General features: G+C 70.0%; 55 protein-coding genes and 3 tRNA genes (1 of these 58 only partly in view). 44 read left to right on the top strand and 14 right to left on the bottom strand.

Annotation, left to right across the window (positions count from 1 at the left end; all coding sequences use genetic code 11):
• Nucleotides 1–919, top strand: partial view of a sensor histidine kinase gene (locus JX005_RS09320; protein ID WP_214467226.1) — the 3' portion only. The gene continues 470 nt to the left of window position 1, outside the view; 919 of the gene's 1,389 nt are visible here — the last part of the coding sequence; the start codon falls outside the window, past its left edge; it ends in the stop codon at nt 917–919.
• Nucleotides 920–939: 20 nt separating this feature from the next.
• Nucleotides 940–1,602 (top strand): response regulator transcription factor, encoded by a 663-nt coding sequence (locus JX005_RS09315; protein ID WP_214467225.1) that lies wholly within the window; start codon nt 940–942, stop codon nt 1,600–1,602.
• An 80-nt stretch (nt 1,603–1,682) separates the two neighbouring features.
• On the opposite strand, the gene JX005_RS09310 is transcribed toward JX005_RS09315, so the two are convergent.
• Nucleotides 1,683–2,165 (bottom strand): Dps family protein, encoded by a 483-nt coding sequence (locus JX005_RS09310; RefSeq protein ID WP_214467224.1) that lies wholly within the window; start codon nt 2,163–2,165, stop codon nt 1,683–1,685.
• Nucleotides 2,166–2,336: 171 nt separating this feature from the next.
• Here JX005_RS09310 and JX005_RS09305 point away from each other — a divergent pair, with 171 nt between their 5' ends.
• On the top strand, nt 2,337–4,484 hold the full coding sequence (locus JX005_RS09305) for an acyltransferase family protein (protein WP_214467223.1): 2,148 nt from the start codon (nt 2,337–2,339) through the stop codon (nt 4,482–4,484).
• Nucleotides 4,481–5,020: a gamma carbonic anhydrase family protein gene (locus JX005_RS09300; RefSeq protein WP_214467222.1), complete on the top strand. Its 540-nt coding sequence runs from the start codon at nt 4,481–4,483 to the stop codon at nt 5,018–5,020. Before JX005_RS09305 ends, JX005_RS09300 begins: the two co-directional genes overlap by 4 nt.
• Nucleotides 5,021–5,032: 12 nt before the next feature.
• Here the strand turns inward: JX005_RS09300 and JX005_RS09295 are convergent, their stop codons facing one another.
• The 3 genes from JX005_RS09295 to JX005_RS09285 all read right to left on the bottom strand — a co-directional run bounded on the left by JX005_RS09295 (nt 5,033) and on the right by JX005_RS09285 (nt 7,687).
• Nucleotides 5,033–5,941, bottom strand: a complete 909-nt coding sequence (locus JX005_RS09295; RefSeq protein ID WP_214467221.1) for an alpha/beta fold hydrolase — start codon at nt 5,939–5,941, stop codon at nt 5,033–5,035.
• Nucleotides 5,942–6,055: 114 nt separating this feature from the next.
• Nucleotides 6,056–7,498, bottom strand: coding sequence for an LCP family protein (locus JX005_RS09290; protein ID WP_214467220.1), 1,443 nt, complete (start codon nt 7,496–7,498; stop codon nt 6,056–6,058).
• Between the two features lie 118 nt (nt 7,499–7,616).
• Nucleotides 7,617–7,687 (bottom strand) — tRNA-Gly (locus JX005_RS09285).
• A gap of 97 nt (nt 7,688–7,784) precedes the next feature.
• Here JX005_RS09285 and JX005_RS09280 point away from each other — a divergent pair.
• The 10 genes from JX005_RS09280 to JX005_RS09235 all read left to right on the top strand — a co-directional run bounded on the left by JX005_RS09280 (nt 7,785) and on the right by JX005_RS09235 (nt 16,473).
• Entirely contained in the window at nt 7,785–8,162 is a 378-nt protein-coding gene (locus tag JX005_RS09280) for a nuclear transport factor 2 family protein (protein ID WP_214467219.1), read from the top strand.
• Between the two features lie 84 nt (nt 8,163–8,246).
• Nucleotides 8,247–8,320 (top strand) — tRNA-Pro (locus tag JX005_RS09275).
• Nucleotides 8,321–8,401: 81 nt separating this feature from the next.
• Nucleotides 8,402–9,850 (top strand): trigger factor, encoded by a 1,449-nt coding sequence (gene tig, locus JX005_RS09270; RefSeq protein WP_214467218.1) that lies wholly within the window; start codon nt 8,402–8,404, stop codon nt 9,848–9,850.
• 70 nt (nt 9,851–9,920) lie between these two features.
• Nucleotides 9,921–10,412, top strand: a complete 492-nt coding sequence (locus tag JX005_RS09265; RefSeq protein WP_214467217.1) for a tetratricopeptide repeat protein — start codon at nt 9,921–9,923, stop codon at nt 10,410–10,412.
• An 80-nt stretch (nt 10,413–10,492) separates the two neighbouring features.
• Nucleotides 10,493–11,077, top strand: a complete 585-nt coding sequence (locus JX005_RS09260; RefSeq protein ID WP_214467216.1) for an ATP-dependent Clp protease proteolytic subunit — start codon at nt 10,493–10,495, stop codon at nt 11,075–11,077.
• Nucleotides 11,078–11,109: 32 nt separating this feature from the next.
• A complete protein-coding gene (locus JX005_RS09255) occupies nt 11,110–11,784 on the top strand; it encodes an ATP-dependent Clp protease proteolytic subunit (protein ID WP_214467215.1) in 675 nt (224 codons plus the stop codon).
• A 172-nt stretch (nt 11,785–11,956) separates the two neighbouring features.
• Complete coding sequence (clpX, locus tag JX005_RS09250; RefSeq protein ID WP_214467214.1) at nt 11,957–13,225, top strand: ATP-dependent Clp protease ATP-binding subunit ClpX; 1,269 nt, start codon at nt 11,957–11,959, stop codon at nt 13,223–13,225.
• Nucleotides 13,226–13,287: 62 nt separating this feature from the next.
• On the top strand, nt 13,288–14,409 hold the full coding sequence (locus tag JX005_RS09245) for an epoxide hydrolase family protein (RefSeq protein ID WP_307858542.1): 1,122 nt from the start codon (nt 13,288–13,290) through the stop codon (nt 14,407–14,409).
• Nucleotides 14,410–14,537: 128 nt separating this feature from the next.
• On the top strand, nt 14,538–15,407 hold the full coding sequence (locus tag JX005_RS09240) for a hotdog fold domain-containing protein (RefSeq protein ID WP_214467212.1): 870 nt from the start codon (nt 14,538–14,540) through the stop codon (nt 15,405–15,407).
• 4 nt (nt 15,408–15,411) lie between these two features.
• Entirely contained in the window at nt 15,412–16,473 is a 1,062-nt protein-coding gene (locus JX005_RS09235) for an alpha/beta fold hydrolase (RefSeq protein ID WP_214467211.1), read from the top strand.
• Nucleotides 16,474–16,505: 32 nt separating this feature from the next.
• Here JX005_RS09235 and JX005_RS09230 read toward each other — a convergent pair whose 3' ends face one another.
• Nucleotides 16,506–18,557: a M3 family metallopeptidase gene (locus JX005_RS09230; protein WP_214467210.1), complete on the bottom strand. Its 2,052-nt coding sequence runs from the start codon at nt 18,555–18,557 to the stop codon at nt 16,506–16,508.
• A gap of 106 nt (nt 18,558–18,663) precedes the next feature.
• Between JX005_RS09230 and JX005_RS09225 the strand changes: the two genes are divergently transcribed.
• The 3 genes from JX005_RS09225 to JX005_RS09215 are packed head-to-tail and all read left to right on the top strand — an operon-like array spanning nt 18,664 to nt 20,911.
• A complete protein-coding gene (locus JX005_RS09225) occupies nt 18,664–19,302 on the top strand; it encodes an ArsR/SmtB family transcription factor (RefSeq protein WP_307858541.1) in 639 nt (212 codons plus the stop codon).
• Entirely contained in the window at nt 19,299–19,508 is a 210-nt protein-coding gene (locus tag JX005_RS09220) for a hypothetical protein (protein ID WP_214467209.1), read from the top strand. The genes JX005_RS09225 and JX005_RS09220 overlap by 4 nt, the downstream gene beginning before the upstream one ends.
• The gene (locus JX005_RS09215; RefSeq protein ID WP_214467208.1) at nt 19,505–20,911 is read left to right on the top strand and encodes an MFS transporter; all 1,407 of its coding nucleotides are present in this window, start codon (nt 19,505–19,507) and stop codon (nt 20,909–20,911) included. The genes JX005_RS09220 and JX005_RS09215 overlap by 4 nt, the downstream gene beginning before the upstream one ends.
• A gap of 7 nt (nt 20,912–20,918) precedes the next feature.
• On the opposite strand, the gene JX005_RS09210 is transcribed toward JX005_RS09215, so the two are convergent.
• The 3 genes from JX005_RS09210 to JX005_RS09200 all read right to left on the bottom strand — a co-directional run bounded on the left by JX005_RS09210 (nt 20,919) and on the right by JX005_RS09200 (nt 24,502).
• The gene (locus JX005_RS09210) at nt 20,919–21,167 is read right to left on the bottom strand and encodes a hypothetical protein (RefSeq protein ID WP_214467207.1); all 249 of its coding nucleotides are present in this window, start codon (nt 21,165–21,167) and stop codon (nt 20,919–20,921) included.
• 1 nt (nt 21,168) lies between these two features.
• Nucleotides 21,169–23,748 carry a valine--tRNA ligase gene (gene valS, locus JX005_RS09205; RefSeq protein WP_214467206.1) on the bottom strand — a complete coding sequence of 860 codons (2,580 nt, stop codon included), beginning with the start codon at nt 23,746–23,748 and terminating at the stop codon, nt 21,169–21,171.
• A gap of 94 nt (nt 23,749–23,842) precedes the next feature.
• Nucleotides 23,843–24,502, bottom strand: coding sequence for a pentapeptide repeat-containing protein (locus tag JX005_RS09200; protein WP_214467205.1), 660 nt, complete (start codon nt 24,500–24,502; stop codon nt 23,843–23,845).
• A 125-nt stretch (nt 24,503–24,627) separates the two neighbouring features.
• Between JX005_RS09200 and JX005_RS09195 the strand changes: the two genes are divergently transcribed.
• The 8 genes from JX005_RS09195 to ndk all read left to right on the top strand — a co-directional run bounded on the left by JX005_RS09195 (nt 24,628) and on the right by ndk (nt 35,460).
• On the top strand, nt 24,628–26,244 hold the full coding sequence (locus JX005_RS09195; protein ID WP_214467204.1) for an ABC transporter substrate-binding protein: 1,617 nt from the start codon (nt 24,628–24,630) through the stop codon (nt 26,242–26,244).
• 34 nt (nt 26,245–26,278) lie between these two features.
• Nucleotides 26,279–27,265: an ABC transporter permease gene (locus JX005_RS09190; protein ID WP_214467203.1), complete on the top strand. Its 987-nt coding sequence runs from the start codon at nt 26,279–26,281 to the stop codon at nt 27,263–27,265.
• On the top strand, nt 27,262–28,074 hold the full coding sequence (locus JX005_RS09185; RefSeq protein WP_214467202.1) for an ABC transporter permease: 813 nt from the start codon (nt 27,262–27,264) through the stop codon (nt 28,072–28,074). Before JX005_RS09190 ends, JX005_RS09185 begins: the two co-directional genes overlap by 4 nt.
• The gene (locus JX005_RS09180) at nt 28,071–29,633 is read left to right on the top strand and encodes a dipeptide ABC transporter ATP-binding protein (RefSeq protein ID WP_214467201.1); all 1,563 of its coding nucleotides are present in this window, start codon (nt 28,071–28,073) and stop codon (nt 29,631–29,633) included. The genes JX005_RS09185 and JX005_RS09180 overlap by 4 nt, the downstream gene beginning before the upstream one ends.
• A 236-nt stretch (nt 29,634–29,869) precedes the next feature.
• Nucleotides 29,870–33,265 carry an isoleucine--tRNA ligase gene (ileS, locus tag JX005_RS09175; protein ID WP_214467200.1) on the top strand — a complete coding sequence of 1,132 codons (3,396 nt, stop codon included), beginning with the start codon at nt 29,870–29,872 and terminating at the stop codon, nt 33,263–33,265.
• Nucleotides 33,262–34,620, top strand: a complete 1,359-nt coding sequence (locus JX005_RS09170) for a bifunctional folylpolyglutamate synthase/dihydrofolate synthase (protein ID WP_214467199.1) — start codon at nt 33,262–33,264, stop codon at nt 34,618–34,620. Before ileS ends, JX005_RS09170 begins: the two co-directional genes overlap by 4 nt.
• Entirely contained in the window at nt 34,617–35,045 is a 429-nt protein-coding gene (locus tag JX005_RS09165; protein ID WP_307858540.1) for a DUF4233 domain-containing protein, read from the top strand. Before JX005_RS09170 ends, JX005_RS09165 begins: the two co-directional genes overlap by 4 nt.
• A gap of 1 nt (nt 35,046) precedes the next feature.
• Nucleotides 35,047–35,460, top strand: a complete 414-nt coding sequence (ndk, locus tag JX005_RS09160; RefSeq protein ID WP_214467197.1) for a nucleoside-diphosphate kinase — start codon at nt 35,047–35,049, stop codon at nt 35,458–35,460.
• Between the two features lie 39 nt (nt 35,461–35,499).
• Here ndk and JX005_RS09155 read toward each other — a convergent pair whose 3' ends face one another.
• Genes JX005_RS09155 through JX005_RS09145 form a run of 3 tightly spaced genes read right to left on the bottom strand, consistent with a single transcriptional unit; the run spans nt 35,500 to nt 36,607 of the window.
• On the bottom strand, nt 35,500–35,727 hold the full coding sequence (locus JX005_RS09155; RefSeq protein WP_214467196.1) for a hypothetical protein: 228 nt from the start codon (nt 35,725–35,727) through the stop codon (nt 35,500–35,502).
• Nucleotides 35,724–35,942, bottom strand: a complete 219-nt coding sequence (locus JX005_RS09150) for a hypothetical protein (protein WP_214467195.1) — start codon at nt 35,940–35,942, stop codon at nt 35,724–35,726. Before JX005_RS09150 ends, JX005_RS09155 begins: the two co-directional genes overlap by 4 nt.
• 56 nt (nt 35,943–35,998) lie before the next feature.
• Complete coding sequence (locus JX005_RS09145) at nt 35,999–36,607, bottom strand: vitamin K epoxide reductase family protein (RefSeq protein WP_214467194.1); 609 nt, start codon at nt 36,605–36,607, stop codon at nt 35,999–36,001.
• A gap of 306 nt (nt 36,608–36,913) precedes the next feature.
• Between JX005_RS09145 and JX005_RS09140 the strand changes: the two genes are divergently transcribed.
• Nucleotides 36,914–39,268, top strand: a complete 2,355-nt coding sequence (locus JX005_RS09140) for an Rne/Rng family ribonuclease (RefSeq protein ID WP_214467193.1) — start codon at nt 36,914–36,916, stop codon at nt 39,266–39,268.
• Between the two features lie 33 nt (nt 39,269–39,301).
• Here JX005_RS09140 and JX005_RS09135 read toward each other — a convergent pair whose 3' ends face one another.
• Nucleotides 39,302–39,577 (bottom strand): DUF4031 domain-containing protein, encoded by a 276-nt coding sequence (locus JX005_RS09135; protein WP_214467192.1) that lies wholly within the window; start codon nt 39,575–39,577, stop codon nt 39,302–39,304.
• Between the two features lie 242 nt (nt 39,578–39,819).
• Here JX005_RS09135 and rplU point away from each other — a divergent pair, with 242 nt between their 5' ends.
• The 14 genes from rplU (at nt 39,820) to JX005_RS09065 (ending at nt 51,282) form a co-directional block, all read left to right on the top strand.
• Nucleotides 39,820–40,128: a 50S ribosomal protein L21 gene (gene rplU / locus JX005_RS09130; protein WP_168914039.1), complete on the top strand. Its 309-nt coding sequence runs from the start codon at nt 39,820–39,822 to the stop codon at nt 40,126–40,128.
• A 20-nt stretch (nt 40,129–40,148) separates the two neighbouring features.
• Nucleotides 40,149–40,406 carry a 50S ribosomal protein L27 gene (rpmA, locus tag JX005_RS09125; protein ID WP_168914038.1) on the top strand — a complete coding sequence of 86 codons (258 nt, stop codon included), beginning with the start codon at nt 40,149–40,151 and terminating at the stop codon, nt 40,404–40,406.
• A gap of 98 nt (nt 40,407–40,504) precedes the next feature.
• On the top strand, nt 40,505–42,013 hold the full coding sequence (obgE, locus tag JX005_RS09120) for a GTPase ObgE (protein WP_214467191.1): 1,509 nt from the start codon (nt 40,505–40,507) through the stop codon (nt 42,011–42,013).
• Nucleotides 42,010–42,849: a glutamate 5-kinase gene (gene proB / locus JX005_RS09115; protein ID WP_214467190.1), complete on the top strand. Its 840-nt coding sequence runs from the start codon at nt 42,010–42,012 to the stop codon at nt 42,847–42,849. Before obgE ends, proB begins: the two co-directional genes overlap by 4 nt.
• Entirely contained in the window at nt 42,846–44,105 is a 1,260-nt protein-coding gene (locus JX005_RS09110; RefSeq protein WP_214467189.1) for a glutamate-5-semialdehyde dehydrogenase, read from the top strand. Before proB ends, JX005_RS09110 begins: the two co-directional genes overlap by 4 nt.
• A 53-nt stretch (nt 44,106–44,158) precedes the next feature.
• Nucleotides 44,159–44,383 (top strand): hypothetical protein, encoded by a 225-nt coding sequence (locus JX005_RS09105; RefSeq protein ID WP_214467188.1) that lies wholly within the window; start codon nt 44,159–44,161, stop codon nt 44,381–44,383.
• A gap of 11 nt (nt 44,384–44,394) precedes the next feature.
• A complete protein-coding gene (gene nadD / locus JX005_RS09100; protein WP_214467187.1) occupies nt 44,395–44,991 on the top strand; it encodes a nicotinate-nucleotide adenylyltransferase in 597 nt (198 codons plus the stop codon).
• Entirely contained in the window at nt 44,988–46,190 is a 1,203-nt protein-coding gene (locus tag JX005_RS09095; RefSeq protein ID WP_214467186.1) for a hypothetical protein, read from the top strand. Before nadD ends, JX005_RS09095 begins: the two co-directional genes overlap by 4 nt.
• Nucleotides 46,190–46,567 (top strand): ribosome silencing factor, encoded by a 378-nt coding sequence (gene rsfS, locus JX005_RS09090; RefSeq protein WP_214467185.1) that lies wholly within the window; start codon nt 46,190–46,192, stop codon nt 46,565–46,567. Before JX005_RS09095 ends, rsfS begins: the two co-directional genes overlap by 1 nt.
• Before the next feature lie 72 nt (nt 46,568–46,639).
• A tRNA-Ala gene (locus JX005_RS09085) sits at nt 46,640–46,712 on the top strand.
• 128 nt (nt 46,713–46,840) lie between these two features.
• Nucleotides 46,841–47,317, top strand: a complete 477-nt coding sequence (locus JX005_RS09080) for a VOC family protein (RefSeq protein WP_214467184.1) — start codon at nt 46,841–46,843, stop codon at nt 47,315–47,317.
• A gap of 170 nt (nt 47,318–47,487) precedes the next feature.
• Nucleotides 47,488–48,471 (top strand): PQQ-dependent sugar dehydrogenase, encoded by a 984-nt coding sequence (locus JX005_RS09075; protein WP_307858539.1) that lies wholly within the window; start codon nt 47,488–47,490, stop codon nt 48,469–48,471.
• 46 nt (nt 48,472–48,517) lie between these two features.
• The gene (locus tag JX005_RS09070; protein WP_214467182.1) at nt 48,518–49,606 is read left to right on the top strand and encodes a zinc-binding metallopeptidase family protein; all 1,089 of its coding nucleotides are present in this window, start codon (nt 48,518–48,520) and stop codon (nt 49,604–49,606) included.
• Complete coding sequence (locus JX005_RS09065; RefSeq protein WP_214467181.1) at nt 49,603–51,282, top strand: acyl-CoA dehydrogenase family protein; 1,680 nt, start codon at nt 49,603–49,605, stop codon at nt 51,280–51,282. The genes JX005_RS09070 and JX005_RS09065 overlap by 4 nt, the downstream gene beginning before the upstream one ends.
• Before the next feature lie 74 nt (nt 51,283–51,356).
• On the opposite strand, the gene JX005_RS09060 is transcribed toward JX005_RS09065, so the two are convergent.
• Nucleotides 51,357–51,770, bottom strand: coding sequence for a dinucleotide-utilizing enzyme (locus JX005_RS09060; RefSeq protein ID WP_214467180.1), 414 nt, complete (start codon nt 51,768–51,770; stop codon nt 51,357–51,359).
• An 88-nt stretch (nt 51,771–51,858) separates the two neighbouring features.
• The gene (locus JX005_RS09055; RefSeq protein WP_214467179.1) at nt 51,859–52,818 is read right to left on the bottom strand and encodes a COX15/CtaA family protein; all 960 of its coding nucleotides are present in this window, start codon (nt 52,816–52,818) and stop codon (nt 51,859–51,861) included.
• 267 nt (nt 52,819–53,085) lie between these two features.
• Here JX005_RS09055 and sufB point away from each other — a divergent pair, with 267 nt between their 5' ends.
• From sufB to JX005_RS09035, 4 genes are all read left to right on the top strand, one after another.
• Nucleotides 53,086–54,504, top strand: coding sequence for a Fe-S cluster assembly protein SufB (sufB, locus tag JX005_RS09050; RefSeq protein ID WP_214467178.1), 1,419 nt, complete (start codon nt 53,086–53,088; stop codon nt 54,502–54,504).
• On the top strand, nt 54,504–55,694 hold the full coding sequence (gene sufD, locus JX005_RS09045; protein ID WP_214467177.1) for a Fe-S cluster assembly protein SufD: 1,191 nt from the start codon (nt 54,504–54,506) through the stop codon (nt 55,692–55,694). Before sufB ends, sufD begins: the two co-directional genes overlap by 1 nt.
• Nucleotides 55,691–56,020, top strand: coding sequence for a non-heme iron oxygenase ferredoxin subunit (locus JX005_RS09040; protein ID WP_214467176.1), 330 nt, complete (start codon nt 55,691–55,693; stop codon nt 56,018–56,020). The genes sufD and JX005_RS09040 overlap by 4 nt, the downstream gene beginning before the upstream one ends.
• Before the next feature lie 45 nt (nt 56,021–56,065).
• On the top strand, nt 56,066–56,451 hold a 386-nt coding region (locus tag JX005_RS09035), incomplete at its 3' end, for an ABC transporter ATP-binding protein (RefSeq protein WP_214467175.1).

The raw sequence follows: 56,451 nt of genomic DNA, 5'->3' as shown, positions 1-56,451 counted from the left end.
CGGGCTGACGTACTGGATCTGGGGTGCGTTCATCCCCCGCGGGGACGGCGGGGACTGGGGGCGCTACGTCGCCGACGCGCTTCCCTGGATGTTCGGCGGGTGGTCGTCGTGGGCCGTCGAGGTCACGCTCTACCTGCTGGCCGGCATCGTGTTCACCTTCACGATGCCGTGGGTGCTCGGCGGTCTCGCCCGCGGCCACCACGCGGTCGCTCAGGGCATGCTGGGGCGTTGGCGCTCCGATGACCTGGCCGCAGAGGTGCGCGCCGAGGCCGCCGCCCGCGGCGCGGCCGTGCACGCCGAGGACGTCGCTCTGCGCCGCCTCGAGCGCGACATCCACGACGGGCCGCAGCAGCGACTGGTGCGCCTGCAGATGGACCTCGCGGCTCTCGAGCGACGTGCGGAGTCGGGTGACGCGGATGCCGCTGCCGAGCTGGCACGTGAGGCGCGAGGTCACGCCAAGGCGGCACTCGACGAGCTGCGCGCGCTCTCGAGCGGCGTCGCCCCGCCCTTGCTGCAGGACCGCGGCCTCGCCGCCGCGCTCTCGGCCGTGGCCGCGACCACGCCGCTGGTCGTGCACACCGACATCGACCCCGCGATCGATGCCGTGACGAGCCCCGAGGTGGCGCGCACGGTGTACTTCGTCGTCGCGGAGCTGTTCACGAACGTCGTCAAGCACTCGGGGGCGAGCGCCGTCACCCTGAAGGCGTCGCTGCGGCCCTCGGTCTCGGGCGTCCCCTCGATGCTGGACGTCTGGGTGGTCGACAACGGCCGCGGCGGAGCGTCGTATGCCGCCGGCCACGGGCTCGAAGGCCTGCGCGAGCGGGTCGCCGGCCTGCGGGGCATGCTCGTCGTGGACAGCCCCGCCGGCGGTCCGACGTCGGTCGGCGCGCACGTGCCGCTGACTCCGGTCGCATCGTGAGCGCTCCCTATGCTGAGGGCATGGCTTCCGGAAGCTCGCCCGTGCGCGTGGTGCTCGCCGAGGACTCGGTGCTCCTGCGAGAGGGTCTCGTGCGGCTGTTCGACGAGGCGGGCTACGTCACCGCCGGCGCGTGGGGAGATGCCGACGACATCGTCCAACGCGTGCGCGATGCCGAAGCGGATGTCGCGATCCTCGATGTGCGGCTTCCTCCGGGATTCCGCGACGAGGGCATCCGGGCCGCGCTCACTCTGCGCGCCGCGCTTCCGCACGTCGGCATCCTCGTGCTCAGCCAGTACGTCGAGGGCGTCTACGCCCGTGAACTCCTCGCCGCCGGTGACGGGGGAGTGGGCTACCTCCTGAAGGACCGCGTCACGTCGCTCGAGGAGTTCACCGATGCCGTCCGCCGTGTGCGCGAGCGCGGCACGGTTCTCGATCCCCTCGTGGTGCAGGGACTCATCGCGGCGCGTCCCGACCCGCTCTCGACGCTGACGCCCCGGGAGCGCGACGTCCTCACGCTCATGGCGGAGGGGCGCAGCAACGCGAGCATCGCCGGGCGGCTGTTCATCGGCGTCGGCGCCGTCGAGAAGAACATCAGCGCCATCTTCGCGAAGCTCGGTCTCGAGGAGTCGGGCACCGAGCACCGCCGGGTGCTCGCCGTGCTCGCGTTCCTGCAGCGGCCTTAGCCGAGAAGTGCGAAACGCCCCGACCTCGTGGAGGTGCGGGGCGTTTCGTCAACTGTCGTTCGCTCAACGAGCGGTGCGGCTCACTCGGCGAGGTGTGCGAAGAGGAACCAGCGGTCCTTCTCCAGCGTCTCCTTGATGCCGATGGCGACGTCCTGGCTCGTGAGGTCGAACTCGTCGAGCCCGTCGATCGCGGCCTGCGTGTCGGCGATCACGATGTCCATGTCGGCGATCACGTCACGGATGAGCGCCTCCCACTGGGTGAAGCCGGCGGGAACCGACGTCGAGGTCTTCGCGGCGACCGTGCTGACGCGGGCGTCGACGGGGAGACCGAGGGCCACGATGCGCTCGGCGGCCTGATCGGCGCCGGCCTGCGCGTTGGCGACGAGCGAGTCGAGGAGCTCATGGATCGCGATGAAGTTCGCACCGCGCACGTTCCAGTGAGCCTGCTTGCCGTTGACGGCGAGAGCCTGAAGCCCGAGCACGAGGGGAGTGAGGAACTGGGCGCTGGCGGCGGCGACGGTGGGGTCGGCAGCGGTTGCGGGGGTGGTGTTCGTCTTGGTCATGTCTGGCGCCTCCATCTTCGGGAGGGACGCCTCGATCGGCGTGCGTCCTCCGGTGGGTGCAACGCTACTCAGCACCCGGCATTCCGCAAGCAAGACAAGGCTCCGCTAACCACCCGGAGCGAGGCCGTGCGTCATGCGGGATTGTCAGCCGACACCGGCTAACGTCGATAGGTGCCTTCCGCTGATCACGACCTCGGGCCGCAGCATCTGCGAGCGCCCGCCGCCACCGTGACCCGTGAGCCGCGCGACCGCTCACCGGAGCACGCCGAGCCGTCGCGCTTCATCCCGCACGTGCAGGGGCTCCGTGCGATCGCCGTTCTCGCCGTCGTCCTGTACCACTTCTGGCCCGGCCGGGTCACCGGCGGCTACGTCGGCGTCGACATCTTCTTCGTGATCTCGGGCTTCCTGATCACCGGTCACCTGATGCGCGAGCTGACGGCCACCGGAGCGGTGCGGCTCGGCCAGTTCTGGGCCCGTCGCGCGCGCCGCCTGCTGCCGGCCTCCCTCCTCGTCCTGCTGTTCTGCGCGCTCGTCGCGATGTCGCCGTACCTCACGCCCACGTCGGCGCTTCCCAACGAGGTGCAGGAGATCCTGGCGTCGACGTTCTACGTCGAGAACTGGTTCCTCGCGCTCAACAGCGCGGACTATCTCAACCACTCCGGCGACCCGACCACCGTCCAGCACTACTGGTCGCTGTCGCTCGAGGAGCAGTTCTACGTCTTGTGGCCGCTGATCATGCTGCTGGCGGCGTGGATCGGTGTGAAGTTCTTCCGCGGCGCGCGCCGCCGCGCCGTGATCACCACCCTCGCGATCGTCACGGTGATCTCCTTCGTCTTCTGCGTGGTCTTCACGATCACCGACCCCGCACCGGCGTACTTCGTCACCTTCGGGCGGATGTGGCAGTTCGGCGTCGGTGCGCTCGTCGCCCTGGTGCCGCTGCTCCGGGTGCGCAACGCGATCGGCAGCTTCGTGCTCGGGTGGGCGGGCATCCTCGTGCTGGTCTACGTGATCTTCACGTTCGACGGGCAGACGCCGTTCCCCGGCTACATGGCGGCCCTTCCGACTCTGGGCGCCGCGGCCGTGCTGGCGGCGTCGAACACCGCGCGCTGGTGGTACCCCACGCGCGTGCTGTCGATCCGTCCCGCGCAGTTCGTCGGCGACATCTCGTACTCGCTGTACCTCTGGCACTGGCCGCTCATCATCATCGCGCCGTCGGTGCCGTTCTGGGGTCTCACGATCTACCACCGCGTGGCGCTTCTGGTGCTGTGCTTCGTGCTGGCCTGGCTCACCAAGCGATTCGTCGAAGACCCTGCCCGCGGGTGGAAGGTGCTGACGTCGCGCCCGGCGCGGGTCACCCTGTGGACCTCGCTCGGCGCGATGCTCCTCGTGGCCGCGGTGGCGGCGACGGCATGGTTCGTGAACGCCCCGGCGTACACCGCGGGGGTGCGCGACATCCAGCAGCTCCAGGAGAGTCCGCCGCCCTGCTTCGGAGCCGCCTCGGTGCTCGATCCGTCGTGTGCGGACGCCGAGTTCGGGGACACCATCCTGCCCGCGCCCGGGTTCGCCGGGATCGACCGGCCCGCCGACGAGCAGTGCTTCGTGCAGCTCACCGACGCGCGCCCGGTCTCGTGCACGTTCGGTTCGGACGAGCCCGACGCCCCACGCGTCGCCCTCGTCGGCGACAGCCACGCGTACCAGCTGCTGTCGACGTTCGAGCGCATCGCCGAGCAGGAGGGGTGGCAGCTGGTCACGTGGTTCAAGGGCGCCTGCCCGTGGAACACGACACCGCTGTCGACGCCCGGAGCCTTCGGCGCCGCGTGCACCGACTGGCGCGAGGGCGTGACGTCGGCCATGGCCGACGCCGACCTCGACGCCGTCTTCACCGCGGCGATCGCCACGACTCCGTACTCGTCGGCCGGCTTCGACTCGTCGTACGACGCGGCCGTCGCGGGCTACGTGAACGCGTGGGATGCGATGCTCGACCAGGGCGTGCCGGTGATCACGGTCGTCGACAACCCGGTCTGGGAGACAGACCCCAACAAGTGCCTCCGCACGCGCGACGCGACCGAGTGCGACGGACTGCGTTCGGACGTGCTCGTGGCGGACGACCCACTGCGTGCGGCGGCCGACCAGCGCGAGTCGGTCACCCTCCTCGACTTCACGGATGTGTTCTGCGGCGAGGAGCTGTGCGTGCCGGTCGTGGGCGGAGCGAACATCTATCGCGACCAGGATCACCTCACGGTGACCTTCGCCGACACGCTGGCGCCGTGGTACGCCGAGGCGATCCGTGACGGCCTCGCCAATAGAGTCGGACCATGACGATCGCCTCCGGAGCCTCGGTTCTCAGCGTGGCGGGCAGGACGCCCGCGCTCGACCCCACCTCGTTCATCGCCGACGGCGCCCGCGTCGTCGGGGGTGTCACCCTCGGACCGGGCGCGAGCGTCTGGTACAACGCCGTGCTGCGCGCCGACGGCGACACCATCACGGTGGGCGCGCGCAGCAACCTGCAGGACAACGTTTCGGTGCACGTCGACGCCGGCAAACCCGTCGTGATCGGCGACGACGTCTCGGTCGGGCACAACGCCGTCGTGCACGGCTGCACGATCGGCGACGGCTCGCTCGTGGGCATGGGTGCAGTGGTGCTCAACGGCGCCCGCATCGGCCGCGGCTGCCTCATCGCGGGCGGAGCGGTGGTGCTCGAAGGCTCGGAGATCCCCGACGGCTCCCTCGTCGCCGGCGTGCCGGCCAAGGTGCGCCGAGAGCTCACCGACGAGGAGCGTGCAGGCCTCATGGCCAACGCCGCGCACTATCTCGCCCACATCGGCGAGCACCTCGACGCCGGCCCCGTCGGCTGAGCCCGCGTCGCCTTACTCGGGCGAGCGGCGTGGAGGATGGTGCTTGCCCCGGTGCACCTCGTACAGGCGCACGTGACCGGGCCATCCGGGATCGTTCTCGATGGGCTCGTCGTCCATGAAGAGCTTGATGACGTGCGCGAGCTGACCCGGGTGGCTGAAGTTGATCGCGTGCGCGGCGCCTTCTATCAGGACGACGAGCACGTGGCTGTCCGTCTGGCTCGCGATCTCGTCCACCCGATGCGCGTGGGGGAGAAGCGGGTCGCGTTGCCCGAGCACGACGAGCGTGGGAATGCGCATCTCCAGCAGTCGCTGGAGGGACGGGTACTGCGTCAGCGCTTTGAACATGCGCATCGTGCTCGGCACGCCGAACCGCACATAGTCGGGCACGGCGACCCGCGCCATCCGGGTGGGCTCGCGCGGAGCATCCTTCGACAACTGCGTGATGGCGCGCCGCAGGGGCTGGTTGAACAGACCGCCGGCGGGGGAGACGAGAACGGCGCGGTCGATCCGCCCCGGATAGTGATGCGCGAACTCGATGATGACCGGGCAGCCCATGGAGTTGCCCACGAGCGTCGACTTCTCGACGCCGCGGTCGTCGAGGAAGTCGGCGGCTGCGTGAGCGAGGTCGGGGATGTCGAGCATGTCGCGCCGCTTGCCGCTGCGGCCGAACCCGGGGAGGTCCGGGACGAAGGTGTGGAACTCATCCGCGAGGCGCTCCGCCGTCGGAAGCAGGTACCGGCCGGAGAGCCCGAAGCCGTGGACGTGCGTCATCACGCGGGCGTCGGCCGGCGGGTTCGGCGACTCCCGGTAGAACACGTCGACGTCGTCGATCCGCGTCCACTTTTCGGCGAGACGTGATGCCGGGCGACGCGGGAGCTTGCGCGGCCTGGGCGCACCCGCTGAGGAGGACGGCGTGCTCATCGGTGCTCCCTCGCGTTCGTCCGATCGAGTACTGAGCCGAATTCTGCCCCTCGGGTGGTTCGACCGGTAGCACCCGCCGCCGAAATCACCCGGAGGAGGCGAGAGCGCCGCGCCTCAGCCTTCGGGGGTCGCCTTCGGCGGATGGAGGGTCGTCTGCACCAGCTCCTGGATGTACGCCCAGTCGGGTTCGCTCTGGTCGATGCCGTTGTCGGGCGTCAGCTCGATCGTCGTGACCTCCTGCTCCCTGGCCTTGAGGGCGAGGTCGAGGAGGGTCGGGATGAAGGACTGCGGCAGGTCGGTGCTCACCATGTCCGCACCGGCATCGGCCACCTCCTGGAAGCGCGTGAGCACCACCTGCGGCGTGAACTGGGCCAGGATCGCCTGCTGCAGCTCGCGCTGACGTCGCATGCGGTCGAAGTCGCTGGTGGTGTGGCGGGAGCGTGCGTACCACTGCGCCGTGAAGCCGTCCATGCGCTGGGTGCCGGGCTCGATCCACCCCTGGACCCATTGCCCGAGCGGTTGGCCGGTATAGCTCGGCCCGCCGACGGGCAGGCGCTCCTTGACGGTGATCTCCACCCCGCCGAGCGCATCGATCAGCGCCTCGAACGCGTACATGTCGATCGTCACGTAGTACGGGATCTCGATGCCGAGGATCCCCTCCGCCGCATCCTTGGTCGCCTCGATGCCCGGTGCCGAGCCGTCCTCCACCGCGTCGGGGTAGATCAGGCTTCCGTCCTGGCAGACCTCGACCTCGGTGTTCAGCTGGTTGATGCCGCTTCCCCAGCCGCACGTCTCGTCGGCGTGTCCTTCATGCCCGTTCGGATACCTGTCCTGCATGGGGCCCTCGGCGAACGGGAAGCCGGGCATGTCGCGGGGGAAGCCGGTGATCGTGGTCGCCCCGGTCTCCGCGTTGATCGAGACGACGGAGATGCTGTCGAACCGCTTGGAGTCGTTGGTCGTGACGTGATCGGCGCCCAGCAGGAGGACGTTGTAGTAGCCCTCGGAGGGCTGGACGGTCGGGCCGCCCGCGCCGAAGACCACGCCGAGGGTGTCGCGCGTCGTGCCCGCGACGTTGGCCGCGTATGCCGCCGTGCCGCTCGCGATCACGAGGAGGACGACGGATGCCGCGGCGATGCCGAACCGGGCACGTGTCCCGGTCTTGACCAGGCGAACGAGTCGAAGGGTGTCGATGGTGAGGACGACCCAGAGCACGGCGTAGGCGATCATGAGCCCCTGGGCCAGGAGCAGCGCGAACCAGTTCGTCGCGATGGCGAGGAACACCGGCCGTGCGAGCAGTGCGGACAGCACGCCCGCGATCACCAGCGCCCACATCACGAGGGTCGAGACGACGCCGATGCGCCCGAGCCGGCGGTTGCCCGCGAGCACCTGCGCAGAGCCGGGGACGAGGAAGTTCAGCACGACGAGCCACCATCCGCGGCGGGTCATCACGGCGCGGGACGACGTATCGGGAAACCGCATCGGCCGCTTGTCGGCGCGCGGTGCGGTCGGCCGGGAAGCGGACGATCGAGGCGCGCGAGGCGGGGCCATCGTGCTCATGGCGACTCCTCGAGCCGCTGGTCGCCCAGGGTGTACGCAGTCACCCGCCAAGGCTAGGCGCGGAGTCGGGACTATCCCTGTAGCGGCGCGGCGAATCCGTCGACGGAATTCGATACGGAGGGGATGACGGGAATCGAACCCGCACCATCAGTTTGGAAGACTGAGGCTCTACCATTGAGCTACATCCCCGTGCGCCCGCTGACGGGCACCGACCAATCGTAGTACATGGTGGCCGTCATCCCGCTCCCAGGTCAGCCCGACGCGCGGCACAGCGGAGGAGCCGATCATGGCACGCACGGGCCGAGACCTCGTCGAAGCGCTCATCGCCACACTGAATGCGGGCGACGTCGGCGGAATGGACGAGCTGTTCCACGAGGACGCGGTGATGGAGTGGCCGCAGTCGGGGGAGCGCATCGTGGGCGGCGACAACCGCCGCGTGGTGTACGGCTCGTTCCCGCAGCTGCCGACGATCTCGCTGCGGCGGCTGATCGGGGAGGGCGACCTCTGGGTCGCCCAAGCCGACCTCGACTACGGCGACGGTGATCCGTACCAGTCGATCTTCATCTTCGAGCTGCGGGACGGCCGGATCGCACAGGAGACGGCGTATTGGACGAAGCCGTTCCCGGCGCCCGACTGGCGCGCCGCCTGGGTCGAGCGGATGTAGGACTCCGGCACGCGCAGGCGGCGGCCGGGCAGGTCGGCTAGACTTCTCGGGGCCGAATGGCACACGCATGCGTGCGAACCCGCCCGGGGCGTAGCTCAGCTTGGTAGAGCGCCCGCTTTGGGAGCGGGAGGCCGCAGGTTCAAATCCTGTCGCCCCGACATCACGGCCCCTCACAGAATTCCGACCCAGACCTTCAGCCGCGCATGCGCGCGCGGTCCGATAGAGGAGAACGAACAAGCATGGTGAACAGCACCGTCGAGAAGCTCAGCCCGACCCGGGTGAAGCTGCACATCACGGTCACGCCCGACGAGCTCAAGCCGTCGATCGCGCACGCGTACGAGCACATCGCGCAGGACGTCCAGATCCCCGGCTTCCGCAAGGGCAAGGTCCCCGCGCCGATCATCGACCAGCGCATCGGGCGCGTCGCTGTGCTGGAGCACGCCGTCAGCGAAGGCCTCGACACCTTCTACCGCCAGGCGGTGGAGGCCAACGAGCTCCGCGTCCTCGGACGCCCGAACGCCGAGGTCACCGAGTGGCCGGCCGAGAAGGACTTCTCGGGCGACCTCAAGGTCGAGGTCGAGGTCGACGTCCGCCCCGACTTCGAGCTCCCCGCCTTCGAGGGCACCACCGTCGAGGTCGACGCGATCGAGGTCGACGAGTCTGCGATCGACGAGGAGCTCGACCGCCTCCGCACCCGCTTCGGCACCCTCGTGACCGTCGACCGTCCGGCCGCGACGGGTGACTTCGTCGAGCTCGACCTGGTCGCCACGATCGAGGGCGCCGAGATCGACCGCGCCGAGGGCGTCTCGTACGAGGTCGGCTCGGGCGAGCTGCTCGAGGGCATCGACGAGGCCATCGACTCGCTCACCGCCGGTGAGGAGACCACCTTCCGCTCGAAGCTCGTGGGCGGCGACCACGCCGGCGAGGAGGCCGAGGTCTCGGTCGTCGTCAAGGCCGTCAAGGAGCGCGAGCTGCCCGAGGCAGACGACGACTTCGCCCAGATCGCCAGCGAGTTCGACACCATCGCCGAGCTGCGCGACAGCCTGAAGGACCGCGTCGGCGAGCAGTCCGTCTTCACGCAGGGCTCGGCCGCGCGCGACAAGCTCATCGAGCAGATGCTCGAGCAGGTCGAGATCCCGGTTCCGGCACAGCTCATCGAGGACGAGGTGCACAACCACCTCGAGGGCGAGGGTCGCCTCGAGGACGACGTGCACCGCGCCGAGGTCGCCGAGGCGAGCGAGAAGCAGTTCAAGACGCAGATGCTGCTCGACAAGATCGCTGAGCAGGTCAACGTCCAGGTCTCGCAGGACGAGCTCACGCAGTACCTCGTGCAGTCCGCCGCCCAGTACGGCATGGCACCGCAGGACTTCGTCAACGCACTGCAGCAGGGCAACCAGCTCCCCGCGATGATCGGCGAGGTCGCCCGCAACAAGGCGCTGGCCGTGGCCCTCGGCAAGGTCAACGTCGTCGACACCAACGGCAAGGCCGTCGACCTCACCGGCTTCGTCGCCGTCGAGGACGAGGCCGCGGCCGAGGACCAGGTCGTCGAGCAGGCGCAGGACATCGCGGATGCCGCGGCCGACGCCGACGCGGTCATCGAGGCCGAAGAGGCCGAGAAGCCCGCCAAGAAGGCAGCCGCCAAGAAGGCTCCGGCCAAGAAGAAGAAGGCTGCTGCCGACAAGGAGTGATCGCTGCGCCGCAGCGAAACGGGGGACGGATGCCGCGGCATCCGTCCCCTTCTCTCTCGGGAGGACGAGGATGACCGACGACTGGGATGACCGCCTCGCCGCCGTGTGGGCCGACGAGACGCTCGACGATCTGGCGCGCGTACGGGTGATCGACGCGATCGCCGCCGAGCGACCGGAGTCAGACGCACGGGCGCTGTTCGAGCGAGCGGGAGCGCGAGACTCCGCCGGCCTCGAGGCGGAGGCCGAGCCCCTGTACCGCGCTGCGCTCGAGGGAGGGCTCGACGAGGACGTCCGCGCGCAGGCCGTGATCCAGCTCGCCAGCACGATCCGCAACCTGGGCAAGCTCGACGAGGCACTCGACCTGCTGCGCGCGGAGTACGAACGCGACCCGGACGCACCGCTTCACGACGCCGTGGCGGCCTTCTACGCCCTCGCGCTCGTGTCCTCCGGGGACGCCGTGCGCGCGGCATCCGTCGCCCTCTCGGCGCTCGCGCCCCACCTGCCGCGCTACACGCGCTCCGTCGCCGCGTACGCGAGCGAACTCGTCGACGGCCGGGACTGATCTGCCCAGGGCGAACACGGGCGGGTCGCCCGCGGCGCGCCGGTAGATTCAATGGCACGACCACGGAATCAGGAGTACACATGGCCGAACCACTTGTCGCCACGAGCGTCTTCGACAGGCTGCTGAAGGACCGCATCATCTGGCTCGGGTCGGAGGTGCGAGACGAGAACGCGAACGAGATCTGCGCGAAGATCCTCCTCCTCGCTGCCGAGGACTCCGAGAAGGACATCTACCTCTACATCAACTCGCCCGGCGGGTCGATCACGGCCGGCATGGCGATCTACGACACCATGCAGTTCGTGCCGAACGACATCGTCACCGTCGGCATCGGGATGGCGGCCTCGATGGGTCAGCTCCTCCTCACGGCCGGCACGAAGGGCAAGCGGTACATCACGCCCAACGCGCGCGTGCTGCTGCACCAGCCCCACGGCGGCTTCGGCGGAACGGCGAGCGACATCCAGACGCAGGCGCAGCTCATCCTCGACATGAAGAAGCGCCTTGCCGAGATCACCGCCGCGCAGACCGGCAAGTCCGTCGAGCAGATCAACGCCGACGGCGACCGCGACCGCTGGTTCCGTGCCGACGAGGCCCTCGAGTACGGGTTCGTCGACCACATCCGCGAGTCCGCCACCGACGTCATCGGCGGCGGCGGAACCGCCAACTGAGCGCACCGAAGGCGAAAGAGAGAGAAATCCTGATGCAGACCCCCACCTTCGGACCGAACGGCGCGCCGAGCGCGCTCCAGATGCCCGGCAGCCGCTACGTCCTCCCGCAGTTCGAGGAGCGCACGGCCTACGGCTACAAGCGCCAGGACCCGTACAACAAGCTCTTCGAGGACCGCGTCATCTTCCTGGGCGTCCAGGTCGACGATGCCTCGGCAGACGACGTGATGGCGCAGCTGCTCGTGCTCGAGAGCCAGGATCCCGACCGCGACATCATCATGTACATCAACTCGCCCGGCGGCTCGTTCACCGCCATGACGGCGATCTACGACACGATGCAGTACGTCTCGCCGCAGATCCAGACCGTCGTGCTCGGCCAGGCCGCATCGGCCGCCGCCGTGCTGCTCGCCGCGGGGGCGCCCGGCAAGCGCCTCGCGCTGCCGAACGCCCGCGTCCTGATCCACCAGCCCGCGATGGGCGAGGCCGGTCATGGGCAGGCGAGCGACATCGAGATCCAGGCGCAGGAGATCATGCGCATGCGCACCTGGCTCGAGGCGACGCTGGCGAAGCACTCGAACAAGACCCCCGAAGAGGTCAACAAGGACATCGACCGCGACAAGATCCTGTCGGGCGAGGAGGCCGTCGCGTACGGCCTGGTCGACCAGGTCCTCACGACCCGCAAGCGCACTCCCGCCGCCCTGACGAAGTAGAGCGGATGCCGCGAAGCCCCGTCCCCCGATACTCCGGGGCGGCGGGGCTTCGCTGTGAGCGGACGCGGCATCCTCCACAACGCGTGTCGCAATCCCGCCGCATGTCGGCCCGAGCGATTAGGCTCGGAGAACAGCCGGGGGGCTGACCCCTGATGCGACGAGGAGGAGCCGCATGGCACGTATCGGTGAGAGCGCCGACCTGTTCAAGTGCTCCTTCTGCGGCAAGAGCCAGAAGCAGGTCCAGCAGTTGATCGCCGGCCCTGGGGTGTACATCTGCGACGAGTGCGTCGAGCTCTGCAACGAGATCATCGAAGAGCGCATGGCCGAGTCGTCCTCGGGCGTGGTCACCGACTTCGATCTGCCGAAGCCGCGCGAGATCTTCGGGTTCCTCGAGGAGTACGTCGTCGGCCAGCAGGCCGCGAAGCGGGCGCTCTCCGTCGCCGTGTACAACCACTACAAGCGCGTCCGGGCGCACGGCACGATCCAGTCCGCCGAGCAGCGCGCCGACGAGATCGAGATCGCGAAGAGCAACATCCTGCTCCTCGGCCCAACCGGATGCGGCAAGACGTATCTGGCACAGACGCTCGCGAAGCGCCTCAACGTGCCGTTCGCCGTCGCCGATGCCACCGCCCTCACCGAGGCGGGTTACGTCGGGGAAGACGTCGAGAACATCCTCCTCAAGCTGCTGCAGGCCGCCGACTTCGACACGAAGCGCGCCGAGACCGGCATCATCTACATCGACGAGGTCGACAAGATCGCGCGCAAGGCCGAGAACCCCTCGATCACCCGCGACGTGTCGGGAGAGGGCGTCCAGCAGGCGCTGCTCAAGATCCTCGAGGGCACGGTGGCCTCGGTTCCGCCGCAGGGCGGCCGGAAGCACCCGCATCAGGAGTTCATCCAGATCGACACGACGAACGTGCTGTTCATCGTCGCCGGCGCGTTCGCGGGACTCGAAGACATCATCTCGTCGCGTGTCGGCAAGCACGGCATCGGCTTCGGAGCCCCGCTGCACAACAAGGGCGACGACCTCACTCTCTTCAGCGAGGTTCGACCCGAAGACCTGCACAAGTTCGGGCTCATTCCCGAGTTCATCGGCCGTCTGCCCGTCGTCGCCTCGGTGTCGCCGCTCGATCGCGAGGCCCTGATGGAGATCCTCACCGAGCCGAAGAACGCCCTCGTCAAGCAGTACCAACGCATGTTCGAGCTCGACGGAGTCACTCTGGAGTTCGACACCGAGGCGCTCGAGGCGATCGCCGAGCTCGCCGTGGAGCGCAAGACGGGCGCGCGCGGGCTTCGCGCGATCCTGGAAGACGTTCTCGGGCCGATCATGTTCGAGATCCCGTCGACCGACGACGTCGACAAGGTGATCGTCACGCGGGCCGCGGTCGAAGAGGGCGCCACTCCGACACTCTCGCTCCGCGAGAAGCGCAAGAGCGCCTGATCCGCCACGGCTGACTCTCCTGCAGAGAGTCGATGTCGACGGCCGCCGCTAGCGTCGGTGGCGTGAACCGCACGCCCGTTCCGTTCCACATCCACGCCGACGACGACGTGCTCGACCATCTGCGCGACCGGCTCGAGCGAGCCCGTCTGCTGCCCGATTCTCCGCGCAAGCCCTGGTCGGGCATGTCGGCCGCCTACCTCTCCGAGTTGGTGGAGTCGTGGCGGACGTTCGACTGGCGTGCCCGCGAGACCTGGCTCAATGCCCATCCGCAGTTCGTCGCCACGGTGGGCGATGCCGATATCCACTTCGTCCACCTGCGCTCCGCACGGGCGGACGCCCCCGCGCTGCTCGTCATGCACGGCTGGCCGCACACCTTCGCGCTGCAGCTCGACTTCGCCGACCTGCTGCCGGATTTCGACGTCGTGGTCCCGAGCCTGCCCGGATTCGCCTTCTCCAGCCCGTATCGGGACGGGCCCGTCGACGAGATGCGGCTTGCAACGACGATGCACCAGCTCATGACCGAGGTGCTCGGCTACAGCTCGTATCTCACCTACGGCGAGGATGTCACCGCCAACGTCAACGACCTCATCGCCTCGGAACACCCCGAGGCCGTCATCGGACTCATCGCGACTCACGCCCACTTCCCCTCATCTCACGAACGCACGGTCCTGACCCACCCCGACGAGCGCGCCTTCTTCGCGCGTATCGCCGACGACCACGAGGCCCACGGTGCCTACGGGCACATCCAGGCGACCCGCCCCGACACTCTCGCGGCCGCGCTCAACGACTCGCCGACCGGGCTGCTGGCGTGGCTGACCGAGAAGCTGGTCGAGTGGAGCGACACCCCGCGCGACGACCCCCGTGCCGTCGAGCGCCGCATCTCCCGGGAACGCATCCTCACCGAGGCGATGATCTACTGGCTCACGCAGACGATCGCCACGTCGTTCCGTCCGTATTACGAGGGGGCCGATCAGGCGGGTCCGATCGAGCCGGTCGACGTTCCGGCGGCGGTGTTCATCCAGCGTCATGAGGGCGACTATCCCGAATCCCTCGCACGGGCGTTCTACCGCGACCTCCGTTCGTTCGAGCGCCTCGACGAAGGCGGGCACTTCGCGGTGGCGGAGGTGCCGGCGCCTCTGGCGGCACGGGTGCGGTCGTTCGCTCAGGAGGTGGGAGTGCTCTGAGGACGTCATCGCCGCCCGGGGGTGCAGCCGACGACTGAGAGGCGTCGGCCGAATGGCCGATTCCGGCCATCGCGGTTTGGCCCTTTCGCGCGACGCGCCGCCCGCGCCTGCGGCGCTTGACTCGAGCCATGACTGGACTCGTGTTCTCCACCCATCGTGCCGCGGCGGTCTTCGGCCGCCCTGCAGCCACCGCCCCCGATGCACTCGCCCCGACCGACGGTGCTCTGGCGCCGCTGCCGAATGCGGTGTTCTCGCTCGACCCTCGCCTCAACGGGCCGCGCCGATCCGCGAACGGCGGCTACGCGGCCGGGACGATCGCCCGTCAGATCGACGCCGACATCGTCACCGTCGTGCTGCGGCGCCCGGTGCCCCTCCGTCGCCTCCTGGTGGCGCGTCCCGACGGAAAGGGGGGCTCGCTCGTTCATGCCGGACGGCGGGTCGTGGCCGAGGCACGGCCCGGCACGCTGGCGGACACCACGGTCCCCATCCCACCCGGATTCGAGGAGGCTCTCGCCGCCCGTGACGCGCATCCGCTCGCCGGGCTCCGGCATCCGCTCTCCGACTGTGTCGTGTGCGGACCCCTCCGCCGCGACGGCATGCATGTGACCCCGGGGTTCGTGCCTGGCCGACCTGACCTGCTCGCCGCACCATGGGTGGTCGGGAGCCGGGACTCCGTCGGCGGCGCCGCGCCGTTCGCGGCCGTGTGGGCGGCGATGGACTGCACGAGCTATCCGGCCGTTGCGCTGCGCGAGCGCGAGCTGTGTCTGCTCGGAACGATGACGGCGGACGTGGAGCGCCGACCGCGCGTGGGGGAGCACCTCGTCGTCCACAGCTGGACGCGCGCGCAGGAAGGTCGCCGCTACGAGACGTCGGTGGTGCTCACCGACGCGGCGGGCGAGACAGTGGCGCGAGCCGACGCGACCTGGATCGCCCTGCGGCATCAGCGTCTCCACGCACTCGGCGTGCATCGTCGTCGTGAGGCCCGTGTTCCATACTGATCTCGTGAGCCGCTCCTCCACGACGATCCGGCGCGCATGGTCGGGCTCCGACGATGTGGCCTGGACCGAAGTCGGCGAGGGTGATCCGATTCTCATCGGCGGCTGGTGGATGAGTCACCTCGTCCACGACCTGGAGTACGAGCCGATCCGCGGTTTCATCGACGCGCTCGCCCGCCACCGGCGGGTGATCCGGATGGATGCGCCGGGCAGCGGCCTGACGCGGTCGTCCCGAGGGTCGTCGATCACGGTCGAGCGGCACGTCGCGGCGCTTGGTGCGGTCCTCGACGCCGCAGGGGTGCAGAGCGCGACCGTGCTCGCCGGCTCGTCCGGTGCGCCGGTCGCCATCGAGTTCGCGGCGTCGCATCCCGACCGGGTCAGCGGCCTGATCCTCTCGGGGGCGTACCTCCGTGGCGCCGACATCGCGCCGGAGGGCGATCGTGACGCGCTCGTCGATCTCGTGCGCCGCAGCTGGGGCGTCGGCGGCCGCGTCATGTCGGACGTGTTCTTCCCCGACGCCACGGGCGAGCAGCAGCGCGCCTACCTGCGCCATCAGCGTGCGAGCGGATCGTCCGAGGCCGCGGCCGAGGCGCTGGCCGATGTCTACGCGCTCGACGCGACGGCCGCGGCGGGGACCGTGCGGGCGCCGACACTGGTGCTGCACCGCCGCGGTGACCGTGCGATCCCGCTCGCTCTCGGCGCCGAGACGGCGCGCGCTGTTCCCGGGGCAGAGCTGCGCATTCTCGAGGGCACGGCTCACCACCCCTGGCACGGCGACAGCGGCACGCTCCTGCGCAACGCGCTCGAGTTCGCGGGTGTCGACGCGGCTGAGCTCGACGTGGTCGAAGCGTCGCAGGAGCGACCCGCGTCGCGCCCGGACGCGCCGATCTCCGATCGCGAGCGGCAGGTGCTCCTCCTCGTCGCGCAGGGCCGCACCGATGCGCAGATCGCCGACGAGCTGTACCTCAGCGTGCACACCGTCCATCGCCACGTCGCCAACGCGCGGCGCAAGCTGGGCGTTCCGTCGCGTGCCGCGGCCGCGGCGTGGGTGACCGCTCACCCGGATTGAACGGAGCTGCGAGCCCCGCCGGGCGACGCGGGTCAGGCGACGAGGCCGCGGCGTTCGAGCAGCGGCCGGATGTCGGCATCCCGCCCACGGAAATCGCGGTACGCCTGGAGCGGATCCTTCGACCCGCCCACCCCGAGCAGACGCTGTCGGAACCGGTCGCCGTTCTTGCGCGTCAGGCCGCCGTTCTCGCGGAACCACTCGACGGTGTCGGCGTCGAGCACCTCGCTCCAGATGTAGGAGTAGTACCCGGCGCTGTACCCGCCCGAGAACACATGCGCGAAGTACGTCGACGAGTAGCGCGTCGGGACGGCGGGGTTGTCGAGGCCGATGTCGGCGAGAGCGGATGCCTCGAACGACGCCACGTCGATGTCTGTCGCCGCCTGCTCCTCGGTGAGCGAGTGCCACGCCTGGTCGAGCCAGGACGCGGCGAGGTACTCGCTCGTCGCGAAGCCCTGGTTGAAGGCCTCGGACGCATGGAGCTTCTCGACGATCTCCGCGGGGAGGGGCTCGCCGGTCTCGACGTGGCGGGCATAGCGATCGAGGATCTCGGGCCAGTAGATCCACATCTCGTTGACCTGACTGGGGAACTCGACGAAGTCGCGGAAGACGTTCGTGCCGGCGAAGTGCGGGTAGGTCACCGTCGCGAAGAGCCCGTGCAGAGCGTGCCCGAACTCGTGGAACAGCGTCGTGACCTCATCCAGAGTGAGCAGCGTGGGCTTGCCGGGCGCCGGCTTCGGGACGTTGAGGTTGTTCACGACGATCGGCCGCGTTCCGCGGAGGGCCGACTGCGACACGATCGAGTTCATCCAGGCTCCGCCGCGCTTGGTGTCGCGCGTGTAGAGGTCGAGGATGAACAGCCCGAGCTCGCTGCCGTCGGCGTTGTGCAGTTCGAAGACGCGCGCGTCGGGGTGGTACGCCGGAATGTCCGACCGCTCAGCGAACGTCACCCCGTAGAGATCCGTCGCGGCCCGGAAGACGCCGTCCTGCAGCACCCGCTCCGCTTCGAACCATGGCCGGAGGGCGCTGCGGTCCAGGTCGTACTGCTCGGCGCGCACCTTCTCGGTGTAGTACGCCCAGTCATGAGCCTCGAGCGGGAACGGCTCGGGCTCGGCGTCGATGATCGCCTGCAGCGCGGCCTGTTCCTTGGCCGCGTTGCGGGCCGCCGGAATCGCCAGGCGGCGCAGCAGGTCGTGCACTGCTTCGGGCGAGCCGGCCGTCTCGTCGGACGTGATGTACGCCGCGTGGGTGTCGTACCCGAGGAGGGCTGCGCGCTCGGCACGCAGCCGCACGATCTCGAGCAGCACCGACCGGTTGTCGTGCTCGTTCCCGCGCGAACCGCGCGAGCGCGAGGCGTCCAGGATCCGCTTGCGGCTGCCGCGGTCGGTCAGCGATGAGAGATACGGATGCCCGGTGAACAGCGTGAGCGTGACGACCCACTTGCCCTCGAGCCCGCGGTCGGCAGCGGCCTGGGAGGCCGCCGAGAGCTCGCCCTCGGTGAGCCCGTCGAGCGACTCGACGCTGTCGAACACGATGGCGAGATCGTTCGTGTCGTTGAGCAGGTTCTTCTCGAACGAGGTCGTCAGCGTCGACAGCCGCTGATTGAGCGCCGTGAGTCGCTCCTTCGCGTCGTCGTCGAGGCCCGCGCCGGCGTGGGTCATCTCGCGGTAGTGACGCTCGACGAGGTAGCGCTGCTCGGGCTCCAGGTCGAGGGAGTCGAGCTGGTCGTGCACGGTCTTGATGCGCCAGTACAGCTGTGCGTCGAGCTGGATCGAGTCCTGGTGGGCCGACATCAGGGGGGCGAGCTCCTCCTCGATCGCCTGGATGTCGGGCGTGGCGTCAGCCGAGGACACCGTGTAGAAGGTGCGGGCCACGTCGCCGAGCAGCTTCCCGCTCTCCTCGAGCGGCACCAGGGTGTTCTCGAACGTCGGCATCGACCGCACCCGCGTAATGCTCGCGATCTCGCGGGAGTGCTCCTCGAAAGCCGCCTGGAACGCGGGCAGGTAGTGCTCCGGCCGGATCACGGTGTAGTCCGGGAGACCGTAGGGGAGGGGAGCAGGGGAGAGCAGGGGGTTGTCGTTCGGCATGGCGTACAGCCTAGTCAGAGCGGCCGTGGATGCCGCCATTCCTTTGCAAAGCATCGGTTGCAAAGGAATGCTTGCAAAGAAACCTTTGCATGGCTATTCTTGGGGCATGGCAGAGAACGAGACCAGCGACCAGGCCGAGGCCATGGCCCGGGCCGAGCAGCGCCACAACGAGGACCGGGTCCTCGACTCGGGTGCTCTCCGGGCGCTGGCGCACCCGCTCCGCGTGAAGATCTACGACATCCTCAGCCAGTACGGCCCGCAGACGGCGAGCTCGCTGGCCGAGCGACTGGGGGAGTCCAGCGGCTCGACGAGCTACCACCTGCGTGCGCTGGCCAAGCACGACCTCATCCGCGAGGCGACCGATCGCGGGACGGGCCGTGAGCGCTGGTGGGAGCGCCCGGTGGGCGGTGTGTCGTTCGCGAACGCCGAGGCGATGACGACGCCGGCCGGCCGCGCAGCCACCCAGGTCGTGATGAACGAGTTCCTGCGCAATCGCAACGAGCAGCTTCTCGAGTTCGTCAACCGGGGCATCGGCGGCGAGAGCGAGATGTGGCAGGAGGGGACGCTGATCTCCACCGCCACCGCCCGCCTCACCCCCGAGCAGAGCAAGGAGCTCACGCTCAAGATCATGGCTCTGATCGACGAGGCCGTGGACAACTACCGCAACCAGACCGGCGAGAACGTGCGGCCCGTCACCATCCGCGCCGACCTCTTCCCGCTGCCCGAACTTGGAGGACAGTCATGACCGCTTTCACCGCTTCCCACGCCGTCATCCGCACCACGGGATTCGAGCGGATGCTGCTCATCACCGCGGCCGGCATCGACAGGTTCGTCGTGAGCCGTCTCGAGCGGCGCGCCGCCACCGAGGGCGCGCGCGCCGCCCAGGCTGCCGCCGGTGAGACCCGATCCGACGCGCTCGCCCTGGGCGCCGTCGGGATGCTCCCGCGATGACCGACGCTGTGGACACCGCGGAACAGACCGAGGGGGCCGGGCGCAAGGGCCGGCCCTCTTCGGATCCCGGTTCGGCTCGGGGCGCCAAACCGCGGCTCGGCGCCGACTTCGGCAAGCTCTGGACGGCGGCGGCCTTCAGCAACCTCGCCGACGGCGTGGGCCGGGTCGCCGTCCCGCTCATCGCCACGACGCTGACCCGTGATCCCCTCGCGATCGCCGCGCTCGGCGCTCTGGCGTTCGTGCCCTGGCTCGTCTTCGGCCTTCCTGCCGGCATGATCGTCGATCGGTACGACCGACGCCGGATCATGGCACTGGCCAACGCGCTCCGTGGGCTCGCGGCCGTCGGCCTCGCGGTCCTCACGGTGACGGGCGCGCTCGACATCTGGTGGCTGTTCGCCGCGACGCTGGTGTTCGGGTTCGGCGAGACGCTGTTCGACAACGCCACGAACGCGATCGTTCCCTCGCTGGTCGAGCGCCGTTCACTCGACCGCGCCAACGGCTTTCTGCAGGCCGCCCAGATCACGATCGACAACTTCATCGCGACGCCGATCGGAGGCGTCCTGTTCGCAGTGTCGCTCGCGCTCCCGCTGTGGGTCGGCGCAGCCGGCTACCTCATCCCGATCGCGCTGGCGGTGATGCTGCCGCTGTCGGCCGCACGCCCGCTGCGGGATGCCCCGGCTGCTCAGCGCCAGGACGCGCCCGAGCCCGCTGCCGCCGTCGTCGCGGGCGAGCCGCTCGCCGCAGCCGAGACTGCTGCGGAGCAGGCGGCCGAGGCCGAGGCGACGACGTCGGGGGAGAGCATCACGGCGCGCGAGGCGATCTCGTACCTGTGGAATCACCGGTTCCTGCGGTCGATGGTCATCTTCACGTCTGTCGTCGGGTCGGCGTTCTCGTTCGCCCAGGCGCCGACGATCCTCTACTTCCTCGACGAGCTTGCGGTCGCACCGGCCGCGATCGGGCTCGTGACGGCCGGCATCGGGCTCGGCGCGCTTGCCGGCTCGCTGGTGGCGTCGACGCTGGTGGAGCGCTTCGGCCGAGGTCGCGTCATGCTCGGCGCGAACCTCGTCGCCGCGGCATCCCTCGCCGCCGTCTGGGCCGCCCCGGAGGTCATCACCGGGACGATCGCGTACGGCTTCATGGCCTGCGCCGTGTCGATCTGGAACGTCCCGTGGGGCGCGCTGCGTCAAGCGATCGTGCCCGGGCATCTGTTCGGCCGAGTGCTGGGGATCATCCGCACGTTCACGTGGGGGCTCTTCCCGTTCGCGACGCTGCTCGGCGGCTGGGTCGCGCGCTACGACCTCCGGCTGCCGTACGTGATCGCCGCCGTGGCGACCCTGATCGCCGCGCTGGTCGCCTCACGCCTCCTCCTTGAGGCATCGAGGCACAACGGGCCCGAGGAGTGAGCGGGGCTCAGCCGAACCCGTCCTCAGGATCGTTGCGGGCGACCGCCTCGCCGTTCTCGTCGAGCGACACGATGATGCCGGTGTCGAGCTCGGCGATGGGCTTGCCCTCGAGCCACGTGAGCGTCCACCGCGGACGCGGCTGGCCGAGCTGATCGTCCGGAATCGTGGCGTCGACCGCCTCGATCCCGGACCGCAGCGCTGCCGGCACCGACTTGGGGGGCTCGTCGCCCGAGGTCCACCGCGTGCCGAGCTGCATGTCAGTCCTCCTGTGGAGCGAGTTCGATGGCGGTGACCGCCAGGGCGTCCGCCTCGGCGTACTCGATCTCGGCGATGCGGCCGACGGCCTTCAGGTCGCCTTCCGCGAGCCGGAGCGCATCGAGGGACGCCGCGGGCCCGGCGATCGTGACACGGGCGACGGGCGTCTTCTGCGAGGCCTTCGCCTCGGTCTTCCCGCGGCGGATGCCGATGAGCGCCTCGCCCACGACCGTCAGCACCGCGGCGTCGCCCTCGATCCCGAGCGGCTCGGGCCAGGGGGCTGTGTGCACCGACCCCTCGTTGAACCACGACCACGACTCTTCGGCGGCGAACGAGATCACCGGTGCGAAGAGCCGCAGCATGGTCGACAGCGCCGTGCGCAGCGCAAGGGCGGCGGAGGCCTGGCCCACGTCGGTCTGGTTGTAGGCGCGCTCCTTCACGAGCTCGAGGTAGTCGTCGCAGAACGTCCAGAAGAACGACTCGGTCACCTCCAGCGCGCGGGCGTGGTCGAACGAATCCAGCGCCTTCGTCGCCTCGCGCACCACCCCGTCGAGCGCCGTCAGCATCGATGCGTCGAGCGCGTGCGTGACCTGGGCACCCTCGGGGACCGGGAACGAGAGCACGAACTTGGCGGCGTTGAGCACCTTGATCGCGAGGCGCCGGCCGATCTTGATCTGCGTCGGGTTCTGCGGATCGAAGGCGGCATCGGTGCCGAGGCGGCTGGAGGCGGCCCAGTAGCGGACCGCATCCGAACCGTGCTGGGAGAGGATGTCGGCGGGCGTGACGACGTTGCCCTTGGACTTCGACATCTTCTTTCGGTCGGGGTCGACGATGAAGCCCGAGATGGCGGCATCCGTCCAGGGCGCCCGGTCGTCCTCGAGAGCGCTGCGCAGCATCGTGGAGAAGAGCCACGTGCGGATGATGTCCTGGCCCTGCGGGCGCACGTCGAAGGGGGCGACGAGGTTCCACAGCTCGGGGTCGCGCTCCCAGCCGCCCGCGAGCTGCGGCGTGAGCGACGACGTGGCCCACGTGTCGAAGATGTCCTTCTCGCCGTCGAACCCGCCCGGCACGCCCCGCTGGTCCTCGGAGTAGCCCGGGGGGACATCGGTCGTGGGGTCGACGGGCAGCGACGCGGCGTCCGGCGTGAGCACGCGCGAGTAGTCGCGGTCGCCGTTCTCGTCGAGGGCGTACCAGACAGGGATGGGCACTCCGAAGAACCGCTGACGCGACACGAGCCAGTCGCCGGTCAGTCCGTTGGTCCAGTTCTCATAACGCACGCGCATGAAGTCGGGGTGCCAGGACACCTGGCGTCCGAGCTCGATCAGCTTGTCGCGCAGCGCTTCGTAGCGAGCGCCGTTGCCGACGTACCACTGGCGCGTCGACACGATCTCGAGGGGACGGTCGCCCTTCTCGTAGAACTTCACGACGTGGGTGAAGGGGCGGGGGTCGCCCTCCATCTCGCCCGACTCCTGCAGCAGCTCGACGATGCGCTTCTTGGCGCTGAAGACGGTCTTGCCCGCGAGCTCCGCATACGCGGCCTTCGCGGCATCCGTCACGATCACGTCGGGCGCTTCGGCGATCACGCGGCCGTCCTGCCCGAGGATCGTCCGGTTGGGCAGGTCGAGCTCGCGCCACCAGACGATGTCGGTCACGTCGCCGAAGGTGCAGATCATCGCGATGCCCGAGCCCTTGTCCTGCTGGGCGAGCGGGTGGGCGAGGACGGGCACCTCGACGTCGAAGAGCGGCGTGCGCACGGTCGTTCCGAACAGCGCCTGATAGCGCTCGTCGTCGGGGTTCGCCACGAGAGCGACGCACGCCGGCAGCAGCTCGGGGCGGGTCGTCTCGATGTGGACGTCACCCGATCCGTCGGTCTTGTGGAAGGCGACGCGGTGATAGGCGGCCGGCTGGTCGCGGTCCTCGAGCTCGGCCTGGGCGATCGCGGAGCGGAAGTCGATGTCCCACAGGGTCGGGGCCATGGCCTGGTACGCCTCGCCCCGCTCGAGGTTGCGCAGGAAGGCCAGCTGGCTGGTGCGCATCGTGTCGTCGGAGATCGTCCGGTAGGTCTGGGTCCAGTCGACGCTGAGTCCGAGAGCGCGCCACAGCGCCTCGAAGTGCTTCTCGTCCTCGACGGTGAGCTTCTCGCACAGCTCGATGAAGTTGCGACGGCTCACCGGCACCTGGTCGGCGGCGCGACTGCTCTTGTTGTCGCCCCCCTCATACGGAGGCGTGAAGTCGGTGACGTACGGAAGCGACGGATCGCAGCGCACGCCGTAGTAGTTCTGCACGCGGCGCTCGGTCGGCAGGCCGTTGTCGTCCCAGCCCATCGGGTAGAAGACCGTCTTGCCGCGCATGCGCTCGAAGCGCACCTTCACATCGGTGTGGGTGTAGCTGAACACGTGGCCGATGTGCAGGCTCCCCGACGCGGTCGGCGGGGGAGTGTCGACCGAGAAGATCCCTGCGCGGCCCACCTCGGCGGCGCGGACGCGGTCGAACAGGTATGTTCCCTGCTCGGTCCAGGCGGCATCCCACTTGCTCTCGAGACCCTCGAGTGCGGGCTTGTCAGGAATCTGCGCGTCGGACATGGGGGTCTCCTCGATATGTGCGGCACTGTGTGAGCGTGCCTGAGTGTGGGATGTCGCACGATTCTACCGGCTGGTGGCCGGGAGCCCGGCGTCGTCAGTCCTGGACGTCGATGCCCAGCGCAGCGGCGAACGCCGGTGCGAGCTGCTCGATCTGCCAGGGAGTCAGCGTCGCACCACGCAGCGAGCCCACGTCGAGATAGGACGCGGCGTCGAGTCCGCGCAGGTCGAGGCTGTCCGCCCGCATGCCGCGAGTGTCGACCTCCTCGGCCCGGGTGGACTCGAACCGGACGCGCGACAGCGTGGCCTGCGGCAGGTCGAGGGTCCCGATCGTGCAGTCGGCCACCAGCAGGTCTTCGACCTTCGCTCCGCCGAGCGACAGATAGTCGATGCGGATGCCGCGCAGCTCCACCTCGTCGACACCCGCGGTCGCAAGGTCGAGGGTTCCGATGCGTCCCCCGGTCAGCCGGACGCGCCGCAGTCGCGCCTCGCGACCGTGGACACTCGTGGCCCGCAGCGCGTCGAACTCCACATCGACGAGGGTCGCGCCGGTCAGTTCGAGACGGTCGACGGATGCCGCGGCCACCGTGCACTCGGTGAAGGCGGCGTGCGAGGCATCCACCGTTCCCTCCCACCCGGTGATGCGGGCCTGCAGAAAGTCGCCGTGAGGCTCGACGCCGACGATCTCGGCGAACGCCCGGGGCAGGTCGGGCGGAGAGAGTCGGGGCGGCTGCGGATGCGCCGGGGGACGGGCCATGCGACGACGCTATCGAAGCGTCCGCGGCGGCGCGGGAACAGATTGCGACGGTCGCGCGTTTATCGACTCCGTCCACTAACCGCTACCGTAGAGACATCCCCGTCTCAGACTTCCCGAGGTCAGTCATGCCCGTTTCTCCTTTGCGCCGACGCCTGGCCGTCGCCGCAGCTCCGCTCATCGCCGCGCTCGTTCTCAGCTCGTGCGCGGCCGGCGCGAACGACGCCGGCGACGACGGCGGTGAGGTGGTCTGGGCCATCGAGGGCGCCAATCTGTCGGCCGGTCACATGGACCCGCAGACCAGCCAGCTCGACGTGTCGTCGATGGTGCAGCGTGCGGCGCTCGACTCGCTCGTGTTCCAGGAGGCGGACGGCACCTTCACGCCGTGGCTCGCGCAGAGCTGGGACATCGAGGACGACGGCGCGTCCTACGTGTTCACCCTCCGTGACGACGTGACGTTCCATGACGGCGAGGCGTTCGACGCGGCCGCCGTGAAGGCGAACTTCGACCGCATCGCCGACCCGGAGACCGCTTCGGCCCAGGCTGCCAGCATGCTGGGCGGCGAGTTCTACGCGGGCACCGAGGTCGTCGACGAGCACACCGTCCGCGTGTCGTTCACCCAGCCGTACTCTCCGTTCCTGCAGGCCGCGAGCACCGCGCTCCTCGGCTTCTACTCGCCTGCGGTCCTCGAATCGTCGGCGGATCAGCTCAAGGCCGGCGGTCCCGGCATCACGGTGGGCACCGGGCCGTTCGAGCTCACCGAGTACACCCCCGATCAGGAGATCGTCTACACCCGCAACGACGACTACGCGTGGGGACCGCACGATGCGGGCGCTGCGGAGTTCGAGACGCTGCGCGTGGAGATCCTTCCCGAGGCCTCGGTCCGGGTGGGGGTCGTGGAGAGCGGCGAGGCCGACCTGGCCAGCCAGCTTCCGCCGAATCTCGCGGCCGGCATCGACGACGCGCTCACGGTCGACTCCAAGGAGTACCCCGGCCTGCCCTACTCGCTGTACCTGAACGAGAAGTACGGCGTGTTCGCCGACGAGAAGGTGCGGCAGGCGTTCGCGCAGGCGATCGACATCGACACCGCGGTCGAGGAGATCTTCTTCGGCCAGTTCCCGCGCGCCTGGTCGGTGCTCGGTTCGACCACGCCGACCTATGACGCCTCCCTCGAGGGGTCGTGGCCCTTCGATGCGAGCGCGGCCGAGGCTCTCCTCGACCAGGCCGGCTGGACCGAGCGCGACGCCGAGGGGTACCGCACGAAGGACGGTGAGCGCCTCTCCGCCCGCTGGATCGCCTGGACCCCTGTGCCCGACGATCGCGCCGCCCTCGCCAACGCGATCCAGTCCGACCTCAAGGCGGTCGGCTTCGAGCTCGTGCGCGAGGTGCTCGAGCCCGGCGCCTACAACGAGCAGTACGGACCGAAGACGTTCGACCTGACCGACTGGGGGTTCTCCGGCGTCGACCCTGATCTGCTCCGCAGCCACCTGCACACCGACGGCTTCCAGAACGCATCGCAGGTGAGCGACCCCGAGCTCGACGCTCTGCTCGAGCGCGGCGTGGCGACCACGGACACCGACGAGCGCAGTGAGATCTACGGCGAGGTCCAGCAGTGGAACGCGCAGCATGTCGCGATCGTGCCGCTGTACAGCCCGTCGCTGATCACCGCGGTCGGCGGCTCGGTGGACGGCCTCGCCTACGATCTGTACGGGCGCCCGCTGTTCTACGACGTCAGCCTCGGCTGACCCGGCGCCCGGGAAGGGCAGGGCTCGGCACGAGATGAGGGCACGGCGCGGAGGGTTCGGCCGCCTGGCCGCGCGGGCCGCAGGCATCGCGGCATCCGTCGTCATCGTCCTGTGGGGCGCGGCCACCGTGGCGTTCCTGGCTCTGCGGGTGATTCCCGGCGATCCGGTCGAGGTGATGCTCGGGCCGCAGGCGCAGGTCAGTGACGAGGTGAAGGACGCGATCCGCTCCGAGCTCGGCCTCGACCGGCCGCCGCTCGAGCAGTACGTGGCCTACCTCGGGCAGCTGCTGCGCGGCGACCTCGGCGAGTCGTACCAGCTGCGGATGCCGGTGACCGAGGTGATCGGCCGGCAGCTCGGAGCCACTGTGCAGCTGTCCGCGCTCGCGCTCCTGATCGCCGTCGCGCTCGCCTTCGCCGTCGCCCTCCTCGCGCGCGGACGGGCCTCGCGGAGCATCGTCGCCGGGGTCGAGCTCGTGATCCTGTCGTCACCGGTCTTCTGGATCGGACTGCTTCTGCTCAGCGTGTTCGCGTTCGGCCTGGGGTGGTTCCCCGTCGCGGGTTCTCGCAACCCTGCGACGATCGTGCTGCCGGCGATGACGCTCGCCCTGCCGGTCGCTGCGCTGCTCGGTCAGGTGCTCCGCGACGGCATCGAGGCCGCGGAGCGCCAGCCCTTCGCCATGACCGTACGAGCCCGCGGCGCCGGGCCGACCTGGCTGACCATGCACCACACGCTCCGTCATGGGTCGACGGGCGCCCTCACGCTCGCCGCGTACCTCGTCGGATCGCTCCTGGGCGGAGCGGTGCTCGTCGAGACGGTGTTCGCCCGGCCGGGCCTCGGCCGGGTGACACTCGCCGCGATCACCGACCGCGACCTGCCCGTGATCACGGGCATCATCCTGCTGAGCGCCATCGTGTTCGTGATCGTGAACCTGGTCGTCGAGCTGACGTACCCGCTCCTCGATCCCCGGCTGCGACGCGCGCCCGGCGCCGGAGTCGCGCGAGAACAGGCGGCGGCGGTATGAGCCCGTCACGCCGCGTCGGCCTCGTCGCCGCACTCGTGGTCCTGGCGGCGATCGCAGCGCTGGCGGTGGCGCCCCAGCTCTTCGCCACGCACGATCCTCTGCAGACCGATGTACGGGCGGCGCTCCTGCCGCCCAGCGCGGGGCACCTCTTCGGCACCGACCAGAGCGGCCGCGACGTGTACTCCCGGGTGGTGTTCGGAACAGGGCGCTCGGTCGGCATCGGCGTGCTGGCCACGGCCTTGGCCTTCGCCACCGGCCTGACCGTCGGCGCCCTGTCAGGTGTGGCGCCGCGCGCGGTGGACGCCGCCGCCATGCGCGCCACCGACATCCTGCTCGCGTTCCCCGAGTTCCTGATCGCGCTGGTCGTGGTCGCCGTGCTGGGTCCGGGCCCGGTGAACGTGGCGGTCGCCGTGACGATCGCCGCCGTCCCGATCTACATCCGCCTGGCCCGCGTCCAGACCCGTTCGCTCCGGCTCGCCGAGCACGTCGAGGCCGCCCGCATCCTGGGGGTCCCCGCGCCGCTGGCGTTCACCCGCCATGTCGTCCCCGGGGTCGTCGGCGCGTTGAGCGTGCTGGCGACGATCGGGATCGGCTCGAGCATCCTCGCAGCGGCGGGTCTCAGCTTCCTCGGACTGGGCCCGGCCGAGCCGAGTCCCGAGTGGGGGCTGATGCTGGCGGGCGGGCGCAACGTGATCGGTCAGGCATGGTGGGTGTCGACGTTCCCCGGAGCGGCGATCACGATCACCGTGGTGGCCGCGACGATCCTGGGCCGCATCCTGCGTGCCCGGGCGGAGGGCCGCACGCGATGAGCGGACTCGACGTGCGCGGCCTCTCCGTGCGCGGGCTGAGCGTCACGATCGCCGACCTGCGCGCCGTTGACAGCCTCGACCTCGAGGTCGCGCCGGGGGAGTGCGTGGCGATCATCGGCGAGTCCGGCGCCGGGAAGTCCCTCACGGCGCGCGCGCTGCTGGGCCTGTCGCCGCCGGATGCCGTCGTCCGCGCCGACGCCCTCGACATCGACGGCGTGGATGCGCGTGCGCTGGACGAGCGCGCCTGGCGCCGGCTCCGCGGTTCCCGCATCGCCCTGGTCTCGCAGGACGCCCTGGTCTCCCTCGACCCGCTGCGCTGCGTGGAGGCCGAAGTCGCCGAACCGCTGCGACTGCACGGCGAGCGGATGCCGCGCCCCGCCCTCCGCGAGCGCGTGCAGGCGCTCCTGGCCGAGGTCGCCATGCCCGAGCCCGAGCGACGTGCCCGGCAGTATCCGCACGAGCTCTCCGGCGGACTCCGCCAGCGAGCGCTGATCGCCTCCGCGCTGGCCGGAGCGCCGTCGATCCTCGTCGCCGACGAGGCGACTACCGCGCTCGACGCCACAGTCCAGGCCCGCATCCTCGTCCTCCTGCGCGAGATCGCCGACCGCGGGGTCGCGGTGGTGTTCATCAGTCACGACTTCGCCGCGGTGCGGGGCGTCGCCGATCGCGTGCTGGTCATGCGCGGCGGCCGCGTCGTGGAGCGGGGACCGACCGACACTGTCTTCCAGTCGCCGCAGCATGAGTACACCCAGCGCCTCGTCGCCGCCGCGATGCACGAGCCCCGGTCCGTCGCGACCGACGACGCTGCGCCTCAGCTGGCTGTGCGGGGGCTGTCCAAGACGTTCGACGTCCCGGCGGCGGTCGACGTGAGCTTCTCGGTCTCGCGCGGCCGCACGCTCGGCATCGTGGGGGAGTCGGGTTCGGGCAAGACGACTGTGGCGCGCATGATCGTCGGCGTCGAGCGCCCGGATGCCGGTGATGTGCTGCTCGACGGAATTCCGCCGACCGCGGCCGCTCGGCGCCGGATCCAGCTCGTCCACCAGAATCCGGCCGGAGCGCTCGATCCCCGGTGGCGCGTCGGCCGGTCCCTGGCCGAGGCGCTCGAGGCGGGCGGCGTGCCGCGACAGGCGCGGCGGCAGCGGGCGCTCGAACTGCTGGCCGAGGTCGAGCTCGACCCCGCTCTCGCGCGCCGGCGCCCGTCGGAGCTGTCGGGCGGGCAGCGGCAGCGTGTGGCGATCGCCCGCGCACTCGCAGCCGATCCCGAGGTCCTCGTGCTGGACGAGCCTGTCTCCGCGCTCGACCCGCTGGTGCGTGAGAGAGTGCTCGCCCTGCTGGCACGACTGCAGCGCGAACGCGGGCTGACGCTGGTCCTCGTCTCGCACGACCTCGACGTCGTCGCGGCGGTGGCGGATGAGGTCGTGGTGATGAAGGACGGCGTCGTGGTCGAGCAGGGCCCGACGGCTGCGGTGTTCGCCGGGGCGCAGCATCCGTTCACCCGAGAGCTGCTGGCGGCGGCGCGCTCGATCCCGCCGCGTGCGCAGGGTCCGGCACCCGCGTAGACTCTCCTCAGCAGCATCGATCCGGCCATCACCGGGGAGCTCTCGGAAGAACACTCCGGGTCTCGATACACCGCTAGCGCGGCACTCGACCACCGAAGTCACTAGAACCGAGCGGGTCAGGCCCGTCACAGCCGCAGTGAGAGAGGGCCTCCGCCGAACGACGGTGGTCACGCGGGGTGGTACCGCGGCTCGCAAGGGTCGTCCTCGCAGGAAGCATCGCAACCTGCTGGAGTGACATGACCTACCCCAAGTCCTCGTTCGGCCCCGCCGCCGACTCCGTCGTGCCGAGCCCGCGCTTTCCCGACATCGAGCGCGGCACGCTCGCGTTCTGGCAGGCCGACGAGACGTTCCGCGCGTCCATCGCGCAGCGCGAGGGCTCCGAGGAGTGGGTCTTCTACGACGGGCCGCCGTTCGCCAACGGTCTGCCCCACTACGGCCATCTGCTCACCGGGTACGCCAAGGACCTGTTCCCGCGCTTCCAGACCATGCGCGGCAAGAAGGTCGACCGCGTCTTCGGGTGGGACACGCACGGTCTTCCCGCCGAGCTCGAGGCGATGAAGCAGCTCGGCATCACCGAGAAGGCCGAGATCGAGGAGATGGGCATCGCGGCGTTCAACGCCAAGGCCCGCGAATCGGTCCTCGCCTACACGCACGAGTGGCAGGACTACGTGACCCGCCAGGCGCGCTGGGTCGACTTCGAGCGCGGCTACAAGACGCTCGACACGTCGTACATGGAGTCGGTGCTGTGGGCGTTCGCGTCGCTCCACGACAAGGGCCTCGCGTACGAGGGCTACCGCGTCCTGCCGTACTGCTGGCGGGACGAGACGCCGCTGTCGGCGCACGAGCTGCGCATGGACGACGACGTGTACCGGATGCGCCAGGACCCGTCGGTCACGGTGACGTTCCCGCTCGTGGGTGCCAAGGCCGAGTCGCTCGGGCTCACCGGCGTGCGCGCACTCGCGTGGACGACGACGCCGTGGACCCTGCCGACGAACCTCGCCCTCGCCGTCGGCCCCGACATCCACTACGTCGTGGTGCCCGGTGGACCGAACGGCGCGGCCGATGTGCACCACGCCGCCGACGGCTCGCCCGACGAGCCGGAGGAGGCGTACGCGCACCGGTACCTGCTCGCCGAGGAGCTGCTGGCCGGCTACGCGAAGGACCTCGGCTACGAGACCGCCGAAGCGGCGCGCGAGGCCGTCGTGCAGACGGTGATGGGCTCGGAGCTGGCCGATGTGTCGTACGACCGGCTGTTCGACTACTACGCGGATGCCGAGACCTGGGGCACCGGCAACGCCTGGCGCATCCTCGTCGACGACTACGTGACGACCGGAGACGGCACGGGCATCGTCCACCAGGCGCCGGCGTACGGCGAGGACGACCAGCGGGTGACCGAGGCCGCCGGCATCCCGCTCATCATGAGTCTCGACGACGGCGGACGCTTCCTGCCCCAGGTCGCCGATGTCGCGGGCGAGCTGTGGATGGACGCGAACACGCCCCTCGTGCGCCTGCTGCGCCAGCAGGGCCGCCTGCTGCGCCTGGCGAGCTACGAGCACTCGTACCCGCACTGCTGGCGGTGCCGCAATCCGCTCATCTACCGTGCCGTGTCGAGCTGGTTCGTGCGCGTCACCGACATCAAGGACCGCATGCTCGCGAACAACGAGCAGATCACGTGGGTGCCGGAGAACGTCAAGCACGGCCAGTTCGGCAAGTGGCTGGAAGGCGCCCGGGATTGGTCGATCAGCCGCAACCGCTACTGGGGCTCGCCCATCCCGGTGTGGAAGAGCGACGACCCCGAGTACCCGCGCGTGGACGTGTACGGCTCGCTCGAAGACCTCGAGCGCGACTTCGGCCGCCTTCCGCGCAACGCCGAGGGGGAGGTCGACCTGCACCGCCCGTACATCGACGAACTCACCCGCCCGAACCCCGACGACCCCACCGGCGCGAGCACGATGCGCCGCATCGAGGACGTCTTCGACGTGTGGTTCGACTCCGGCTCCATGCCCTACGCGCAGGTGCACTACCCGTTCGAGAACCATGAGTGGTTCGAGCAGCACGCGCCGGCGGACTTCATCGTCGAGTACATCGGGCAGGCGCGCGGCTGGTTCTACGTGATGCACGTGCTGTCCACCGCCCTGTTCAACCGCCCGGCGTTCACCGGGGTCTCGTGCCACGGCATCGTGCTCGGAAGCGACGGGCAGAAGATGTCGAAGTCGCTGCGCAACTACCCCGATGTGAGCGAGGTGTTCGACCGGGACGGCTCCGATGCCATGCGGTGGTTCCTCATGGCGAGCTCGGTGCTGCGCGGCGGCAACCTCGTCGTCACGGAGGAGGGCATCCGAGCCGGTGTGCGGGAGTTCATGCTCCCGCTCTGGAGCGCGTGGTACTTCTTCGCGACGTACGCCAACGCCGCGCTTCCGGTCGGTGAGCGAGCGGACCGAGACGAAACACGACAGGGCTACGAGGCCTCCTGGCGCACCGACTCGACGGACGTGCTCGACCGCTACATCCTGGCCCTGCTCGGCGACCTGGTGCGCGACGTCGCGGTCGACCTCGAGGGACTCGACTCGACCCTGGCGGCCGCCAAGCTGCGCGACTTCGCGGAGGCGCTGACCAACTGGTACATCCGCCGCTCGCGCGACCGGTTCTGGGTGGGCGTGTCCGACGACCCGAAGAGCCGCGAGGCGTTCGACACGCTGTACACGGTGCTCGAGACGCTGACCCGTGTCGCCGCGCCGCTCATCCCGCTCGTCTCCGAGCGGGTGTGGCAGGGTCTCACGGGCGGTCGGAGCGTGCACCTCCAGGACTGGCCGGACGCCTCGGCGTTCCCCGCCGCCGACGACATCCGCATGGCCATGGACGCGGTGCGTCAGGTCTCGAGCGTCGCCAACGCGCTGCGCAAGAAGGAGGGCAAGCGCGTGCGGCTGCCGCTCGCGAAGCTCACGGTGGTGGTTCCGGATGCCGCGTCCCTCGCGCAGTTCGACGGCATCCTGCGCGACGAGCTCAACGTGAAGACGGTCGAGCTGGTCGAGCTCGATGCCGACGTCGCCGAGCGCTACGGCATCAGCAAGCGCCTCTCGGTCAACGCGCGCGCCGCCGGGCCGCGTCTCGGCAAGCAGGTGCAGCACGTCATCAGCGGCGCGAAGTCCGGAGTGTGGGAGGAGGTCGACGGCGTGGTCGTCGTCGACGGCATCGCACTGCAGGAGGGCGAGTTCGACCTCACGCTCGAAGCGGGCGGCGTCGAGGAGGGCACGGCGATCGCGCTGCTGTCGGACGGCGGCTTCGTGCTGCTCGACACCGCGACGACGGCCGAACTCGAGGCGGAGGGTCTCGCCCGCGACGTGATCCGCGCCGTGCAGGACACCCGGAAGGCGGCGGGCTTCGATGTGAGCGACCGCATCCGGCTCCAGCTCGCGTTCGACGACGTCGACGACCGGGTGGCGGTCGAGTCGGCCTTCGATGTCGCCGATGTCGCGGGCGAGACGCTCGCCGTCGAGTACGCGCTCTACGGACCGCGCGGCAGCCGGCCCGCGAAACCCGCCCCGGGCCACGTCGCGGAGTTCCCGGCGGGCACCTACGCCAACCGCGGGGCGTTCGCGGTGGCCGTCACGAAGGTCGAGGCATCCGCATGAGCGAGAAGGACCGCGCGCGGGCCGACGCCGTTTACGCGGCGCTGCTGGAGCGACAGGGGGAGCGGTGGGTGCAGCCGCGGGTCGAACGCACCCGGCGCGTGCTCGAGCTGCTCGACGACCCGCAGAAGACCTATCGCGTCGTGCACGTGACGGGGACGAACGGCAAGACCTCGACCAGCCGGATCATCGAGAGCCTCGTGCGCGCCCACGGCCTGCGGACCGGGCTGTTCACGAGCCCGCACCTCGAGCGCTTCACGGAGCGGATCATGGTCGACGGCGAGCCTATCGCCGATGCCGCGATCGCGGACGCGTGGGACGAGATCGAGCCCTTCGTGGGCCTGGTCGACGCCGAGCTGGAAGCCCAGGGGGACGCGTCGCTGACGTTCTTCGAGCTGCTCACGGTGCTCGCGTTCGTCGCCTTCGCCGACGCTCCGATCGACGTGCTCGTCCTGGAGGTCGGCATGGGCGGCTCGTGGGACTCGACCAACACGGCTGACGGCGACGTCGCGGTGTTCACGCCCATCGACATCGACCACGCCGACCGCCTCGGTGACACGATCGCCGAGATCGCCGCGGTGAAGGCCGGGATCATCAAGGACGGCGCGTCGGTCGTCTCCGCGAGGCAGGATGCCGCGGCCGAAGCGGTGCTGCGCGAGGCGGCCGCCGCGCACGGCGCCACGATCGCGTTCGAGGGCGCGGACTTCGGCCTGGCCGAGCAGCGCCTCGCGGTCGGCGGGCAGCAGATCACGGTGCGCGGCCTGGTCGGCACCTACGACGAGGAGTACCTGCCGCTCTACGGAGGCCACCAGGGCTTCAACGCCGCGCTGGCGATCGCCGCAGTCGAGGCCCTGATCGGCGGCGCGTCGCACGCGATCGCCGGCGGGATCCTCACGGAGGGTCTCGCTCAGGCGACCGCTCCCGGCCGTCTGCAGCTCGTCGGCATCGCCCCGACGGTGCTCGTCGACGCCGCTCACAACCCCCACGGCGCACGTGCTCTCGTGGCGGCGCTGCGGGAGTCCTTCGACTTCGACGAGTGGGGGGTCGTGCTCGGGGTCCTCGGCGACAAGGACGCGGCCGGCATCGTCGCCGAACTCGCAACGGTGGCGAGCCACGTCTTCGCGACGGCGCCGGCGTCGGACCGTGCCGAGCACGCCGACCGGCTCGCCGACCTCGCGGAGGCGCACGACCTGCCGGTCACGGTCTACGACGACCTCGCCCAGGCAGCGGAGGCGGCCCGCGCGTGGGGGGCCGACTCCGACCGCCGTGCCGTGATCATCGCCGGTTCCGTCGTCCTCGCGGGCGAGGCGGTCGCCCTCGCGGCCGCAGAGGAGTGGAAGGGCGGGTGGGAGGCGTGACCGACACCGACACCGCACCTGAGCCGCCCCGCCGGCGTCAGCGCGGAGCCGCCGAGTCGCTGGCGTCGATCGTGCTCGCGTTCGAGTCGATCATCGCGTTCCTCGGCGGCCTGGTGATCTACGGCCTGAAGGCATTGCCCGAGCCCATCGAGCCGTGGTGGGGCATCGTCGCTGGCTCCGTCGTGGCCGTGCTGATGATCGTCACCGGCCGCTTCGTGCGCTACCCGTGGGGCATCGCCCTCGGCTGGGCGCTGCAGCTCGTCGTCGCGCTCGGCGCGATCCTCGTGCCGGCGCTCGGGCTGGTGGCTCTGATTTTCGGCGGCATGTACGCGTATGCGACGATCAAGGGAGCCCAGCTCGATCGGCGCAACGCGCAGCTCGCGGCGACCCCCCCTCAACAAGCCGGATCGGCGAACGGAGACTGACATGGCCACCGAAGAGACCCTCGTCCTGGTCAAGCCCGATGGTGTGGCGCGCGGCCTGACGGGCGCGATCCTCGCCCGCATCGAGGCGAAGGGCTACTCTCTCGTCGACATCCGCCTGGTCGAGCCCGACCGCGGCACGCTCGAGCGCCACTACGCCGAGCACGAGGGCAAGCCGTTCTACGAGCCGCTCCTCGAGTTCATGATGTCGGGCCCGTCGGTGGCGATCCGCCTCGCGGGCAACCGCGTCATCGAGGGGTTCCGCTCCCTGGCCGGCACGACCGACCCGACGACGGCCGCCCCGGGCACCATCCGAGGCGACCTCGGCCGCGACTGGGGCCTCAAGGTGCAGCAGAACCTCGTGCACGGCTCGGACAGCCCCGAGTCGGCCGCCCGCGAACTCGCGATCTGGTTCTGACGCGCCGCGGCTGCGTCCCGCCGAGCCGTCAGGATCTGGCTAGTCCGAGATCTGCGGCGGGACGACCTCGAAGCTCCCCTCCGCGGCCGCACAGCTCGCGTTGTCAGGGCATTCGGCCACCTCCCACCAATTCACGATGCTGGCCAGGGCCGGCCCCGTCGGCATGTCCGGGGGAAGCATCATCGCGACGGTGAACGACCCGTCCGAGCTCGGCTGGACCCGCCCGTCGACCCAGTGCGACGGGCCGCCCTCCGGCTGCACCCTCACAGCCACCCGCCCGCCGGGGGTTCGAGCGGGCAGGCGCGGGCCGTCGTCACTTCGACGGACTCGCCGGGGGACGCGAGCGTCGGCTGGACGTCGAGCTCAGGCACGCAGATCTCAGGCGGCGGCGTCCATCCGAACGAGCAGCCTGTCAGCAGCGCGCCCGACAGCACGGCCGCCGCCAGCAGGGCGCCCTCCGCCGGCATCCGTCGGTCTCGCATGGCCTCACGCTAGGAGACGCGCCTCCGTGCGTCCAGGCGTGCTCGGGTCGGAGCGCTCAGCCGGGGAAGATGCGCTGGAGCGCGTCCAGCTGCACCTGCGCGATGATCGCGATGACGGCGTAGCTCCCGACGGCCAGCAGCGGCAGCCAGCCCATCAGCCGGTCGGCGGCCTTCCGCACCGGCGCCGGAACGGGTGCGATGCCCGAACGCAGGAGGTGCAGGGTCACGGCGTAGAACGTCGGGATCGTCACGACCCACGTGACCATGCACCACGGGCACAGCGTCCCCAGCTCGAAGATGCTCTGACTGATCAGCCACAGCACGAACCCGAACGCGAAGAGCACCCCGAGCGCGAACAGCCACCAGAACCAGCGAGCGAACCGCGCCCCGGCGAGGATGGCGACGCCCACGACGACGGGCGCGACCCATCCGGCAAGCCCCAGGATGGGGTTCGGGAAGCCGAGCACGCTTCCCTGCCACGAGTCCAGATTCGCCGTGCACTGCACCAGCGGGCTCAGGTCGCACGACGCGATGGCGTCGGGGTCGGCGAGCAGGTGCAGACGCTCCATCGTGAGTGCGAAGGCGGCGATCCACCCGACGACCCCGGCGATGATCAGCCAGACGGCGAGGCCGGTTGGGCGGGTGTGGGACTGCGCATGCGGCATGCCTCGGATTATGGCATCGGAGGATGAGCGGATGCCTCGCCCCGGGCCGTGCGAAATACCCGGCGTGGCGCCGGCAAGCAATCGGCGGGCGAAAGTGCGATAATGGTCGTCGATGCGCCGCGGCCGCGCCGCGACCCGCATCACCAGAAGACTTCAGGGCGACGAATGCCCTTGGCAGCGCGAGCTCCCGCCGCATGAGCCGGGATCCCGCTGCAGACCGAGTGAGTTCGCGGCACCGCAGGTGCGGCACCGCAAGAGATTTCGCCGGGCGGCGCGCGGTGCCGACCCGCAGGGAGTAAGCCAGTGATGGCCGATGGAACAGATGCAGACCTCAACCCCCAGAACGAATCGGATGCGCCGCTAGCGCCAGACGCTGCGGACGCCGCGGCGGCTGACGCCTCGCACGACGCACCCGATCTCGCGGAGGTCGAGACCGAAGCGGTGCTCGAGGCCGTGGAGGTGTACGAGGAGGGCGGCGTCGCGCCCGAGGCGGCCGACGCGGTGGAACCCGAAGTGACGGCGGAGCCCGAGCCCGAGCCGGAGGCCCCGGCCGAGGCAGAAGCACCGGCCGAGGCGGAGGCGCCCGCCGAGCCGGAGGCCGAGACACCGCTGACCGCGGTGAGCCTGGGCCTGCTGCCCGAGGAGTTCGTGTCGGCGGTCTCGACGCAGCTGCACTTCTACGCGCCCGAGATCACGTTCGTGCCGTCGGCGCCCGAAGACGAGCGGGAGCAGGAGCGCGAGTCCGAGCAGTCCTCGGGGTCGTCGCGCCGCCGGAGCCGTCGACGCGGGGGAGAGGGCCGGGACGAGGCATCCGCTCCCTCCGAGCCGTCGCCGCCGCGTCAGCGCGCCGTCGAGCTCATCACCGAGCCGCAGCGCATCAAGGGGTCCACGCGCCTCGAGGCCAAGAAGCAGCGCCGTCGTGACGGCAGAGAGGCCGGCCGCCGCCGTGCCGTGGTGACCGAGGCCGAGTTCCTCGCGCGGCGCGAGTCGGTCGACCGCGTCATGATCGTCCGGTCGAAGAACGGCCGCATCCAGATCGCCGTGCTCGAGGACAACGTGCTCGTCGAGCACTACGTCGCGCGCAACCAGGACGCCTCGCTGATCGGCAACGTGTACCTCGGTCGCGTCCAGAACGTGCTGCCCAGCATGGAGGCAGCGTTCGTCGACATCGGTCGCGGCCGCAACGCCGTGCTGTACTCGGGAGAGGTCGACTGGGACGCCGTCGAGACGGGCAACCAGCCGCGTCGCATCGAGCTCGCCCTGAAGTCGGGCGACAAGGTGCTGGTGCAGGTCACGAAGGATCCGGTGGGTCACAAGGGCGCCCGGCTCACGAGCCAGATCTCGCTCCCGGGCCGCTACCTCGTGTACGTGCCGGGCGGGGCGATGAACGGAATCTCCCGCAAGCTTCCCGACACCGAGCGCGCGCGCCTCAAGAAGATTCTCAAGGAGGTGCTGCCCGAGTCGTCGGGCGTCATCGTCCGCACCGCTGCCGAGGGCGCCACCGAAGACCAGCTCACCCGCGACGTCCAGCGCCTCACCGCGCAGTGGGAGCACGTGAGCAAGCAGGTCCAGACGATCCAGGCGCCGGCGCTGCTGCACTCCGAGCCCGACCTGCTCGTCAAGATCGTGCGCGACGTCTTCAACGAGGACTTCACGCGCATGCTCATCCAGGGCGAGGACGCGCACCAGACGATCACGAAGTACGTCGAGAGCGTCGCACCCGACCTCCTCGAGCGCGTCGTGGCGTACGAGGGTGACGGCGACCCGTTCGACGAGTTCCGCGTCACGGAGCAGATCGAGAAGGCGCTCGACCGCAAGGTCTGGCTGCCGTCGGGCGGCTCGCTCGTCATCGACCGCACCGAGGCCATGACGGTCGTCGACGTCAACACCGGCAAGTTCGTCGGCTCCGGCGGCAACCTCGAGGAGACGGTCACCAAGAACAACCTCGAGGCGGCTGAGGAGATCGTGCGCCAGCTGCGCCTGCGTGACATCGGCGGCATCATCGTCGTCGACTTCATCGACATGGTGCTCGAGTCCAACCGCGATCTCGTGCTCCGGCGCCTGGTCGAGTGCCTGAGTCGCGACCGCACGAAGCATCAGGTCGCCGAAGTGACCTCGCTCGGCCTCGTGCAGATGACCCGTAAGAAGCTCGGCCTCGGCCTGCTCGAGACGTTCAGCGAGGCGTGCGAGGTCTGTGCCGGCCGTGGCGTGATCGTGCACCACGACCCCGTGGTCAAGCACCGCGGCGCCCAGGCGTCGAACGGCGCCCAGTCGGGCCGTCGCTCACGGGGCGGCAACAGCGCGCAGCAGCAGAGCACGGGCGGCTCCAACGGCACGCACGTCATCACGGAGGGCGTGAAGTCGGCGCTCGCGCAGATCGCGGCATCGACGATCCACCACAACGACGAGGTTCCGGCGGACGAACCGGCCGTGAGCACGGAGGCCCCCGCCGAGCGTCCGAAGAAGCCCCGCAAGAAGCGCGGCGAGCCGGCGAAGGCCAAGACGAAGGCGCCGAAGACCGAGAAGGACCTCCTGCTCGACTCGGTCCTCGAGGCTCTGCCCGAGCCCAAGGCTCCGGGCCAGGGGCGGTCGCGTCGCCGCGTGACCACCGCAGCCCTCACGGGCACGCCGGTCTCGTCGCACGCGCCGTCCGAGGACTGATCCACCGTCGCGCGGCCGCTGCCTCCGATGGGGTCAGCGGCCGGCGCGACGTTCGCGTGCCGTCACGCGCAGTCCTGAGGCGATGAGCCGGCGCACGAGCTCGTGGCCGTCGACGTGCTCCGCGCCCGCTGCGACCAGACGGGCGTGCGCCTCGTCGGGCACGTCGTAGTGATCGCGATCGAACCCGCGACGCGGAATACCGTTGGCGGCGGCGAACGCGTGGAGCTCGTCCAGGTCGCTGTCGCTCACCAGGTGCGCCCACAGGCGCCCATGGGCCGGCCAGCGCGGATCGTCGATGAGGATCGCCACTCCGTGATCATATTCAGCGCCGACGCCGCGACACGTGGTTCCGTGCTTTTGGCGTTGGTCGCGGCATCCGGTAAAGTAGTCCTTTGGTGCGTCCCGTTTCGCAGGATGATGGCGATGCTCGACAGGCTCAGCAGCCGGCTGGAGCCGTCGCTCCCGCACCAGGACTTCCTCTTCTCGCAAGAGCAGAGTCTCGCAAAGACAACCGGAGCCGTGCGCTCCATCTCAGTAGAAACAGGTGTGAAGTGGTTTACGCAGTTGTGCGCGCCGGTGGCCGGCAGGAGAAGGTGGAGGTCGGCACGATCGTCGTCCTCGACCGCCAGGCCGCGAAGATCGGCGACAAGATCGAGCTGCCGGCCGTCCTCCTCGTGGACGGCGACGCTGTCACGACCGACGCCGACAAGCTCGCCAAGGTGACCGTGACGGCCGAGGTCCTCGGCGAAGAGCGCGGCCCGAAGATCGTGATCCAGAAGTTCAAGAACAAGACCGGTTACAAGAAGCGCCAGGGGCACCGTCAGGACCTCACGCGCGTCAAGGTCACCGGCATCAAGTAAGTCCAGGAAGAGACGCAGAGATGGCACACAAAAAGGGCGCAAGCTCCACCCGCAACGGTCGTGACTCCAACGCTCAGCGACTGGGCGTGAAGCGCTTCGGCGGCCAGCAGGTCCTCGCCGGCGAGATCATCGTCCGTCAGCGCGGCACCCACTTCCACCCCGGCGCCAACGTCGGCCGCGGTGGCGACGACACGCTGTTCGCCCTTGCGGCGGGCGCTGTCGAGTTCGGCCAGAAGGGCGGCCGCAAGGTCGTCAACATCGTGGCCGCCGCGGAGTAATTCCTCGGACCACACATACTCGAGGAAGGGGCGGGCTTCGGCTCGCCCCTTTCCCTTTACTCTGGGCCTGACCCAGACCGCTTCGTGAGGGGGAACGCATGGTCACTTTCGTCGATCGTGTGACGCTGCATCTGCGCGCCGGCAAGGGCGGCAACGGCTGCGTGTCCGTGCGCCGTGAGAAGTTCAAGCCGCTGGCCGGCCCCGACGGCGGCAACGGCGGGCATGGCGGCGACGTCGTGCTCGTCGCCGACCCCCAGGTGACCACCCTCCTCTCGTACCACCACTCGCCGCATCGCTCCGGCGGCAACGGCGGCTTCGGCATGGGCGACCACCGGTCCGGCGCGGCCGGCGAGTCGCTCGAGCTCCCCGTGCCGGTCGGCACGGTGGTGAAGGATGCCTCGGGCGAGACTCTCGTCGACATGATCGACCCCGGCATGCGCTTCGTCGTCGCCCCCGGCGGCCTCGGCGGGCTCGGCAACGCGGCGCTGGCGAACCCCAAGCGGAAGGCGCCCGGCTTCGCGCTGCTCGGCACCCCCGGATGGGAAGGCGACGTCCAGCTCGAGCTGAAGACCGTGGCCGATGTGGCTCTGGTCGGCTTCCCCTCGGCCGGCAAGTCCAGTCTGATCGCGGCCGTCTCGGCCGCGCGGCCGAAGATCGCCGACTACCCGTTCACCACGCTGCACCCCAACCTCGGCGTCGTGCAGGCGGGAGAAGTCCGGTTCACCGTCGCCGACGTTCCCGGCCTCATCGAGGGCGCGAGCGAGGGCAAGGGCCTGGGCCTCGAGTTCCTCCGCCACGTCGAGCGCTGCACCGCGCTGGTGCACGTCCTCGACTGCGCCACGCTCGATCCCGGTCGCGACCCGCTGACCGACCTCGACGTGATCCTCGCCGAACTGGGTGCGTACCCCGTTCCCGAGGGCCAGACGCCTCTCCTCGACCGTCCGCAGCTCATCGCGCTGAACAAGGTCGACGTGCCCGAGGCCAAGGATCTGGCAGACCTCGTGCGGCCCGAGCTCGAAGCGCGCGGCTTCCGCGTGTTCGAGATCTCCACCGTCAGTCACGCGGGTCTCCGCCAGCTCACCTACGCGCTCGGTGACATCGTCTCGGCGCACCGCGTCGAGCAGGCGAAGACCCCGCCCCCCGAGCGCATCGTCATCCGCCCCAAGGGCTCCGAGAAGGAGTTCTGGGTGCGCGTCGAGGGCGGCACCTACGGCAACATCTACCGCATCCTGGGCGAGAAGCCGGTGCGGTGGGTGCAGCAGACCGACTTCCAGAACGAAGAGGCGGTGGGTTTCCTCGCCGACAGGCTCGAGAAGCTCGGCGTCGAGGACGAGCTCTTCCGTGCCGGCGCGACTCCCGGAGCGACCGTGGTCATCGGCGAGGGCGACGGCATCGTCTTCGACTGGGAGCCGTCGCTCACGTCGGTCGCCGAACTGGCGACGGCTCCGCGCGGCACCGATCCGCGCCTGGTCCAGAGCGGCCGTCGTACGACGACCGAGCGTCGCGAGCGCTACCACGACATGATGGACGCGAAGGCCGACGCCCGCGCCGAACTCGAGGCCGAGCGCCGCGCAGCGAAGGACTGGAGCGCGGAGGGCGACGAGTGACGCTCGAGCGCGGCGACCTGCCTCAGGCGCGAAGGGTCGTCGTGAAGGTCGGGTCCTCCTCGATCAGCGGCGACAACGCTGCGAACATCGCTCCGATCGTCGACGCCCTCGCCGCGGCACACGGCCGGGGAACCGAGATCGTCCTCGTCTCGTCGGGCGCCATCGCCACGGGCATGCCCTACCTCCTGCTCGACGAGCGTCCGAGCGACCTCGCCACCCAGCAGGCCGCCGCGGCGGTCGGCCAGAACGTGCTGATCTACCGGTACCAGGCCGCTCTGCGCCCCTTCCGGATCGTCGCAGGACAGGTGCTGCTCACGGCGGGCGACCTCGAGAATCCCATGCACCGGTCCAACGCGCGCCGCGCGATGGAGCGGCTCCTCGGCCTGCGCATCCTGCCGATCGTCAACGAGAACGACACCGTCGCGACCCACGAGATCCGCTTCGGCGACAACGACCGGCTCGCAGCCCTCGTGGCGCAGCTGATCGGGGCCGATGCTCTGGTGCTGCTCAGCGACATCGAATGCCTGTACACCCGCCCGCCGGACGAGCCCGGCGCGACACCCATCCCGCGCGTCGCCTACGGCGACGACCTGCAGGGCTTCGAGTTCGGCTCCGTCGTCGTCAACAGCGTCGGCACCGGCGGTGCGGCGACCAAGGTCTCGGCCGCACGGCTGGCCGCGGCATCCGGAATCGGCGTGCTCGTCACGAGCGCCGACCTCGTCGACCGCGCACTCGCGGGCGCCGACATCGGCACCTGGTTCCAGCCGAACCCCGAGCCGACCGCCCCCGCGGCGACCGGACCTGTGCGCACGGCCGCCGATAAACTGAGCGGATGACCACGACGGCCACGACCGCCCGCGAGCGGATGCTCCTCGCCAAGGAGGCCTCCCGCACCGTCGGGCTCCTCACAGACGCCGCCAAGCGGGATGCCCTCGCGGCGATCGCGCGTGCGATCGAGAACGCCGCCGGCGACATCGTCGCCGCGAACGGCGAAGACCTCGAGCGCGGACGCAGCACAGGGCTGTCGGTGGCCCTGCAGGACCGGCTCCGCCTGGACGAGCCGCGGGTCGCCGCCCTGGCCGCCGCCGTGAGAGACGTCGCTGAGCTGCCCGACCCGGTCGGACGCGTGCTCGACCGCCGCACGCTCGAGAACGGCGTCGAGCTGACGAAGGTCGCGGTCCCGTTCGGCGTCGTCGGCTCCATCTACGAGGCCCGTCCCAACGTCACCGTCGACATCGCCGCACTCGCGCTTCGCTCGGGCAACGCGGTCGTGCTGCGTGGCGGCTCGGCAGCCGAGCGCACGAACGCCGCCCTGGTGCGGGCGATGCGCGGGGCCCTCGCCGAGTGCGGGATCGAACCCGAGGCGATCCAGACGGTGGACGAGTTCGGCCGCGAGGGGGCGCGCGAGCTCATGCAGGCGCGCGGCATCGTCGATGTGCTCGTGCCGCGGGGGAGCGCCCAGCTCATCGAGACCGTCGTCACCGAATCGTCGGTGCCCGTCATCGAGACCGGAGCGGGTGTCGTCCACATCGTGCTCGACACCACGGCTCCGCTCGAATGGGCACGCGACATCGTCGTGAACGCCAAGACCCAGCGTCCGAGCGTCTGCAACGCCGTCGAGACGGTGCTCGTCGTGCGGGACGCCGCCGATCGCCTCGTGCCCCCGGTCGTGGCGGCGCTGCGCAGCTCTGGCGTCATCGTGCACGGCGACGAGACGGTGTCGTCCCTCGCAGCCGACGTGGTGCCGGCGACCGACGAGGACTGGGCGACCGAATACCTCAGCCTCGACATCGCCGTACGCGTCGTCGACGACCTCGACGACGCGCTCGACCACATCCGCCGCTACTCGACGCATCACACGGAGTCGATCATCACCGAGGACCCCGCCCATGCGGAGCGGTTCCTCGCCGAGGTGGACTCCGCCGTGGTCATGGTCAACGCCTCGACGCGGTTCACCGACGGCGGCGAGTTCGGCTTCGGCGCCGAGGTCGGGATCTCGACGCAGAAGCTCCACGCGCGCGGCCCGATGGGGCTCTCCGAACTCACGAGCACGAAGTGGCTGGCGCGGGGCGTCGGACAAGTGCGCGCCTGACCGCCTAAACTGAGAGACAGCCTGTGCCCGCAGGCGAACGGAACGGAGTCCGAATGACCATCGCCACGATCGTCGCCCTCGCGGCGGAAGAGACCGAGCACCACGGCAACGTCGCTCTCGAGACCGTCGGCTACGGCATCGTTGCGCTCCTCATCTTCGGCGCGCTGGCCATCGTGACGCTCTCGTACCGCAACGTCGCCAACCGCCACTCGCACAAGGCCGAGGCGTACGCCCGCGCCCACGCCAACGACGTTCAGCACGTGGGGCACGGCCACTAGGGCCGTACTGCATGTCGGTGACGGCCGCCCCGAGGATCGGGGTCATGGGTGGGACGTTCGATCCCATCCATCACGGGCACCTGGTCGCCGCCAGCGAGGTCGCGCAGTGGTTCGATCTCGACGAGGTCGTGTTCGTGCCCACCGGGCAGCCGTGGCAGAAGTACGACGTCTCGCCGAGCGAGCATCGCTATCTGATGACGGTGATCGCCACGGCATCCAATCCCCGCTTCACGGTGAGCCGCGTCGACATCGACCGGTCCGGGCCGACGTACACGATCGACACGCTGCGCGATCTGAAGGCCCAGCGGCCCGACGCTGAGCTGTACTTCATCACCGGCGCCGACGCCATAGCGCAAATTCTCAGTTGGAGGGACCATGATGAGTTGTGGGACCTCGCGCATTTCGTCGCGGTCTCCCGCCCCGGGCACGTGCTCAGCACGGACGGATTGCCCAGTGAAGACGTGAGTCAGCTCGAGATCCCCGCTCTCGCCATCTCGTCGACGGACTGTCGCGACCGCGTAGAACAAGGACACCCGGTGTGGTACCTGGTCCCCGACGGGGTCGTCCAATACATTGCGAAGCATCATCTCTACCGGAGCAAGGAATGACTGAACCCGAGCAGCCGGCGAACCCACCGCTGACGCGCAAGCAGATGCGCGAGATCCGGAACACCGGATCGACCCCTGTGATCACACCCGAGAGCGCGGCTGCCGCCGCCGCTCCCGCGGAGCCATCCGCAGCCCCTGTGGCCGAGGAGCCGTCGGCTCAGGCCGCGCCCGAGCCGCCCGCGCCCGCACAGACCGCACCGCCGCAGACGGCGCCTGCCTCTTCCGAGCCGCGACCGACGCCGCCCGCCCCGGCCGGACCGCAGCCCGCGCACGCGCCGATCGGCTCTGCGCATCTTCCGCGCGCCGCCGCACCGGTCGTGGTGCCTCCCGCCCCCGCCGCCGATTCCTCCGTCGACCTGGGCGCCCCGGCCCTGACGCGCCGTCAGGCACGCCAGCAGGAGCGCATCCGGACGGCATCCGTTCCCGTCATCACGCCGGAGGTGGCCGCGGCGCACTCCGCCTCCACCTCGTCGTCGAGTGTCCTCACTGAGGCGCCGTCCTTGACTCGCACCGAGCCTGTGGGCCTGAACAGCGGCATGCACGACCTGTTCGGCCTGCCGACGGCCCCTGCGCCGATCATCGCCTCTCCGGAGAGCGTCGCGACGCCGTCCCGGCCGGAGCCGGCACGCACGGTCTCGCCGTGGTCGGACGCCCGTCCCACTGCAGAGACGGCCGCTGACGCCGCTGAGAAGGAGGCCGCCGAGAAGGAGCGCAGCGTGAGCCCGCTCCTGGGCGCAGGCCTTCTCTCCGGCGAAGCCGAGCAGGCGGACCTGCCGCCTTCGTTCGACCAGCTCCTCGCGCGCACGGGCTCCGTGTCTATGCCGAATGCCCTGATCCTCTCGCAGGCCCCAGAGGTCGCGCCGATCGTCGCGCCCCTCAGCTCGACCGGCGAGGTGCTCATCACCGGCACGTTCAATCTGCCGGAAGGCCTCGGCTCGACCGGCCACGCCCGCGGCACCGCCGACGGCAAGGAGGTCGACGCGACTCTGGTCGACGGCGAACTCCCGGCCCACTCGTCGCCGACGCCGATCGCGGCCAGCGCGGCGATCAGCACGGTGAAGACCGCCGGCGAGGTCATCCGGCCCCCCGTGCCCGAAAAGGGCAGCAAGCTCATGCTCACGCTCGCGATCACCGCCGGCGCCCTCGCCCTGGCGCTGGTCGGCGTCCTCATCCTCGCCTTCGTGACAGGAGTGCTGTGATGACGGCATCCGCTCAGTCCATCGACATGCTGCAGATCGCGGCGGTCGCCGCAGACGCGAAGGGCGGAGAGGACCTCGTCGCGCTCGACGTGTCCGAGCCGCTGCCGCTCGTCGACATCTTCCTGCTCGTGACCGGACGCAGCGAGCGCAACGTCGCCGCGATCGCCGACGAGATCGAGGACCGTCTGCTCGAGGCCGGGCACAAGCGACTGCGCCGCGAAGGGCGCCAGGAGGCGCGCTGGGTCCTGCTCGACTTCGGCGACCTGGTGGTGCACGTCTTCCACGAGCAGGAGCGCGTGTACTACGGGCTCGAGCGGCTCTGGAAGGACTGCCCGGTGGTGCCGGTCGAGGTGCCCGCCGCGACGCCCGCCGAGTAGGTCGCGGCTGGTTCGGAGCACGCTCCGACGTGTTGTAAGCTTGTGGAGTTGCCTCGCGGGGCAGCGAAACAAGGGCCTGTGGCGCAGCTGGTAGCGCACCTGCATGGCATGCAGGGGGTCAGGGGTTCGAGTCCCCTCAGGTCCACCGAAAAGAGAGTCCCCGGTTCGCCGGGGATTTTCGCGTTTCTGCAGGATGCGGGCGACGAGCGTTCGTCACCCGCTTGACCGCCCCGCCGGGACGGGGGAGCCTGGGGGAATCTCGAGGAGGCCCCCATGACCGACGTGACTCCGTTCCTGTGGTTCGACAACGACGCCGAGGCGGCGATCGGCTTCTACACCGAGCTCATCCCCGATTCGGCGATCGTCTCCATCGGTAGGTATCCCGATGAGGTGCCGGGCATGGGCGGGAAGGTCATGCACGCCCACTTCCGTCTCGCCGGCCGTGACTATTACGCAATGGATGCCGGGCCCCAGTTCCCCTTCACCGAAGCGGTCTCGCTCTATGTCGCGTGCGGCGATCAGAGCGAGGTCGACCGCTACTGGTATGCGCTGATCTCCGACGGGGGCGAGGAGCAGCCCTGCGGCTGGCTCAAGGACCGCTGGGGTCTCTCGTGGCAGATCATCCCCGACCGCCTGATCGAGCTCATCCGCCATCCCGACCCCGAGACCGCCCACCGGGCGGTGCAGGCGATGCTGTCGATGCACCGGATCGACATCGCCGCGATCGAGGCGGCGGCCGCAGCAGCGTGATGCGCGCGCGTCGAGCGGTCGCGCTCGGGGGTCTCGTGCTCGCCGTGGTAGGGGCATCCGGCTGCACCGCGGCGACAGCCCCCTCTCCTATCCCGTCCCGTGCGTCGACTTCGGCGGCCGGTTCGGCATCCCCGGCCCCGTCGGCGGCGGCTACGGCGGGATGGTGGCGCGTGGGCGGCGAGCCGCAGACTCTCGCGTCGGGCCTGGCTGCGCCGTGGTCCGTCGTGCCGATCGGCGACGGGGGAGCGCTCATCTCGCAGCGCGACGACGGCCGCGTGCTCGAGCTGACGCCGGCGGGCGATCTCCGGGAGGCGGGCACGATCCCGGGCGTGGTCTCGGGTGGAGAGTCGGGACTCCACGGCCTGGCGATGCTGGAGGACGGCGCCGAAGCCTGGCTGTACGCGTATCACGGCGCCGAGGACGACAACCGGGTGGTCCGGATGCCGCTGCAGGGCGATCCCGGAGCACTGGCCCTCGGCGAGTCCGAGGTCGTCATCGAGGGCATTCCCCGTGCGAACACCCACGACGGCGGACGCCTCGCGTTCGGACCGGACGGCTTCCTGTACGTGTCGACGGGCGACGCCCAGCGGCGCGAGGCGCCGCAGGATCCCGCTGCGCTCGGGGGCAAGATCCTGCGGCTGACCCCTGAGGGCGAACCGGCGCCCGGCAATCCGTGGGACAACGCCGTGTGGACACTCGGACACCGCAACGTGCAGGGACTGGCGTGGACGAGCGACGGCACGATGTGGGCCAGCGAGTTCGGCCAGAACACCTGGGACGAGCTGAACCGCATCGACGCCGGCGCGAACTACGGCTGGCCGGTCGTCGAGGGGGAGGCCGGCCGCGACGGGATGGTGGACCCCGTGGAGTCGTGGGCGCCGAGCGAGGCGAGCCCGAGCGGAATCGCCGCGTACGGTGACACGGTGTTCGTCGCGGGACTGCGGGGCGAACGGCTGTGGACGGTCGACACCGCCGCCGGTGCTCTCGCCGCCGAGCCGCTGGCCGTCCTCGCGGGCGAACAGGGCAGGCTCCGCGACGCCGTGGCCGCTCCCGACGGCACGCTGTGGGTGCTCACGAACAACACGGATGGCCGGGGGAGTCCGCGCGCGGAGGACGACCTGCTGCTGAGACTCCCGCTGGCGCCCGCGACATGAGCGGGATCGAGGTCCTGCCGAGAACGACGGGCACTACGGTGAAACCGTGAGCTCTCAGCCCCGCTGCCCGCACTGTCGCCACTTCGTCTACCTCGACGCGCTGACGTGCCCGAACTGCGAAGCCGAGCTCGGCTATCACATCGTCACGCGGGACTTCTTCGGCGTCCGTCATGGCCAGGTGACGATCGACGACAAGACGTGGTACACCTGCTCGAACCGCGACTGGGACTGCAACTGGCTGGTGCGCGAGGACGCGCCCGCCGGGCGCTGCTTCTCGTGCCGGCTCACGCGGCGCCAGCCCGCCGCGGACGACACGGTCGCGCTCGAGAAGCTGGCCAAGACCGAGGAGGCCAAGCGCCGCCTCCTGCTGCAGCTGGGCGATCTCGGACTGCCGATCGTGCCGTGGGACGTGAAGCCGGGCGGGCTCGGCTTCGACCTCATCTCGAGCCTGACCGACGGCAAGAAGGTGATGATCGGCCACGCCAACGGCATCATCACGATCGACCTCGCGGAGAGCCTGGACGACCGGCGTGAGGCGCTGCGGGTGCGGCTCGGGGAGCCGTACCGGACGATCCTCGGCCACCTCCGGCACGAGGTCGGCCACTACTTCCAGAACGTGCTGCTCACGAACGACGAGTCCTGGCGCCGATGTCGTGAGCTGTTCGGCGACGAGCGCGCGAGCTACAAGGAGGCTCTGTCCCGTCATTACAAGCTCGGCGCCCCTCCGGAGTGGCACGACAGCTTCATCTCCGAGTACGCGACCATGCACCCCTGGGAGGACTTCGCCGAGACCTTCGCCCACTACCTGCACATCACCGGAACCCTGCAGACCGCGGCGGTGATCGGCATCCACCTCGATGCGTCGGTCACGAACCTGCGCGACACCGACGTCGTCCCTCTCGCGTCGTATCGCGACGAGCCCGTCCAGCGCCTGCTGAGCGACTGGGAGTGGATGTCGCAGGGCTTCAACCGCATCAACCGCGCCATGGGCTTCGGCGATCTCTATCCGTTCACCATCGTCGGACCGGTGCGGCACAAACTGGAGTTCGTGCACGACGTCATCACGCGCGCGCCCCTGACGTTCGACGAGCAGGCGGCGCTGGCCCTGTCCCGCGATGAGGGAGAGCCTTCATGACGTCGTTCTCACGCGGGCAGCGGGTGATCGGCGCGGCGACGCACTACGTCGAGAATCAACCGCCGTGGCGGGTGGACATCGACGAGTTCGCGGTGAATGAGCCGCTCACCGCTGCGGTGGAGGCGTTCGGCGCGGGATGGGCGGCCCCGGCCCTCCATGACGCCGGAGCGCTCGTGGGCTCGACGGCCTTCCAGCGCGACGCGCACCTGGCGAACGTGCACACGCCCGTGCTCCACACGCACGACCGCTGGGGATTCCGTCTCGACGAGGTGGAGTACGACTCGTCGTATCATCGCGTCATCGCCGCGGCGCTCGCTCACGGTGCGCACACGTCGGCGTTGTCCGATCCGCGGCCCGGGGCGCACGTGGCCCGCGCGGCCACGTTCATGCTCTTCGCACAGGTCGAGCCCGGCCACGCGTGTCCGGTGTCGATGACCCACGCGGCCGTCGCCTCCATCCGGGACTCGCCGTGGGTGGCCGACGGCTGGCTGCCGCGGCTGTACTCGCGTGAGTACGAGCCGCGACTCCTGACGGCCGAGGACAAGACCAGTGCGCTCATCGGCATGGCGATGACGGAGAAGCAGGGCGGGTCGGACGTGCGCGCGGGCACCACGGTCGGCGAGTCGATGGGCGGCCACGCGTATCAGCTCACCGGTCACAAGTGGTTCTGCTCGGCGCCGATGTCGGACGGCTTCCTCGTGCTCGCCCACACGCGGTCCGGAGCGACAGAGGAGGGACTCTCATGCCTCTTCGTGCCGCGCCTGCTCCCGCACGGCATGCGCAACGTGTTCCGCCTGCAGCGTCTGAAGGACAAGCTCGGCAACCGATCGAACGCGTCCGCCGAGGTCGAGTTCGACGGCACGGTGGGATTCGTGCTCGGCGAGCCCGGCCGCGGTGTGCGCACGATCATCGAGATGGTCGAGCGCACACGTCTGGACTGCGTGCTCGGTACGGCCGCGGGGATGCGCCAGGCCGTCGCCGAGGCGGTGTGGCACGCACGCGGTCGCACGGCGTTCGGCGCGAATCTCGTGGATCAGCCGTCGATGACGGCGGTCCTCGCCGATCTCGCGCTCGAGTCCGAGGCGGCGATGCTGACCGGCCTGCGCCTGGCGCAGCTCTTCGAGGCCGAGGCGTCCGATCGCGACGTCGCCCTCCGCCGGCTCGCGACGCCGGTGTCGAAATACTGGGTCTGCAAACGCGGCCCCCAGCACGCGTACGAGGCCCTCGAGTGCCTCGGCGGCAACGGCTACACCGAGGCCTTCCCGCTCGCGCGGCGGTATCGCGAGCAGCCGGTCATGGCGATCTGGGAGGGCTCCGGCAACGTCATCGCGCTCGACGTCCTGCGCGCACTCACGCGCGACCCCGACTCGGCCGAGGCCTTCGCCGACGAGCTGTCCGCGACGACCGGGGCGTCGAAGGTCCTCGACACGCATGCCGAGCGCACGCTCGCGCTCCTGGGCAGGCTCGCAGGTGCCGACCCGGGCGAGGCGCAGGCGCAGGCACGCCGCCTGACCGAATCGCTGGCCCTGGCGTTCCAGGCATCCCTGATGCTGCGTCATGCGCCGTCGACCGACGCCGAGGCGTTCATCGCCGCGCGGCTGGGCGAGGACCGGGGAGCGCAGTACGGGGTGCTGCCGGCGGGGACGGATGCCGCGGCCATCGTCGCGCGCCACTGAGGCGACCCCCGCCCGAGGCGCGGCCAACGGCCCCACGCGCCGACGGTGTCAGGCGTGGGGCCGAAGTGAGAAGGTCAGCGCGTAGGCGCCGGCTCCGTAGTCTCGGTGGGCTCGGCGGTCTCGATGGCCGAGGTGTAGCCGAGTCCGTTCTCGTAGCCGTGGCCGGCGACGGGGGCGTCTTCTGCCGTCGTCGCGTCGAGCGGCTGGGCAGCCTCGACCGGCGCATACGGGCGCAGCGTCGCGGCGGCGGCGATCGCGAGCGTGATCAGCACGCCGAGCACGCCGGCGCCCAGCAGGATGCCTCCGACGACCGCGACGGTCTGGCCGACGTAGACCTCGACACCCGTGGCGGTGCCGTCGGTGAGGGTCGTGGTCATCACGCCGAGCTTGTCGATCAGGAGCACGGCTCCGGTGACGGCCGTCGCGAGCGAGGCGGCCAGGAGAGCCCAGAAGGGGATGCTGCGGACCAGGCGGGGGCGGGTGGACATGTTCGATCACTCCTCGGGATTCGCGGCCCAGGTCGGCCGCGGCATCCGTCACGCTTCCATCCGCCCCGGTGCGGAAGCGATGTGCCGCCTATGAGTCTGCTGTGCGCTCCAGGTCGGCGACCGGTGCCTTCAGATTCATCACCACGGCCGTCATCGCCGCCACGAGCATCACCGCCAGCACCATGTGGATGTTCACCAGCCAGATGGGCAGGCCCGTGCGCGCCTGCCAGAGGCCGACCACGATCTGCGCCAGCTCGACCGAGAGCAGAAGCCCGACCCAGAGGGGGAGGCGCAGGGCAGGGGGAGTCCGGCGCGCGCCGACCAGCAGGACGATCGTGAGAGCGAAGGTGATGTAGGCGGGCCACGAGTGGACGTGCTGCATGAACTCGGCGTCGAGGCCGTTCCGCGCAGCGCCGCCGTCGCCGGCGTGAGGACCGGAGCCGGTGACCAGAATGCCGACGACGACCGTGACGACCACGAACACGCTGGTGAGGTGGGTTGTGAGGGCATACCAGCGGGGTACGGCGCGTACGCGCGGACCGGGCGTGGCGTAGACGCGCACGACGAGCACCGCCGAGAGCGCCACGAGCACGACGGAGGCGAAGTAGTGCAGGCCGACCACGTAGGGGTTGAGGTTCGTGAGGACGGTGATCCCGCCGATCACGGCCTGCAGCGGAACGTAGAGGCCGATCGCCAGCGAGAGCCAGAAAAGGTCGGGCCGCTCCCGCCGCATCCGCACGACGAAGAGGAACATCAGGATCGCCACGACCACGAGCACGAAGGTGAGCAGGCGGTTGCCGAACTCGATCACGCCATGGATGCCCATCTCCGGCGTCGCGACGAAGGACTCCGGGGTGCAGCGGGGCCAGGTCGGGCAGCCGAGCCCGGACCCCGTGAGCCGTACCAGGCCGCCGGTGCCGACGATCCCGATCTGCACCACCAGGGTCGCCCACGCCAGCGCGATCACGCGGCGATCGATCGTCGCAGGGAGCCGGTCCCACAAGCGCCGCCTCACGCCGGGCTCCGTCGTCGTCGGTTGCGCGGACATGCTTCTCATCGCCTCCTGGTGAGGGCTCCGCACGACGGCCCGCAGGACATGCGGAACCCGGTGCCGGGGTGGAGCCTGTAGAATCGAGGGGTCGGTCACGCGCGCAGAACCGCATGGGTTCGGGCGCGGTGAACCACTGACAGTCTAGGCGCGAAGGTCAGCGCCGAATGAGAGGGCCCACGAGCGGCATCCCCCTCCGGTAACTCCACCGGAGGAGCCGGAATGCCGGGGCGGATGAACCGCTAGAGCCCGGAGGAGAACGTGACGATGTCTGATGTGCTGATCGACCGCCCGGAGCTGGATGGCCTGGGTGTCTACGAATTCGGATGGCACGACACGGACGCCGCGGGCGCCGTGGCGCAGCGTGGCATCAATGAGAACGTGGTCCGCGGCATCTCGGCTCTGAAGAGCGAACCGGAGTGGATGCTGAAGACCCGCCTGAAGGGCTATCAGCTGTTCGGGCGCAAGCCGATGCCGACCTGGGGTGCCGACCTCAGCGAGATCGACTTCGACAACATCAAGTACTTCGTGCGCTCGACCGAGAAGCAGGCCGGCAGCTGGGAGGAGCTCCCCGAGGAGATCCGCAACACGTACGAGCGCCTGGGCATCCCCGAGGCCGAGCGCCAGCGCCTCGTCGCGGGCGTCGCCGCGCAGTACGAGTCCGAAGTGGTCTACCACCAGATCAACGAGCAGCTCGAGGCGCAGGGTGTCATCTTCATGGACACCGACACCGCACTGCGCGAGCACCCGGAGTTCTTCGAGGAGTACTTCGGCACGGTCATCCCGGCCGGCGACAACAAGTTCGCCGCGCTCAACACGGCGGTGTGGTCGGGCGGCTCGTTCGTCTACGTGCCCCCGGGCGTGCACGTCGAGATCCCGCTCCAGGCGTACTTCCGCATCAACACGGAGAACATGGGCCAGTTCGAGCGGACGCTCATCATCGCCGACGAGGGCTCGTACGTGCACTACATCGAAGGCTGCACCGCCCCGATCTACAAGAGCGACTCGCTGCACTCGGCGGTCGTCGAGATCGTCGTGAAGAAGAACGCACGCGTGCGCTACACGACCATCCAGAACTGGTCGAACAACGTCTACAACCTCGTCACCAAGCGTGCGGTCGCCCACGAGGGCGCCACGATGGAGTGGATCGACGGCAACATCGGGTCCAAGGTCACGATGAAGTACCCGTCGATCTTCCTGGTCGGGGAGCACGCCAAGGGCGAGACGCTGTCCGTCGCCTTCGCCGGTCCCGGCCAGCACCAGGACGCCGGCGCGAAGATGATCCACATGGCGCCGTACACCCAGTCGTCGATCGTCTCGAAGTCGATCGCACGCGGCGGGGGCCGCGCGGGCTACCGCGGCGAGGTGCGCGTCGACGCCAATGCGCACCACTCGGCGAACACGGTGCGCTGCGACGCGCTGCTGGTCGACACGATCTCGCGCTCCGACACGTATCCGGCCATCGACATCCGCGTGGACGACGTGCAGCTCGGCCACGAGGCGACGGTCTCCAAGGTCAGCGAGGAGCAGCTCTTCTACCTCATGAGCCGCGGCATGCCCGAGGACGAGGCCATGGCCATGATCGTGCGCGGCTTCATCGAGCCGATCGCCCGCGAGCTGCCGATGGAGTACGCACTCGAACTGAACAAGCTCATCGAGATGGGCATGGAAGGATCCGTCGGATAGTGAGTTCCATGACCCAGGCCCCCGCCACCGTCCCCGGTGCGCAGGGCCACACCGATGGCGCCGGTGCGTTCGTGCCGGTGCAGACCCGCGATGAGCGTCTCCGCTCGTTCGACCCCTCGGACTTCGCCGCCCCCACGGGCCGCGAGGTCAACTGGAAGCACACGCCGGTGGACAAGCTGGCCGCGCTGTTCGTCGACGAGGCCGGGCCCCACGGGGTCATCGAGGTGACCGTCGATGCGCCGGACGAACTCGTCCAGCAGCGACTCGCCGTGGGCACCGCCCCGCGCGGCGAGGTGTTCCAGCCCGAGGACCTCCCGAGCGCGATCGCGTGGAGCCAGGAGGCCGAAGCGCCCCTGCTGCGCATCCCGGCCGGCGCCGAGCTCTCCGAGCCGGTCCTGGTCGACCTCAAGGGAACGGGCGGCGTCGCGCACGCGCACGTCGTGATCGAGGCGCAGGCCAACTCGCACGCGACCGTGGTGCTCCACCACACCGGCACCGCACTGCACGCCCAGAACGTCGAGATCATCGTCCGCGACGGCGCGCACCTCACGCTGGTGACGGTGCAGCGATGGGACGATGCCGCGGTGCACGCGGCATCCCACCAGGCCCGCGTCGAGCGCGATGCGACCCTCCGGCACATCGTCGTCAGCTTCGGCGGCGGCGTCGTCCGGGTGAACCCCAGCGTCGAGCTCGCCGGAGCCGGATCGCGCGGCGAGCTGTACGGTCTCAGCTACTCCGACGCCGGCCAGCACCTCGAGAGCCAGGTCTACCTGCACCACAAGGGGCCGGAGACGTCCGGCGACGTGCTCTACAAGGGTGCGCTGCAGGGCGAGGGCGCGCGGAGCGTCTGGATCGGCGACGTGCTCATCGGGCCCGACGCTGTCGGCACCGACTCGTACGAGGCGAACCGCAACCTCGTGCTCACCGACGGCGCGCGCGCTGAGTCGATCCCGAACCTCGAGATCGAGACGGGCGACATCCGCGGCGCCGGTCACGCCAGCGCGACGGGTCGCTTCGACGACGAGCAGCTGTTCTACCTGCAGGCCCGTGGCATCCAGGAGGACGAGGCCCGTCGCCTCGTGGTCCTCGGATTCCTCGCCGAGATCGTGCAGAAGATGGGCGTCCCCACGCTCGAGGCCGAGCTCTTCGCGGCGATCGAGGAAGAACTCGCGCAGGCGGTCGCCCGATGACCGCCCAGCGCGTGTGCGCCCTCAGCGAGCTCGAGCAGGATGCGGCCATCCGCGTCGAGGTCGACGGCGTCGCCATGGCGGTCGTCCTCGACTCCGCCGGCGAGGTCCATGCCATCGGCGACACCTGCACCCACGGCGACATCTCGCTCGCCGAAGGCTTCGTCGACGGCGACACGCTCGAGTGCTGGGCCCACGGCTCGGCGTTCTCGCTGCGCACCGGCCAGCCCCTCAACCTCCCCGCTTACGAGCCCGTCCCCGTGTTCGCCGTCGTGATCGACGGCGACGACGTGCTCATCGATCCTGCTGTGAAGAAGCCGGTCGGATAGCTCCTCACGGACCCGACCGCCCGCACAATGAGAAGAGAAGTCTGAATGTCTGTCCTCGAGATCCGCGACCTCCACGTGACGGTCGAGACGGATGCCGGAACCACGCCCATCCTCAACGGTGTGACGCTCACCATCCGCACCGGCGAGACCCACGCCATCATGGGCCCCAATGGCTCGGGCAAGTCGACGCTCGCGTACACGATCGCCGGTCACCCGAAGTACAACGTGACCAGCGGCACGATCACGCTCGACGGCGAAGACGTCCTCCAGATGTCGGTGGACGAGCGCGCCCGCGCCGGCCTGTTCCTGGCGATGCAGTATCCCGTCGAGATCCCCGGCGTGACGGTGACGAACTTCCTCCGCACCGCCAAGACCGCCATCGACGGCGAGGCCCCTTCGATCCGCACGTGGACGAAAGAGGTCAAGTCCTC

The organism is Microbacterium flavescens (genome assembly GCF_018588945.1).
Classification (GTDB): domain Bacteria; phylum Actinomycetota; class Actinomycetes; order Actinomycetales; family Microbacteriaceae; genus Microbacterium; species Microbacterium flavescens.
Note: the sequence above shows the minus strand (reverse complement) of the source record. Positions and strands in the feature narration are given on the sequence as shown.

Coding starts and splice junctions, on each gene's coding strand:
- JX005_RS09315 (WP_214467225.1), top strand. CDS start 940: ATGGCTTCCGGAAGCTCGCCCGTGCGCGTGGTGCTCGCCGAGGACTCG.
- JX005_RS09310 (WP_214467224.1), bottom strand. CDS start 2,165: ATGACCAAGACGAACACCACCCCCGCAACCGCTGCCGACCCCACCGTC.
- JX005_RS09300 (WP_214467222.1), top strand. CDS start 4,481: ATGACGATCGCCTCCGGAGCCTCGGTTCTCAGCGTGGCGGGCAGGACG.
- JX005_RS09295 (WP_214467221.1), bottom strand. CDS start 5,941: ATGAGCACGCCGTCCTCCTCAGCGGGTGCGCCCAGGCCGCGCAAGCTC.
- JX005_RS09290 (WP_214467220.1), bottom strand. CDS start 7,498: ATGAGCACGATGGCCCCGCCTCGCGCGCCTCGATCGTCCGCTTCCCGG.
- JX005_RS09280 (WP_214467219.1), top strand. CDS start 7,785: ATGGCACGCACGGGCCGAGACCTCGTCGAAGCGCTCATCGCCACACTG.
- tig (WP_214467218.1), top strand. CDS start 8,402: ATGGTGAACAGCACCGTCGAGAAGCTCAGCCCGACCCGGGTGAAGCTG.
- JX005_RS09265 (WP_214467217.1), top strand. CDS start 9,921: ATGACCGACGACTGGGATGACCGCCTCGCCGCCGTGTGGGCCGACGAG.
- JX005_RS09260 (WP_214467216.1), top strand. CDS start 10,493: ATGGCCGAACCACTTGTCGCCACGAGCGTCTTCGACAGGCTGCTGAAG.
- JX005_RS09255 (WP_214467215.1), top strand. CDS start 11,110: ATGCAGACCCCCACCTTCGGACCGAACGGCGCGCCGAGCGCGCTCCAG.
- clpX (WP_214467214.1), top strand. CDS start 11,957: ATGGCACGTATCGGTGAGAGCGCCGACCTGTTCAAGTGCTCCTTCTGC.
- JX005_RS09240 (WP_214467212.1), top strand. CDS start 14,538: ATGACTGGACTCGTGTTCTCCACCCATCGTGCCGCGGCGGTCTTCGGC.
- JX005_RS09230 (WP_214467210.1), bottom strand. CDS start 18,557: ATGCCGAACGACAACCCCCTGCTCTCCCCTGCTCCCCTCCCCTACGGT.
- JX005_RS09225 (WP_307858541.1), top strand. CDS start 18,664: ATGGCAGAGAACGAGACCAGCGACCAGGCCGAGGCCATGGCCCGGGCC.
- JX005_RS09220 (WP_214467209.1), top strand. CDS start 19,299: ATGACCGCTTTCACCGCTTCCCACGCCGTCATCCGCACCACGGGATTC.
- JX005_RS09215 (WP_214467208.1), top strand. CDS start 19,505: ATGACCGACGCTGTGGACACCGCGGAACAGACCGAGGGGGCCGGGCGC.
- JX005_RS09210 (WP_214467207.1), bottom strand. CDS start 21,167: ATGCAGCTCGGCACGCGGTGGACCTCGGGCGACGAGCCCCCCAAGTCG.
- valS (WP_214467206.1), bottom strand. CDS start 23,748: ATGTCCGACGCGCAGATTCCTGACAAGCCCGCACTCGAGGGTCTCGAG.
- JX005_RS09200 (WP_214467205.1), bottom strand. CDS start 24,502: ATGGCCCGTCCCCCGGCGCATCCGCAGCCGCCCCGACTCTCTCCGCCC.
- JX005_RS09195 (WP_214467204.1), top strand. CDS start 24,628: ATGCCCGTTTCTCCTTTGCGCCGACGCCTGGCCGTCGCCGCAGCTCCG.
- JX005_RS09190 (WP_214467203.1), top strand. CDS start 26,279: ATGAGGGCACGGCGCGGAGGGTTCGGCCGCCTGGCCGCGCGGGCCGCA.
- JX005_RS09185 (WP_214467202.1), top strand. CDS start 27,262: ATGAGCCCGTCACGCCGCGTCGGCCTCGTCGCCGCACTCGTGGTCCTG.
- JX005_RS09180 (WP_214467201.1), top strand. CDS start 28,071: ATGAGCGGACTCGACGTGCGCGGCCTCTCCGTGCGCGGGCTGAGCGTC.
- ileS (WP_214467200.1), top strand. CDS start 29,870: ATGACCTACCCCAAGTCCTCGTTCGGCCCCGCCGCCGACTCCGTCGTG.
- JX005_RS09170 (WP_214467199.1), top strand. CDS start 33,262: ATGAGCGAGAAGGACCGCGCGCGGGCCGACGCCGTTTACGCGGCGCTG.
- ndk (WP_214467197.1), top strand. CDS start 35,047: ATGGCCACCGAAGAGACCCTCGTCCTGGTCAAGCCCGATGGTGTGGCG.
- JX005_RS09150 (WP_214467195.1), bottom strand. CDS start 35,942: ATGCGAGACCGACGGATGCCGGCGGAGGGCGCCCTGCTGGCGGCGGCC.
- JX005_RS09145 (WP_214467194.1), bottom strand. CDS start 36,607: ATGCCGCATGCGCAGTCCCACACCCGCCCAACCGGCCTCGCCGTCTGG.
- JX005_RS09140 (WP_214467193.1), top strand. CDS start 36,914: ATGGCCGATGGAACAGATGCAGACCTCAACCCCCAGAACGAATCGGAT.
- rpmA (WP_168914038.1), top strand. CDS start 40,149: ATGGCACACAAAAAGGGCGCAAGCTCCACCCGCAACGGTCGTGACTCC.
- obgE (WP_214467191.1), top strand. CDS start 40,505: ATGGTCACTTTCGTCGATCGTGTGACGCTGCATCTGCGCGCCGGCAAG.
- JX005_RS09110 (WP_214467189.1), top strand. CDS start 42,846: ATGACCACGACGGCCACGACCGCCCGCGAGCGGATGCTCCTCGCCAAG.
- JX005_RS09105 (WP_214467188.1), top strand. CDS start 44,159: ATGACCATCGCCACGATCGTCGCCCTCGCGGCGGAAGAGACCGAGCAC.
- nadD (WP_214467187.1), top strand. CDS start 44,395: ATGTCGGTGACGGCCGCCCCGAGGATCGGGGTCATGGGTGGGACGTTC.
- JX005_RS09095 (WP_214467186.1), top strand. CDS start 44,988: ATGACTGAACCCGAGCAGCCGGCGAACCCACCGCTGACGCGCAAGCAG.
- rsfS (WP_214467185.1), top strand. CDS start 46,190: ATGACGGCATCCGCTCAGTCCATCGACATGCTGCAGATCGCGGCGGTC.
- JX005_RS09080 (WP_214467184.1), top strand. CDS start 46,841: ATGACCGACGTGACTCCGTTCCTGTGGTTCGACAACGACGCCGAGGCG.
- JX005_RS09065 (WP_214467181.1), top strand. CDS start 49,603: ATGACGTCGTTCTCACGCGGGCAGCGGGTGATCGGCGCGGCGACGCAC.
- JX005_RS09060 (WP_214467180.1), bottom strand. CDS start 51,770: ATGTCCACCCGCCCCCGCCTGGTCCGCAGCATCCCCTTCTGGGCTCTC.
- JX005_RS09055 (WP_214467179.1), bottom strand. CDS start 52,818: ATGTCCGCGCAACCGACGACGACGGAGCCCGGCGTGAGGCGGCGCTTG.
- sufB (WP_214467178.1), top strand. CDS start 53,086: ATGTCTGATGTGCTGATCGACCGCCCGGAGCTGGATGGCCTGGGTGTC.
- JX005_RS09040 (WP_214467176.1), top strand. CDS start 55,691: ATGACCGCCCAGCGCGTGTGCGCCCTCAGCGAGCTCGAGCAGGATGCG.